General features: G+C 72.1%; 56 protein-coding genes, 1 pseudogene and 1 riboswitch (1 of these 58 running past the window's edge). Of the genes and pseudogenes, 28 read left to right on the top strand and 29 right to left on the bottom strand.

Annotated features, from left to right (window positions below):
* Window positions 1–359 carry the 3' portion of a bifunctional 3-(3-hydroxy-phenyl)propionate/3-hydroxycinnamic acid hydroxylase gene (locus ADK67_RS11330; protein WP_053716361.1) on the top strand. Its footprint begins 1132 nt before the window's first position, so 359 of the gene's 1491 nt are visible here — the last part of the coding sequence; its start codon lies off the left edge, out of view; the stop codon is at window positions 357–359.
* Here the strand turns inward: ADK67_RS11330 and ADK67_RS50695 are convergent.
* Together ADK67_RS50695 and ADK67_RS11325 are read right to left on the bottom strand one after the other, a co-directional pair.
* On the bottom strand, window positions 338–610 hold the full coding sequence (locus tag ADK67_RS50695; RefSeq protein WP_157620133.1) for a hypothetical protein: 273 nt from the start codon (window positions 608–610) through the stop codon (window positions 338–340). The genes ADK67_RS11330 and ADK67_RS50695 overlap by 22 nt on opposite strands.
* Before the next feature lie 107 nt (window positions 611–717).
* A complete protein-coding gene (locus tag ADK67_RS11325) occupies window positions 718–1149 on the bottom strand; it encodes a hypothetical protein (protein ID WP_053716360.1) in 432 nt (143 codons plus the stop codon).
* Window positions 1150–1339: 190 nt separating this feature from the next.
* Between ADK67_RS11325 and ADK67_RS11320 the strand changes: the two genes are divergently transcribed.
* Window positions 1340–4405, top strand: coding sequence for a discoidin domain-containing protein (locus ADK67_RS11320; protein WP_053716359.1), 3066 nt, complete (start codon window positions 1340–1342; stop codon window positions 4403–4405).
* A gap of 226 nt (window positions 4406–4631) precedes the next feature.
* Here the strand turns inward: ADK67_RS11320 and ADK67_RS11315 are convergent, their stop codons facing one another.
* The 4 genes from ADK67_RS11315 to ADK67_RS11300 are packed head-to-tail and all read right to left on the bottom strand — an operon-like array spanning window position 4632 to window position 7619.
* Window positions 4632–5105 (bottom strand): hypothetical protein, encoded by a 474-nt coding sequence (locus tag ADK67_RS11315; RefSeq protein WP_053716358.1) that lies wholly within the window; start codon window positions 5103–5105, stop codon window positions 4632–4634.
* A gap of 56 nt (window positions 5106–5161) precedes the next feature.
* Window positions 5162–5863, bottom strand: coding sequence for a response regulator (locus ADK67_RS11310; protein ID WP_231648126.1), 702 nt, complete (start codon window positions 5861–5863; stop codon window positions 5162–5164).
* Window positions 5860–7080 carry a sensor histidine kinase gene (locus ADK67_RS11305; RefSeq protein ID WP_053716357.1) on the bottom strand — a complete coding sequence of 407 codons (1221 nt, stop codon included), beginning with the start codon at window positions 7078–7080 and terminating at the stop codon, window positions 5860–5862. Before ADK67_RS11305 ends, ADK67_RS11310 begins: the two co-directional genes overlap by 4 nt.
* A complete protein-coding gene (locus ADK67_RS11300; protein WP_157620131.1) occupies window positions 7080–7619 on the bottom strand; it encodes a hypothetical protein in 540 nt (179 codons plus the stop codon). The genes ADK67_RS11305 and ADK67_RS11300 overlap by 1 nt, the downstream gene beginning before the upstream one ends.
* Window positions 7620–7897: 278 nt before the next feature.
* Between ADK67_RS11300 and ADK67_RS11295 the strand changes: the two genes are divergently transcribed.
* The 4 genes from ADK67_RS11295 to ADK67_RS11280 are packed head-to-tail and all read left to right on the top strand — an operon-like array spanning window position 7898 to window position 12245.
* Window positions 7898–9079, top strand: coding sequence for a 3-deoxy-7-phosphoheptulonate synthase (locus ADK67_RS11295; protein WP_082403382.1), 1182 nt, complete (start codon window positions 7898–7900; stop codon window positions 9077–9079).
* A 14-nt stretch (window positions 9080–9093) separates the two neighbouring features.
* A complete protein-coding gene (locus ADK67_RS11290) occupies window positions 9094–10092 on the top strand; it encodes an FkbO/Hyg5 family chorismatase (protein WP_197289394.1) in 999 nt (332 codons plus the stop codon).
* A 17-nt stretch (window positions 10093–10109) separates the two neighbouring features.
* Window positions 10110–11726 (top strand): hypothetical protein, encoded by a 1617-nt coding sequence (locus tag ADK67_RS11285; protein ID WP_053716355.1) that lies wholly within the window; start codon window positions 10110–10112, stop codon window positions 11724–11726.
* A gap of 27 nt (window positions 11727–11753) precedes the next feature.
* Window positions 11754–12245 (top strand): DoxX family membrane protein, encoded by a 492-nt coding sequence (locus ADK67_RS11280; protein ID WP_082403380.1) that lies wholly within the window; start codon window positions 11754–11756, stop codon window positions 12243–12245.
* A gap of 71 nt (window positions 12246–12316) precedes the next feature.
* Here the strand turns inward: ADK67_RS11280 and ADK67_RS11275 are convergent, their stop codons facing one another.
* Together ADK67_RS11275 and ADK67_RS11270 are read right to left on the bottom strand one after the other, a co-directional pair.
* On the bottom strand, window positions 12317–12643 hold the full coding sequence (locus tag ADK67_RS11275; protein ID WP_053716354.1) for a DUF1540 domain-containing protein: 327 nt from the start codon (window positions 12641–12643) through the stop codon (window positions 12317–12319).
* Window positions 12644–12800: 157 nt separating this feature from the next.
* On the bottom strand, window positions 12801–13274 hold the full coding sequence (locus tag ADK67_RS11270; RefSeq protein ID WP_053716353.1) for an SRPBCC family protein: 474 nt from the start codon (window positions 13272–13274) through the stop codon (window positions 12801–12803).
* A 126-nt stretch (window positions 13275–13400) separates the two neighbouring features.
* On the opposite strand from ADK67_RS11270, the gene ADK67_RS11265 reads away from it, so the two are divergent.
* From ADK67_RS11265 to ADK67_RS11250, 4 genes are all read left to right on the top strand, one after another.
* Window positions 13401–14291, top strand: a complete 891-nt coding sequence (locus ADK67_RS11265) for a sigma-70 family RNA polymerase sigma factor (protein WP_053716352.1) — start codon at window positions 13401–13403, stop codon at window positions 14289–14291.
* A 105-nt stretch (window positions 14292–14396) separates the two neighbouring features.
* A complete protein-coding gene (locus tag ADK67_RS53510; RefSeq protein ID WP_053716351.1) occupies window positions 14397–15785 on the top strand; it encodes a glycosyl hydrolase family 18 protein in 1389 nt (462 codons plus the stop codon).
* An 84-nt stretch (window positions 15786–15869) separates the two neighbouring features.
* Window positions 15870–16814, top strand: coding sequence for a DNA polymerase domain-containing protein (locus ADK67_RS11255; protein WP_053716350.1), 945 nt, complete (start codon window positions 15870–15872; stop codon window positions 16812–16814).
* Window positions 16815–16990: 176 nt separating this feature from the next.
* Entirely contained in the window at window positions 16991–18289 is a 1299-nt protein-coding gene (locus ADK67_RS11250) for a M28 family metallopeptidase (protein ID WP_053716349.1), read from the top strand.
* Window positions 18290–18368: 79 nt separating this feature from the next.
* Here the strand turns inward: ADK67_RS11250 and ADK67_RS11245 are convergent, their stop codons facing one another.
* Window positions 18369–19403 (bottom strand): helix-turn-helix transcriptional regulator, encoded by a 1035-nt coding sequence (locus ADK67_RS11245; RefSeq protein ID WP_053716348.1) that lies wholly within the window; start codon window positions 19401–19403, stop codon window positions 18369–18371.
* Between the two features lie 161 nt (window positions 19404–19564).
* Between ADK67_RS11245 and ADK67_RS11240 the strand changes: the two genes are divergently transcribed.
* Complete coding sequence (locus ADK67_RS11240; RefSeq protein WP_053716347.1) at window positions 19565–20062, top strand: RICIN domain-containing protein; 498 nt, start codon at window positions 19565–19567, stop codon at window positions 20060–20062.
* A gap of 156 nt (window positions 20063–20218) precedes the next feature.
* Here the strand turns inward: ADK67_RS11240 and ADK67_RS11235 are convergent, their stop codons facing one another.
* Entirely contained in the window at window positions 20219–20617 is a 399-nt protein-coding gene (locus ADK67_RS11235) for a VOC family protein (RefSeq protein ID WP_053716346.1), read from the bottom strand.
* Between the two features lie 135 nt (window positions 20618–20752).
* On the opposite strand from ADK67_RS11235, the gene ADK67_RS11230 reads away from it, so the two are divergent.
* The 5 genes from ADK67_RS11230 (at window position 20753) to ADK67_RS11210 (ending at window position 25240) form a co-directional block, all read left to right on the top strand.
* Window positions 20753–21463, top strand: coding sequence for a TetR/AcrR family transcriptional regulator (locus ADK67_RS11230; RefSeq protein WP_053716345.1), 711 nt, complete (start codon window positions 20753–20755; stop codon window positions 21461–21463).
* Between the two features lie 144 nt (window positions 21464–21607).
* Complete coding sequence (locus ADK67_RS11225) at window positions 21608–22153, top strand: PadR family transcriptional regulator (RefSeq protein ID WP_053716344.1); 546 nt, start codon at window positions 21608–21610, stop codon at window positions 22151–22153.
* The gene (locus tag ADK67_RS11220) at window positions 22150–24165 is read left to right on the top strand and encodes an NADPH-dependent 2,4-dienoyl-CoA reductase (RefSeq protein ID WP_053716343.1); all 2016 of its coding nucleotides are present in this window, start codon (window positions 22150–22152) and stop codon (window positions 24163–24165) included. The genes ADK67_RS11225 and ADK67_RS11220 overlap by 4 nt, the downstream gene beginning before the upstream one ends.
* A 13-nt stretch (window positions 24166–24178) precedes the next feature.
* Window positions 24179–24565: a nuclear transport factor 2 family protein gene (locus tag ADK67_RS11215; RefSeq protein WP_053716342.1), complete on the top strand. Its 387-nt coding sequence runs from the start codon at window positions 24179–24181 to the stop codon at window positions 24563–24565.
* 72 nt (window positions 24566–24637) lie between these two features.
* The gene (locus tag ADK67_RS11210) at window positions 24638–25240 is read left to right on the top strand and encodes an HD domain-containing protein (RefSeq protein WP_053716341.1); all 603 of its coding nucleotides are present in this window, start codon (window positions 24638–24640) and stop codon (window positions 25238–25240) included.
* Between the two features lie 21 nt (window positions 25241–25261).
* Here ADK67_RS11210 and ADK67_RS11205 read toward each other — a convergent pair whose 3' ends face one another.
* From ADK67_RS11205 to ADK67_RS11195, 3 genes are all read right to left on the bottom strand, one after another.
* A complete protein-coding gene (locus ADK67_RS11205; protein WP_053716340.1) occupies window positions 25262–28465 on the bottom strand; it encodes a S8 family serine peptidase in 3204 nt (1067 codons plus the stop codon).
* Window positions 28466–28562: 97 nt separating this feature from the next.
* The gene (locus tag ADK67_RS11200) at window positions 28563–29942 is read right to left on the bottom strand and encodes a hypothetical protein (protein WP_197289393.1); all 1380 of its coding nucleotides are present in this window, start codon (window positions 29940–29942) and stop codon (window positions 28563–28565) included.
* Window positions 29943–30082: 140 nt separating this feature from the next.
* Entirely contained in the window at window positions 30083–30949 is an 867-nt protein-coding gene (locus tag ADK67_RS11195; RefSeq protein ID WP_197289392.1) for a fructosamine kinase family protein, read from the bottom strand.
* Between the two features lie 97 nt (window positions 30950–31046).
* On the opposite strand from ADK67_RS11195, the gene ADK67_RS11190 reads away from it, so the two are divergent.
* Window positions 31047–32180, top strand: a complete 1134-nt coding sequence (locus ADK67_RS11190; protein ID WP_053716338.1) for a hypothetical protein — start codon at window positions 31047–31049, stop codon at window positions 32178–32180.
* On the opposite strand, the gene ADK67_RS11185 is transcribed toward ADK67_RS11190, so the two are convergent.
* Window positions 32181–32861, bottom strand: a complete 681-nt coding sequence (locus tag ADK67_RS11185; protein WP_053716337.1) for a response regulator — start codon at window positions 32859–32861, stop codon at window positions 32181–32183.
* Window positions 32862–33103: 242 nt separating this feature from the next.
* Between ADK67_RS11185 and ADK67_RS11180 the strand changes: the two genes are divergently transcribed.
* Together ADK67_RS11180 and ADK67_RS11175 are read left to right on the top strand one after the other, a co-directional pair.
* Window positions 33104–34798 (top strand): PHP domain-containing protein, encoded by a 1695-nt coding sequence (locus tag ADK67_RS11180; RefSeq protein ID WP_053716336.1) that lies wholly within the window; start codon window positions 33104–33106, stop codon window positions 34796–34798.
* Complete coding sequence (locus ADK67_RS11175; protein WP_053716335.1) at window positions 34798–35334, top strand: hypothetical protein; 537 nt, start codon at window positions 34798–34800, stop codon at window positions 35332–35334. The genes ADK67_RS11180 and ADK67_RS11175 overlap by 1 nt, the downstream gene beginning before the upstream one ends.
* Here ADK67_RS11175 and ADK67_RS11170 read toward each other — a convergent pair.
* The 3 genes from ADK67_RS11170 to ADK67_RS11160 form a co-directional block, all read right to left on the bottom strand.
* Window positions 35254–35700 carry a DUF6010 family protein gene (locus ADK67_RS11170; RefSeq protein ID WP_053716334.1) on the bottom strand — a complete coding sequence of 149 codons (447 nt, stop codon included), beginning with the start codon at window positions 35698–35700 and terminating at the stop codon, window positions 35254–35256. The genes ADK67_RS11175 and ADK67_RS11170 overlap by 81 nt on opposite strands.
* 118 nt (window positions 35701–35818) lie before the next feature.
* The gene (locus tag ADK67_RS11165) at window positions 35819–37369 is read right to left on the bottom strand and encodes an MDR family MFS transporter (protein ID WP_053716333.1); all 1551 of its coding nucleotides are present in this window, start codon (window positions 37367–37369) and stop codon (window positions 35819–35821) included.
* Window positions 37366–37833 (bottom strand): MarR family winged helix-turn-helix transcriptional regulator, encoded by a 468-nt coding sequence (locus ADK67_RS11160; RefSeq protein WP_053716332.1) that lies wholly within the window; start codon window positions 37831–37833, stop codon window positions 37366–37368. Before ADK67_RS11160 ends, ADK67_RS11165 begins: the two co-directional genes overlap by 4 nt.
* A gap of 188 nt (window positions 37834–38021) precedes the next feature.
* Between ADK67_RS11160 and ADK67_RS11155 the strand changes: the two genes are divergently transcribed.
* Window positions 38022–39278, top strand: coding sequence for a cytochrome P450 (locus ADK67_RS11155; protein ID WP_053716331.1), 1257 nt, complete (start codon window positions 38022–38024; stop codon window positions 39276–39278).
* Here ADK67_RS11155 and ADK67_RS11150 read toward each other — a convergent pair.
* The 4 genes from ADK67_RS11150 to ADK67_RS11135 all read right to left on the bottom strand — a co-directional run bounded on the left by ADK67_RS11150 (window position 39275) and on the right by ADK67_RS11135 (window position 43016).
* Window positions 39275–39868 carry a TetR/AcrR family transcriptional regulator gene (locus tag ADK67_RS11150; RefSeq protein WP_053716330.1) on the bottom strand — a complete coding sequence of 198 codons (594 nt, stop codon included), beginning with the start codon at window positions 39866–39868 and terminating at the stop codon, window positions 39275–39277. The genes ADK67_RS11155 and ADK67_RS11150 overlap by 4 nt on opposite strands.
* A 79-nt stretch (window positions 39869–39947) precedes the next feature.
* Window positions 39948–41483, bottom strand: coding sequence for an MDR family MFS transporter (locus tag ADK67_RS11145; RefSeq protein WP_053716329.1), 1536 nt, complete (start codon window positions 41481–41483; stop codon window positions 39948–39950).
* An 86-nt stretch (window positions 41484–41569) separates the two neighbouring features.
* On the bottom strand, window positions 41570–42181 hold the full coding sequence (locus ADK67_RS11140; RefSeq protein ID WP_053716328.1) for a TetR/AcrR family transcriptional regulator: 612 nt from the start codon (window positions 42179–42181) through the stop codon (window positions 41570–41572).
* Between the two features lie 472 nt (window positions 42182–42653).
* On the bottom strand, window positions 42654–43016 hold the full coding sequence (locus ADK67_RS11135; RefSeq protein WP_231648125.1) for a DUF2695 domain-containing protein: 363 nt from the start codon (window positions 43014–43016) through the stop codon (window positions 42654–42656).
* Window positions 43017–43605: 589 nt separating this feature from the next.
* Here ADK67_RS11135 and ADK67_RS11130 point away from each other — a divergent pair.
* Entirely contained in the window at window positions 43606–43890 is a 285-nt protein-coding gene (locus ADK67_RS11130; protein WP_053716327.1) for an isoamylase early set domain-containing protein, read from the top strand.
* Between the two features lie 83 nt (window positions 43891–43973).
* Here ADK67_RS11130 and ADK67_RS11125 read toward each other — a convergent pair whose 3' ends face one another.
* Together ADK67_RS11125 and ADK67_RS11120 are read right to left on the bottom strand one after the other, a co-directional pair.
* Window positions 43974–45368, bottom strand: a complete 1395-nt coding sequence (locus ADK67_RS11125) for a carotenoid oxygenase family protein (RefSeq protein WP_053716326.1) — start codon at window positions 45366–45368, stop codon at window positions 43974–43976.
* A gap of 59 nt (window positions 45369–45427) precedes the next feature.
* Window positions 45428–45772 carry a winged helix-turn-helix transcriptional regulator gene (locus tag ADK67_RS11120; protein ID WP_053716325.1) on the bottom strand — a complete coding sequence of 115 codons (345 nt, stop codon included), beginning with the start codon at window positions 45770–45772 and terminating at the stop codon, window positions 45428–45430.
* A 90-nt stretch (window positions 45773–45862) separates the two neighbouring features.
* Between ADK67_RS11120 and ADK67_RS11115 the strand changes: the two genes are divergently transcribed.
* The 3 genes from ADK67_RS11115 to ADK67_RS11105 all read left to right on the top strand — a co-directional run bounded on the left by ADK67_RS11115 (window position 45863) and on the right by ADK67_RS11105 (window position 48316).
* The gene (locus ADK67_RS11115; RefSeq protein WP_053716324.1) at window positions 45863–46462 is read left to right on the top strand and encodes an NADPH-dependent F420 reductase; all 600 of its coding nucleotides are present in this window, start codon (window positions 45863–45865) and stop codon (window positions 46460–46462) included.
* 42 nt (window positions 46463–46504) lie between these two features.
* Window positions 46505–47428 carry a prolyl aminopeptidase gene (gene pip / locus ADK67_RS11110; protein WP_053716323.1) on the top strand — a complete coding sequence of 308 codons (924 nt, stop codon included), beginning with the start codon at window positions 46505–46507 and terminating at the stop codon, window positions 47426–47428.
* Between the two features lie 75 nt (window positions 47429–47503).
* On the top strand, window positions 47504–48316 hold the full coding sequence (locus ADK67_RS11105) for a Clp protease N-terminal domain-containing protein (RefSeq protein WP_157620127.1): 813 nt from the start codon (window positions 47504–47506) through the stop codon (window positions 48314–48316).
* Here ADK67_RS11105 and glyA read toward each other — a convergent pair.
* Window positions 48292–49548, bottom strand: a complete 1257-nt coding sequence (gene glyA, locus ADK67_RS11100; protein WP_053716321.1) for a serine hydroxymethyltransferase — start codon at window positions 49546–49548, stop codon at window positions 48292–48294. The two genes, ADK67_RS11105 and glyA, sit on opposite strands and share 25 nt — an antisense overlap.
* Before the next feature lie 28 nt (window positions 49549–49576).
* A riboswitch (ZMP/ZTP riboswitch) is annotated at window positions 49577–49663 on the bottom strand.
* A gap of 194 nt (window positions 49664–49857) precedes the next feature.
* On the opposite strand from glyA, the gene ADK67_RS11095 reads away from it, so the two are divergent.
* Together ADK67_RS11095 and ADK67_RS11090 are read left to right on the top strand one after the other, a co-directional pair.
* Complete coding sequence (locus ADK67_RS11095) at window positions 49858–50709, top strand: hypothetical protein (RefSeq protein WP_053716320.1); 852 nt, start codon at window positions 49858–49860, stop codon at window positions 50707–50709.
* Window positions 50706–51365 carry an extensin family protein gene (locus ADK67_RS11090; protein ID WP_053716319.1) on the top strand — a complete coding sequence of 220 codons (660 nt, stop codon included), beginning with the start codon at window positions 50706–50708 and terminating at the stop codon, window positions 51363–51365. Before ADK67_RS11095 ends, ADK67_RS11090 begins: the two co-directional genes overlap by 4 nt.
* Before the next feature lie 36 nt (window positions 51366–51401).
* Here ADK67_RS11090 and ADK67_RS11085 read toward each other — a convergent pair whose 3' ends face one another.
* On the bottom strand, window positions 51402–52430 hold the full coding sequence (locus tag ADK67_RS11085; RefSeq protein ID WP_053716318.1) for a helix-turn-helix transcriptional regulator: 1029 nt from the start codon (window positions 52428–52430) through the stop codon (window positions 51402–51404).
* Window positions 52431–52569: 139 nt separating this feature from the next.
* Between ADK67_RS11085 and ADK67_RS11080 the strand changes: the two genes are divergently transcribed.
* Complete coding sequence (locus ADK67_RS11080) at window positions 52570–52965, top strand: RidA family protein (RefSeq protein WP_197289403.1); 396 nt, start codon at window positions 52570–52572, stop codon at window positions 52963–52965.
* 52 nt (window positions 52966–53017) lie between these two features.
* Here ADK67_RS11080 and ADK67_RS11075 read toward each other — a convergent pair whose 3' ends face one another.
* Window positions 53018–54154, bottom strand: coding sequence for a VanZ family protein (locus ADK67_RS11075; RefSeq protein WP_197289391.1), 1137 nt, complete (start codon window positions 54152–54154; stop codon window positions 53018–53020).
* A gap of 110 nt (window positions 54155–54264) precedes the next feature.
* Here ADK67_RS11075 and ADK67_RS50690 point away from each other — a divergent pair, with 110 nt between their 5' ends.
* Entirely contained in the window at window positions 54265–54483 is a 219-nt protein-coding gene (locus tag ADK67_RS50690; protein WP_157620125.1) for a hypothetical protein, read from the top strand.
* 183 nt (window positions 54484–54666) lie between these two features.
* On the opposite strand, the gene ADK67_RS11070 is transcribed toward ADK67_RS50690, so the two are convergent.
* The 3 genes and pseudogenes from ADK67_RS11070 to ADK67_RS52415 all read right to left on the bottom strand — a co-directional run.
* On the bottom strand, window positions 54667–55149 hold the full coding sequence (locus ADK67_RS11070; RefSeq protein ID WP_053716315.1) for a DinB family protein: 483 nt from the start codon (window positions 55147–55149) through the stop codon (window positions 54667–54669).
* A gap of 57 nt (window positions 55150–55206) precedes the next feature.
* Window positions 55207–56184 carry a non-homologous end-joining DNA ligase gene (ligD, locus tag ADK67_RS11065; protein ID WP_231648124.1) on the bottom strand — a complete coding sequence of 326 codons (978 nt, stop codon included), beginning with the start codon at window positions 56182–56184 and terminating at the stop codon, window positions 55207–55209.
* 164 nt (window positions 56185–56348) lie between these two features.
* Window positions 56349–56468 (bottom strand): annotated as a pseudogene (locus tag ADK67_RS52415) (ArsR family transcriptional regulator); the annotation flags it as partial.

The following is a 56468-nucleotide window of genomic DNA, read 5'->3' as shown; positions in this document are numbered from 1 at the left end:
TGGTGCGCCACTTCGAGTTCAAGCCGCGGCCCGCGCTGCCGGACGGTCGGGTCATGTTCCCGCAGCCCGAGGTGGTCGTCGGCGGCACGAGACGGTTGCTCGACGACGTGCTCGGACCCGACTTCGCGGTCGTCGGACCGGGCGTGGACGCGCGCACGGCACGGGACTGGTCGGGGCCGCGCGCAAGGTTCCTGCGGGTGGTGGCCGACGGCGAACCCCACACCGAGGACGACCTGGTGGACGTCACCGGCGCGCTCACCGCCTGGTTCGCCCGCCACCGCGCCGACGTCGTCGTGCTGCGCCCGGACCGGTTCGTGCACGCCGACCGATCACGAGGTCAGGTCAGGAAGACCCAGTAGAAGTCCCAGGCGCCGCTGTACGGCCGGCAGACGTAGTAGTCGACGCCCTCCGGGATCTTCGCGCCCTCCGCTTCGCACTCCTCCTCGGTCGCGAAGGTGGCCATGTACTGCCAGTAGTCCATCGCCGCGACGGGTGCGGCTTGCGCTGAAACAGCGTCAGCGGGTGCGGTTCGGGCGGAAGCGGCTTGGGCTGTTGCTTGGGTGGACGCGGCGGCCAGGAGCAGCAGGGTCGTCAGGAGCAGTGCGCGCATCGGGGTTCTCCCTTTCGCGGAAAACGCTTTCCACACGGCGGCGCCACCGATCACAGCACAGCCGCGGGCCGCCTGGCAACGCGGCGCCCGTACCCGAGGGCCGGCGGTCAGCGGTTCGTCTCGCCCGTCTCGTCCGCGAGGTCGACGTCGGCGAGGTCGTCCACCCCGACCACGTCGGCGCCGTTGAACACCACGACCAGACCCAACTCGGTGAAGCCGGGCACGCGGCACTCGGCGAACCGGACCAGCCAGTCCCGGCCGGGGTGGAAGGTGAACTCCGGGTCGGCCACGGCGTCCGGCGCGTAGCCCGGGTGGTCGCGCAGGTGGTCGGCCACGGCCTCGTGCGCGGCGGCGAGCAGCCGTTCGCGGTCCCGCAGCACGGAGCCGATGAACGGCAGGTCGAGGTCGGCGGTGGTGGCCGGTTCCTCCACCAGCACGCTCACCGACGTCCCGGCGGCGGACGTGTTCCAGCACGCCACACCTTCAGGGGTGTGGTCCACCTGGGTCAGTTCACCGAAGCCGGGGATCGCGATCGTCACCGGGCGATCCTATGCGTCGCTCCCGGACCCGACCGGAACCGGGCCGCCGGGTGCGCGAGAACCGGTCTCCCACTCCCTTGACGGCGGCACGGCGGGTGAAGTTCGCTGTGGGAGAGCGCTCTCCCAGAGTTTGTCGACGATCCGCGGCCGGCGGCACACCGGCCGCGGGTCACCCCTGCCTGGAGTCGCCATGCCCGAAGCGCCCACCCGGCACCGCCGCCGGGTCCTGCCCCTGCTCGCCGTCCTCGCCGCCCTGATCGCCGGGCAGCTCACCGCCTCACGGGAGGCGAGCGCCGCCGGAGTCCTGCTCTCCCAAGGCAAACCGACCACGGCCTCGTCCACCGAGAACGCGGGCACCGCCGCGTCCGCCGCCACCGACGGCAACGCGGGCACCCGCTGGTCGAGCGCGTTCGCCGACCCGCAGTGGTTGAGCGTCGACCTGGGCGCCACGGCCACGCTGGACCGCGTGGTGCTGACGTGGGAGGCAGCCTACGCGACCGCGTTCCAGCTCCAGACCTCCGCGGACGGCGTCACGTGGACCACGATCCACACCACCGCCACCGGCGCGGGCGGCACGCAGAGCATCCCGGTCACCGGCGTCGGTCGGCACGTGCGGCTGTTCGGCACGGCCCGCGCCACCGGCTACGGCTACTCGCTGTGGGAGTTCCAGGTCTACGGCACGACCGGCGGTTCCTCCTCCGGCACGCCGATCTCCGAGTACAAGCAGGTCGCGGCCTCGACGTGGGAGGGCGGCAACGCACCCGCCGCGGCGCTGGACGGGCGCGCGAACACCCGCTGGTCCAGCCAGTTCGCCGACAACCAGTGGCTGCGGGTCGACTTCGGCGGCGTCGCCGCGGTCAACCAGGTCGTGCTGAACTGGGAGGGCGCGTACGCGCGCGGCTACCGGCTCGAGACGTCGAACGACGCGGTGAACTGGACGTCGATCTACTCGACCACCACCGGCGCGGGCGGCACGGAACGGCTCACCGTCAGCGGCACGGGTCGTTACCTGCGGTTGTTCGCCACGGCGCGCGCCACCGGCTACGGGGTGTCGTTGTGGGAGTTCCAGGTCTTCGGGACCGTCGACACGTCCGCGGCCACCCCGCCGTTGCTGTCGCCGCCGACCAAGGCGCCCGCGGTGACGGGCCGGTTCGCGCTGTCCGCGCCCGCCGACCAGGCGATGATCACGTCGACCCGGCGTCCGGCGTTCTCGTGGGCGGCCGTGCCGGGCGCGGTGCGCTACCAGGTCTGGCTCAACGTCAGCCGCACGGACTACGACTTCACCGCGTCGGGCAACCTGATCGACCTCTACACCAAGGTCGCCGAGCCCACTGGCACCGGTTACACACCTTCGTGGGACATCGCCGACCGGTGGACGTACCGGTGGTTCGTGGTGGCGGTGGACGGCTCGGGCGCCACCAGCGCGTCGAACATCCGCACGTTCAGCGTCTACCTGCCGACGTTGACCTCGGTGGACGACGGCGTGCGGGTGGTGAACGGCAGCCGTGACCTGAACAAGAACGGCGCGATCGAGCCGTACGAGGACTGGCGGCAGCCCGTGGAGGCGCGGGTGAACGACCTGCTCGGTCGGATGACGATCGAGGAGAAGGCGTACCAGCTGTTCTACAACGCCCAGGTGTTCCCGCGTTCGGGGTGGCACTTCGGGCCGGCGGAGGCGCAGGACCTGCACACCGCGCTGCTCGGGTCGAGCGGCACGCGCCTCGGCATCCCGTTCGTGTCGGCGGGCGACACCATCGCCGGGTACAAGACGACGTACCCGTTGCAGAGCGCGTTGGCGGCGGCGCGGAACTACCCGTTGCAGTACAAGCTCGGCGACATGCAGCGGCGCGAGCAGCTGGAGGTCGGCACGCGCGGTGTGCTGGGGCCGTTGGCCGAGGTGGGCACGAAGGTGCTGTACCCGCGCATCCAGGAGGGCAACGGCGAGAGTTCCGAGGTGGCGGCGGCGCAGGTGCGGGCGCTGGTGGCCGGGTTGCAGGGCGGGCCGGAGCTGAACCCGGCGTCCGTGCTGGCGACCGTGAAGCACTGGCCGGGCGAGGGCGCGGGCGGTGAGGCGTTGATCGTGTACGACAACGTGACGATCAAGTACCACGTGGCGCCGTTCCGGGCCGCGATGGAGGCGGGCGCGGTCAACATCATGCCGGGGTACGCGGGCAGTTCGCTGCTCGATCCCGGTGGGCCGGGCGCGGGCGACAGCGCGAAGATCCTCGCGTACCTGCGGCAGAACCTCGGGTACACCGGGCTGATCACGACCGACTGGTTGCCGTCGGGGTCGTGGGTCGGCGCGGCGAACGCCGGTTCCGACGTGATGGGTGGCGCGGACCCGGGCGCGGCCGGGTTCAGCATCGGCGGGTTCACGTCGGCGGTGCCGTCGGCGCGGATCGACGACGCGGTGCGGCGGGTGCTGCGGCTGAAGTTCAAGCTCGGCGTCTTCGAGAACCCGTACGGCGACCCGGTGAACGGGCCGTACCGGTTCCACAAGCCGGAGTACGCGGCGCTGGCGAACCAGGCGTCGCGTGAGGCGATGACGTTGTTGAAGAACACGGGTGGCGTGCTGCCGGTGCGGCTGAACCGCGGTGACAACATCGTGGTGGCCGGTCCGCGTGCCGACGACACGGCCGCGTGCTGCATCTGGACCAGCTACTTCCACCAGGAGTACGGCTCGCAGACCATGCTGGAGGCGATCCGCGCGCGTGCCGCCCAGGCCGGGGTGAACGTGCACGAGGACACCGGGCCGTCACCGAAGCTGGCGATCGTCGCGGTGGGCGAGACCTCGTACACCCACGCGACCAGTTGGCCGAAGGAGCAGCCGTACCTGCCGCCGGACCAGCTGGCGCTGATCCAGGACTTCCACCGCCAGGGCATTCCCGTCGTGGTGGCGCTGGTCCTCCCCCGCCCCTACGTGATCACGGAGTGGCACGACCTGGCGAGCGCGATCGTCGTGACGTACCGGGGCGGCGAGGAGATGGGTCCGGCCCTCGCGTCCCTCCTGTTCGGCGACTACACCCCGACGGGCAAGCTCCCGTGGCAACTGCCCCGTGCGCTGACCGACGTTCTCCGTCCCGGCGGCACCGACACCCCGGCCGACGCCACCGAGCACTGGGACCTCCCGTACGACCTGGGCGCCACCGCCGCCGAACGCGCCGACATCCGCGCCAAGATCGACTCGGGCTCCCCCGTCCCTCCCACCTACGGCAACCCCCTCTACCCCTTCGCCGCCGGCCGAACCACCTGGTAACCGCGAGAGTCGTACCCCCACCCCGCGCGTGTCCTACGTTCGCGTCACGCGTGTCCTACGTTCGGAACACGTGAGTTCAACGCTCAGAACAAGATCCACTGTCCTGAGCGTTGAACTCGGGGTACCTGAACGTAGGACACGCGCGTTCTGAACGTAGGACACGCGCGTTCTGGACGTAGGACACGCGCGGGCTGAGGGTAGGACTCTCGAGGGGTGGAGGTAGGACTCACGGGGAGAGGGTGGTGATGCGGGTGCGGAGGGCCGCTTCCAGGTCGCGCAGTTCGCGGGCCGGGGCGCCCAGGCCCGTCATGGACAGGCGGCGGGATTCGAGGCGGTCGCTGCGGTAGCGGGGGAACGCCAGTTTCAGCGCGCAGTCCAGCACGCCCAAGTGGTAGCGGAGGAGTTCGACGATCCGCTGCGGCGGCGGGGGACGGTCGGTCTGCCACACGAGGTCCGCCGCCCAGCCGGACAGCCTGCCGTACTGGGCCGCCACCGCACGGCCGCTGCGCGCGACCTCCCACGACGTCTCACCGGGTTGCGCGCAGTCGGCGATCACGGCCTCCGCCCGCTCCTGCAGCGCCACGGCCTGGACGACGACCTCCAGCAACGCCCCCAGCCGCACGAGTTCCGCCGTGGCCGGGTCGAGCAGGACGCTCGGCGGTTCGGCACGGCGAGGTGCCCGGCGCGGGAGGATGCGCACACCTCACGGTACCGCGCACACCGCCCGCCCCGCCCCCGTCCGACCGACCTGAACGATCAAGACGGCCGTCCGGCGGGCGGCGGCGGACTGCTGCCCGGCACGACCAAGCCGCTCTGGTACGCCGCCGCGATGGCCTGCGCGCGGTCACGCAGCCCGAGCTTCATCAGGATCCGGCCCAGGTGCGTCTTCACCGTCGCCTCACCGACCACGAGGTGCGCGGCGATCTCCGGGTTCGACAACCCGTGCGCCACGAGCACCAGCACCTCCCGCTCCCGCACCGTCAGCTCGCCCATCTCCGCCGACGTCGGCATGTGGTGGCGCGGCCGGGCGGCGAACTCGCGGATCAGTCCTTTCGCGACAGTCGGGTCCAGCCACGCCTCACCGGACGCGACCGTGCGCACCGCGTCGACCAGCTCGCGCGGCACCGCGTCCTTGAGCAGGAACCCGGTCGCACCGGCCCGCAACGCCGCGTACACCGCCTCGTCCACGTGGTACGTCGTCAAGATGATGATCTTGGTGGCGTGGTCCTCGCCCGCCGGGTCCGCGTCGATGATCCGCCGCGTCGCCTCCACCCCGTCGACGCCGGGCATCCGCACGTCCATCAGCACCACGTCCGGGTGCAGTTCCTCGGCCCGCGCCACCGCGCCCGCGCCCTCGTCCGCCTCGGCGACCACCTCGATGTCCGGTTCGGCGTCGAGCAGCATCGCCAGCCCGGCCCGCACCAACGGCTGGTCGTCCACCAGCATCACGCGGATCACCGCGGTTCCCGCACGGGCTCGCTCGCCACCGGCCCGGCGACCGGCAGCACGGCCGTCACCCGGAACCCGCCCCCAGGCACCGGCTCGGTCTCCAGCCGCCCGCCCACGATCGCCAGCCGCTCCACCAGCCCGGTCAGGCCGTGGTTCGTGGACAGCGTGCGCTCCGGCCGCCGCCCCCGACCGTCGTCGGTGACCTCGACGGTCAGCTCGTCGACTTCCCACCGCAGCCGCACGTCCACCTGCGCGCCGGGTCCGACGTGCTTGGTCACGTTGGTCAACGCCTCCTGCACGACCCGGTACGCGGCGAGGTCCACGCTGGCCGCCAGCCGGCCCGGCTCGCCCTCCACCCTCGTGTGCACCCGGACCCCGGCCGCCGCGATGGTGCCGACCAGGTGCTCGACGTCGGCCAGGCCGGGCTGCGGCCGACCGGTCACGGTGTCGCACGACCCCTCGTCGTCGTAGCTCAGCCGCAACGCGGTCAGCATCCGCCGCAACTCGCCCATCGCCTGCTCGCCCGCCTCCTCGATGTGGCCGAGTGCGTGCCCGACCCGCACCGGGTCGTTGTCGAGTACCCGCCGCGCGCCCGCCGCCTGCAGCACCATCACGGTGACCGAGTGCGCCACGATGTCGTGCAGTTCGCGCGCGATGCGGGTGCGCTCGCCGATGACCGCCTCGTGCGCCTCCACGCGGCGGCGGAACTCGAGGTCCTCGGCGTGCTGGCGGCTCAGCCGAGCCCACCGCCCGCCGGCCCACACGCAGCCGTACACGAGCAGGTAGAACACCAGCGTGGCGTAGGTGGCGACCAACCGCGCCTCGGGCGGCCGGGACGCGGCCTCCCGCAGCCCGGCCAGCACGGCGAGCACCGCGCACGCGAGCAGCGCGCCCGCCGACACCCTGAGCTGCCCGCGCAGCGCGACGGTGAACAGCGCGACGCACGGGATGGCGGTCGGCTCGAAGTCCAGCTCGCTCGTCGGCGTGACGAGCACCGCCCACACCCAGACGACCCCGAACACCAGCACCGGGTGCCTGCGCCGCACCAGCAGCGCCGCGAAGCCGACCGCGACCAGGGCGGTGAACAACCACAGGCCCGCGCCCTCCGGTGTGCGGCTGCTGACGGCCGAGAACAGGAAGACGTCCACGACGGCGGCCGAGGCCGCCAGGGCGACGTCGACCGCCGTGGCGCGGGACAACCACGATGGCCGCCCCTCCCCGTCCATCAGGCGGGCTCCTTCCGGCACGTCGGCAGGAGGTCGCACCGGTCGCCCGGCACGAGGCCGTCGTCGGGCTCCTCGAACTCCGGCTTCCGCTGCTCGGCCACGACTTCGGGCACCCGCCGCAGCAGTTCGGGCGTGACCGCGTCACGCGAGCCGGGCGCGATGACGCCCAGGTGCTCCAGCGCCGCCCACAGGTCGCCCTCGTGGCGGTCGAGCGCCTCGTCCAACCGGGAACCGGTGAACTCGCCGACGTTCGGCTCGTGCCGCGAGTCGTCGTTCGCCATCCGGATCACCGCGAACCGACGGCCCTTCCCGCCCGGCAGCGGGCTGAACGTCACCCGCTCCGCGACGAGCCGCTCGACCCGGCCCGCCTCGCCCAGCGGCAGCACCAGGAGGTCGATGCCGGCGGTCGCCTCGGCGATCCCCTCGGTCGCGGCGGGCACGAGCACCGCGCCCGGTTCGACGAGCAGCCCGGTGGCCAGGTGGCCCTCCGCCGGTTTCTCCTCGAAACCGGCCGCCTGCACCGACACCACAAGACGCACGTGGGAACTGGACACTATTCCTCCCCTTGTCACGCGATCCGGCGTTCAGCACGCGCCCATTTCGCACGCACCGCGAACAATGGGATCACCCCCTCCCCGAACTATCGTCCACCCTGCGTGGGAGCTTGACGATCCCCCTCACGGTTTACCTCGATCGGGCGACGCAGCACGGGAAAGAGGACCCGGTGAATCCACCCGGGGACCGACGAAAGGCAACCCGCGTTTCCGCATGATTGCCGTTGAAACCAAGAGCTGGAACCGGATCAACGGAGGCGCGAGTGTCCACGGAGCCCGTTCCGCGCAGCCACGCCAGGGTGTTGTCCGAATGGGAGACGGCGCACTGGAAATCGCTGCCCGCGGCACAGCAGCCGTCGTGGCCCGACCGCCGCGCGCGGTCGTTCCGGGCCAGGTTGGCACGACTGGACGGCCTGGTGACGCCGGCCGAGGTGGCGGCGCTGCGGTCCGAGCTGGCCGAGGTCGCGGCCGGTCGGCGGCTCGTCGTGCAGGCCGGTGACTGCGCCGAGCCGTTCGGCGAGTGCGGACCGCGGCACGTGACGCCCAAGGCGGCGCTGGTCGACCGGCTGGCCTCGGCCCTGGGCCACGACGACCGGCCCGTGGTGCGGGTCGGCCGGATGGCCGGGCAGTTCGCCAAGCCGCGCTCGCGGCCGACCGAGGTCGTCGACGGGGTGGAGCTGCCGGTGTACCGGGGCGACCTGGTCAACGCGCCGCAGGCGGACGCGTGGGCCCGGCGGGCGGACCCGACGAGGCTCATCGCCGGCTACCACGCGGCGCGGTCGGCGACGGAGCTGCTCCGCCACCACCACCCGTCGCTGTGGACCAGCCACGAGGCGCTGGTGCTGGACTACGAGCTGCCGCTGGTGCGCCGGGACGACCGGGGCGTCCCGCTGCTCACCTCGACGCACTGGCCGTGGATCGGCGACCGGACCCGTGCCGTCGACGGCGCGCACGTGCGGCTGCTGGCGTCGGTGGCGAACCCGGTGGCCTGCAAGGTGGGCCCGGGGATGCGGCCGGACGAGCTGCGGGCGCTGTGCGCGCGGCTCGACCCGGAGCGGGAGCCCGGTCGGCTGACGCTGATCGCCCGCCTCGGCGCGGACCGGGTGGCCGAGCTGCTGCCGCCGCTGGTGGAGGCGGTCCGCGCGGCAGGCCACCCGGTGGTCTGGCTGTGCGACCCGATGCACGGCAACACGGTCACCGACGACCGCGGCCGCAAGACACGGCTGGTCGACGCGGTCGTCCGCGAGGTCGCGGCCTTCCGGGCGATCGTGCCCGCCGCCGGTGGGGTGGCCGGCGGCCTGCACCTGGAGACCACGCCGGACGAGGTCGAGGAATGCGGTTGGGACGACTTCCCGACCGGCACGTACACGAGCCTCTGCGATCCGAGGCTCAATCCCGGACAGGCGCTCGCCGTGATCGCGGCGTGGCGTTCCGTCCGACTCTGAGGGGGGAGAAACCATTGCGTGGCAACGTCATCGTGACACCGCCGTGCACGTTCCGGACGGCGGAGGACTTCGCCGTCCTGGCCGGCGACACCGTGCTGGGCGCCGTCCGCCACTCGACCGCGGGTGGCCGGCCGCGGTGGGAGCACGGCCTGCCGGTCCTCCCGCTGCACATGGTGCGGCCGGGTGAGCCCGAGGTGGTGGAGGTCTGGCACACGGAGGGGAGCGTGGTCCGGACCGGCGAGCACAAGGGGCTGCTCTACGCGCACGACGGCGAACTGCTGTTCTGCGCCGGGTGGATCGGGCCGTCGGAGGACTGCGGCGAGGCGACGCGCCAGGCGTACCTGGCGGCGTTCGAGCTGGTCGAGGACCTGGGCTACCGGAACGTGTTCCGCATGTGGAACATGCTCGACGGCATCACCGAGCGCAGCGCGCACGGCACCGAGGTGTACCGGGACTTCTGCGTCGGCCGGGGCAAGGCGTTCGACGAGCGCGGGCACGCCATGCCGGCGTCGACCGGCATCGGCTCGCTGGGCGACGGCGTCGCGTTCTACTTCCTGGCGCACCGGTCGCACACCGCGGTGCACCTGGAGAACCCGTTGCAGGTGCCCGCGCACGAGTACCCCGAGCAGTACGGGCCGAGGCCGCCGAGCTTCGCGCGGGCGACGTACCTGAAGCCGGAGCAGGGCCGGGGCTCGCTGTACGTGTCGGGCACCGCGAGCATCCTCGACCACGCCACCGTGGCGCCCGGCGACGTGGCGCGCCAGGTCCAGGTGACGCTGGCCAACATCGCCGCGCTCATCGGCGCGGACAACCTGACCGGGCACGGCATCGACGGCGGCTACCGCCTCGAAGACCTGCGCGCGATCAAGGTCTACGTCAAGCGACCCGAGGACGTGCCGGTCGTGACGCGGCTGTGCCGCGACGAATTCTCCCGGCGCGCGGACATCGCGGTGTTCACCGTCGACGTCTGCCGCCCGGACCTGCTGGTCGAGATCGAAGGGATGACACCGTGAACCGAGGGGGAACACCCATGCCGAGCACATCGGTCCTGGCCGAGCCGGACGCCGTCCGGATCCTGATGGTGACCGACGGGACGGCGAGCTTCGACCGGGCCGACTTCGGCCTGGCCACGCTCGTGGACGTGCTGTCCACGCCGCCCGGGCCGTGGGTCCGGTTCGAGGTGACGAGGGCGCACCGCGAGGAGAACCTGCCCGCGCTGTCCGCCGACCTCCCGGGTTTCCGGTTCGACGGGCACGACCTGGGCCAGTACAACCAGATCTGGCTCTTCGGCGTGGCCCGCGCGGACCGCGCGCCGCTGGACGAGACCGAGTTGCGGGCGTTGGCGGAGTTCATGGACGCCGGCGGCGGCGTGTTCGCCACCGGCGACCACGAGGACCTGGGCGTGTCCCTGTGCGGCGACCTGCCGCGGGTCCGGAGCATGCGCAAGTGGCACTGGCCGGACCCCGGCCCGAACGGCGAGCCGGTCGCGCCGTCGATCGACGGGCCCGACCGCAACGACACGCTGTCCGAGGGCCACGACCCGCTGTTCCAGCTCAACGACCAGTCCGACGACATCCCGCAGGTCATCACGCCGCGGATGTACGCGACGTCGGACTCGCCGAAGTGGGCGCACCAGGGTTACCCGCACCCGCTGCTGTCGGGGCCGCGCGGCACGATCCGCGTGCTGCCGGACCACCCGCACGAGGGCGAGTGCTACGTGCCGGACGACCTGACCAGGTCGTTCGCCTTCGACGGGTACGAGATCACCGAGTACCCGGCGGGCCTCGCGCCGGAGGTCGTGGCGTGGTCGACGCTCAACGCCCGGGCCGCGGACCGCGACCCGCGCAAGGGGCGGCTGGACGCGAGCACGTTCGGCGCGATCGGCGCGTACGACGGGCACCAGGTCGGCGTGGGCCGGGTGGCGGTGGACGCCACGTGGCACCACTTCTTCAACGTCAACCTGGTGGGCGACCCGACCGTGCCGGAGGACCCGATCAAGAGCGTCGGGTTCGCCGCGTCGGAGTCGGGGCGGGCCGCGTACGAGGAGATCAAGGCCTACTTCCGCAACATCGCGGTGTGGTTGTCCCGACCGGCCACCCAGGAGGCGATGTGGTGGCGCGCGGTGTGGGCGACGCGCTGGCACCACCAGGTGGCGATGGACCTGCGGCCGTCCCTGATGGGCGCGCCGGAGAACCTGGACCTGGCGGAGCTGCTGCGGATCGGCGTGGACGCCCGCCAGGTGCTCGCCGCCACCGTCACCAGGGCGGACGCGTTGCAGTGGGCCGGTCGGCACGGCGTCGGCGCGGTCGACGCGGGCCTGTGGGAGACGGTCCGGCAGCACCTGGACCCGTGGCAGCCGCGGTCGGGCGACGAGGAGGCGGGCCACCTGCCGAACCTGGTGATGTCGCTGCTGCCGGAACTCGTGCTGGACGCGGTGCTCGGCGCGGTCGTGTACGCGGTGGCCGCGGCGTTCCCGGAGCCGACCGCGGAGGCCCGTGACCGGGCCGCGGGCGTCGAGTGGCCGGGGATGGTGCGCCCGCACCTGAACCGGGCGCTGGAGGTCGTCGCCGAGCAGGTCCAGCGGACGGACACGCGGTTGCGGTCGCTGGGCGACACGCTCACGGCCGCACGCCGGTCCGGCGCCTGACCCGGACCACGACGAGGGGGATGACGGATGACCAGGGAGCTGACCGACGTGCCGGAGACCGACCACGCGCCGTCCGCCGGGTCGTCGCGCACGGCGTTGCTCGACGGGGCGTCGCGCGCGGTGGACGGCGTGCTGGACCGGAGCGTCCCGCTGCTGAGGATCGCCTTGGGCGTGGTGTTCCTGTGGTTCGGGGTGCTGAAGGTCGCGGGCACGTCGCCGGTGCGCGACCTGGTCGCCGCCACGGTGCCGTTCCTGCCGGCGTCCTGGTTCGTGCCGACGATCGGCGTGTTCGAGGTGCTGGTGGGGATGGCGCTGATCGTGGCGGTCCAGGTGCGGCTGGTCGCGGCCTTGGCGGCGCTGCACCTGCTCGGCACGTTCCTCGTGCTGGTGGTGCAGCCGGCGATGGCGTTCCGCCACGGCAACCCGTTGCTGCTCAGCGTCACCGGTGAGTTCGTGCTGAAGAACCTGGTGCTGCTGGCCGCCACGCTCGCGGTCGCGCGGCACCACCGACGGCGCTGAGACGCCGTCCCGCCCGCCGGTCGGTCAGCTCTGAGGGGTGCTGACCGGCCGGCGGCGGTCGGGTGGGGCCCTCAGGACGTCGTCGGGCTCGCCGCGCCCGACGCCCTGGTGTAGGTGAGGCAGTTGGCGGCGTGGTCACCCTGGCCGGGCCCGACGCGCACGCCGGAGGCGGTGCACTCCAGATCGGCGTTGTGGATGCAGTCGGTGCGCGAGCACGCGCCGACTTGCGCGACGACCTTCGGCAGACCGCCCTTGCGGGCCAGGGGGATGAACGTTCCGCAGTCGGCGGCGCCGTTCGCACCGCTCACGGTGATCGCGAAAGCGTGACAACCGTCGTGGTTGTACGAACAACCCGTGACCGTGCACGAGCTGACTGCCGGCATTTCCGTGGTGGTCATGACCGCTCCTCTGGGCAGCAGTTTCCTCACCTGGACGTTGCCACCGACCACCGGACGCCGCAACACGAAATCATTAAGGGGAGGCTAACCTAAAAGCCCCGAGAACGATTCGCACGCCGTCCGGAAATGCGATTTCCGAACGTGCGAGCGAAAGGGATCACTCCACCCGACGCGCACCCTCGGCCACCGCCTTCAACCGGTCGAGGGTGCGCTCGATGTTGCGCTGGTTCTGCGTGTCCCGGTCGCGCACGCCCGTCGCCAGCACGGTCAGCGGCCGGTACCACGCCGGGCGGCGGTCCCAGGTGCTCTCCGTGACGCGGCAGCCGGTGGCGGTCGGCTCCAGGTCGTACTGCCAGCGCGACACCGGCACCCCGAGGGACCGCACCTCGAACGCGAACCGGGTCGGCCCCGCGTCGGTCACCGTCGAGACCGTGCGCCAGACCCGGAAGCCGCGCCGGTTCGACCCGACGAAGCGGGCGCCCACCGCGGGACCCGTCGCCGGGGCGAGCCACCGCCCACCGGAGTACTCCTCGGCCACGCCCGCCAGGCCGCGCAGATCGCTCACCAGGGCGTACACCTCGTCGACCGGGACCTCGACGTCGACGTGCGCCCGTGCGTTCGGTTCGGTCACGCCCGGAACCTAGCCGATCGACCTACCCGCCGGTAGCCCGCGTCACGGCTGCCACGTCGGCCGCGCGAGCCCGTCACCTTTCGCCGCGCCGGCTCGTCCACCCGGTAGACGACCGGGAGGGCACCGATGCGCGACGAGCTGGCGGACCGATTCGAGGCGCACCGCGGGCACCTGCGCGCGGTCGCCCACCGGATGCTCGGCTCCCTGCCCGAAGCCGAGGACGCCGTGCAGGAGACCTGGTTGCGGCTGGGCCGGGTCGACGCCGACGGGATCGACAACCTCGCCGCCTGGCTGCGCACCGTCGTCTCCCGCGTGTGCCTGGACGTGCTCCGCCACCGCCGGGCCCGCCGAGAGGACACCGTCGACCAGGTGCCCGACCTGCCCGCCGACGACGACCCGGAGACCGAGGCGGTGCTGGCCGAGTCGGTCGGGCGGGCGCTGCTCGTCGTCCTCGACGCCCTCGGGCCCGCCGAACGCGTCGCGTTCGTCCTGCACGACACGTTCGCCGTGCCGTTCGAGCGGATCGCGCCGATCGTCGGCCGCAGCACGGCCACCACCAAGAAGCTCGCCAGCCGCGCCCGGCACAAGGTCCGCGGCGCCACCACGCTCCCCGACGCCGAGCTCACCCGCCACCGGCACGTCGTGGACGCCTTCCTCGCCGCCGCACGCGCGGGCGACTTCGACGCGCTGCTCGCCGTGCTCGACCCCGACGTCGTCCGCCGCGCCGACCCCGCCGTCCTGCCACCCGGCACGGCGACCGAGGTCCGCGGCGCGCACGCCGTCGCCGCCGAGACCGTCGTCCTCGCCGCGAACGCGCGCCACGCCGAACCGGCCCTCGTGGACGGTCGCGTCGGCATCGTCGTCGCACCGCGCGGACGGCTCCGGCTCGCCCTCACCGTCACGGTCCGGGACGACCGGATCGCCGCCTACGACGTCATCGCCGACCCCTCCCGCCTGCGACAACTCGTCATCGCGGCGCCCGTCGACTTTTATCGTGACTTGAATCAAGTGCGCTAGTAAGGTCGGCCGCGGCTGCCGAGTCCCCTGCCGGCGACCACGCGGATCCGCCGCCATCCGCGCGAACGACGGCCATGGTCATCCCTGTGAAAGGACCACGTCCCCATGCAGTCCCCCGCACCATCACGGCGCGCGTCAACCCGGTGGGGCGCCGCGGGCCTCGCCCTCGCCACCGCGGCGGCCGGCCTCGCGGTGGCCGTCGCCACCGCACCGGCGGCACAGGCCACCGTCCTGCCCAACGGCTTCAAGAGCGTCGGCTACCTGCCGTCGTGGGCGGGCAGCGTCAACGCCGTCCAGTACACCAAGCTCACCCACATCAACTACGCGTTCGCCCTGCCCAACGCCAACGGCACGCTCCAGGCCATCCCCGACCCGGGCAAGCTCTCGTCCCTGGTCATCCTCGCGCACGACAACGGCGTGCGCGTCTCGCTCGCCATCGGCGGCTGGAACGACGGCAACGACTCCGCGTTCGAGGCCCTGGCCGCCAACGCGACCAGCCGCACCACGTTCGTCAACGCCGTCGTCGGCGCGGTGAACCAGTACAACCTCGACGGCGTCGACATCGACTGGGAGTACCCGGATCCCGGCACGTCGGCGACCAACTTCACCGCGCTCATGGGACAGCTCAGCACCGCCATGCACAGCCGCGGCAAGCTCCTCACCGCCGCGGTCGTGTCCGGCGGCGGCACCGCGGAAGGCGTTCAGACCGCCGTGTTCGGCCAGGTCGACTGGCTCAACATCATGGCCTACGACGGCGGCAGCCCGCACGCCAACTACGACTGGTCCATCGGCACCGTCAACTACTGGAAGTCACGCGGCCTGCCCTCCGCCAAGGCCGTGCTCGGCGTGCCGTTCTACAGCAGGCCGAACTACTACACCTACGCGCAGCTCGTCGCCATGGACCCGGCCAACGCCAACCGCGACTGCGTCACCGTCAGCGGCGTCCAGCAGTGCTACAACGGCGTGCCCACGATCAAGCGCAAAACCCAGTGGGCCATGGCCAACGCGGGCGGCGTGATGAACTGGGAGCTGTCGCAGGACACCACCGGCGGCACCTCCCTCCTGAGCGCCATCTACGACACGGTCATGGGCGGCACCACCCCGCCCGGCCGCACCGGTCCCATCACCGGCATCGCGGGCAAGTGCGTCGACGTGGCCGGCGCGTCCTCGGCCAACGGCACCGCGGTCCAGCTGTGGACGTGCAACGGCACCAACGCCCAGAGCTGGACGGTCGCCGGCGACGGCTCGCTGCGCGCCCTCGGCAAGTGCCTGGACGTGGCGAGCGCGGGCACCGCCAACGGCACCGTCGTCCAGCTGTGGGACTGCAACGGCACGGGCGCGCAGAAGTGGCAGGCCGCCTCCGACGGCACGCTGCGCAACCCCGCCTCGGGCCGCTGCCTCGACGCCACCGGACCCAGCTCGGCCGACGGCACCCGGTTGCAGCTCTGGGACTGCTTCGCCTCGTCGAACCAGGTCTGGCGGCTCCCCGCCTGACCGAACGCGGACACGGCCCGTTCCCCTCGCGGAGCGGGCCGTGTCCCGCTTGCCTGCGGCACGGTCAACCGCAAGGGTGGTGCGATGGGTGAAGAGCGGGACGGCGTGGCGCTGACGAACCTCGACCAGCCGTTGTTCGACGGCGCCGAGGCGACCAAGGGCGACCTCGTCGACTACCTCGACGCGGTGCGCGACCGGATCATCCCGGCGTTGGCCGGGCGACCGCTTTCGGTGGTGCGGGTGCGGCCCGGCCAGGAGCCGTTCACGCAGAAGAACCTGCCGAAGTACACGCCGCCGTGGGTGCGGACCGTGCCCCTGTGGGCGGAGACGTCCAAGCGGGAGATCCGGTACGCGCTGTGCGAGGACCGGCGCACGCTGCTGTGGTTCGCCAACCAGCGCGCGGTCGAGTACCACGTCACGCTGGCGCCCGCCGGCGCGTTCGACCGGCCCGACTACCTCGTGCTCGACCTCGACCCGCCGGAGGGCTCGGGCTTCGACGTGGTCGTGGCGGCGGCGAAGCTCGTGCGGCGGGCGTTGGCCGACGACGGGCTGTCCGGCGTGGTGAAGACCAGCGGCTCCAAGGGCGTGCACGTGTTCGTGCCCGTGGAGGGCGTCGACCACGACGTGGCCGCCGCGACCCGGGCGCTGGCGGCACGGGCCGAGCGGCTGGACCCCGACCTGGCGACCACGGCGTTCATCAAGGACGACCGGGGCGGGCGGGTGTTCCTCGACTCCACGCGGGCCTACGGCTCGACGGTGGCCGCCGCGTACAGCCCCCGGATCCGGCCGGGCGCCACGGTGTCGTTCCCGGTGGACTGGGACGACCTCGACGCCGTGAAGCCCGCCGACTTCACGGTCAAGACCGCCCCGGCGCTGCTCGGCGACGGCGACCCGTGGCACTCGCGGATGCCCGCGCCGCAACGGCTGCCGGACGACCTGGTCGCCGAGGGGCACACCATCCCGGTCGCCCGCGTGCAGGCGATGCACGAGGGCAAGCGGCGGGCTCGTGCTCAACGCGCCCAGCAGTAGATCCCTTGCGTGCCGCGCGTTCGGACGCGAAGTCGGTTTCTGTCTGCACTGAAGTTATCGAGTGTGCAGAAATTACCCGGCTTGCGTCCGAACGTGCCACGACGAAAGTCGCTACCGCGGGGATGGCGCAGCCCGCACGCTCGTGCGTGGCTATCCCAAACCCTGCGGAGGCAGCCATGTCCCTGAGAAGGACGATCCCCGCGGCGAGCGCGTTGGTGCTCGCCGCGGCCCTGTTGAGCCCACCGGTCGTGACCGCGGCCCCGGTGACCGCGCCGGCCGTGCCGGACATCCCGGTGGCCAACGTCCAGGCGCACCTGAACGACCTGCAGACGATCGCCACCAACAACGGCGGCAACCGGGCGCACGGCAGGCCCGGCTACCTGGCGTCGGTCAACCACGTCAAGGCGAAGCTCGACGCGGCCGGGTACCAGACGTCCGTGCAGCAGTTCACCAGCAACGGCGCGACCGGGTACAACCTGATCGCGGACTGGCCGGGCGGCGACCCGAACGACGTGCTGATGCTCGGCGGCCACCTCGACAGCGTGAGCGCGGGCCCCGGCATCAACGACAACGGCACCGGCTCGGCGGGACTGCTGGAGGTCGCGCTGACCGTGGCGCGCCAGAGCCTCGTGCCGACCAAGCACATCCGGTTCGGCTGGTGGGGCGCGGAGGAGCTGGGCCTGATCGGCTCCACCTACTACGTGAACAACCTGCCGACGACCGAGCGGTCGAGGATCAAGGCGTACCTGAACTTCGACATGATCGGCTCGCCGAACCCGGGCTACTTCGTCTACAGCGCTTCCGGTCAGCCGTCCGGGTCGCTGCTGCTGCAGCAGACTCTTCAGGCGGCGTTCAGCGTGCCGACCGAGTTGACGTCGGTCGGCGGGCGGTCCGACCACGCGGCGTTCGCCAGGGCGGGCATCCCGGTCGGCGGCACGTTCACCGGCGCCGAGGTCACCAAGACGTCCGCGCAGGCGCAGAAGTGGGGCGGCACGGCGGGCGTCGCCTTCGACCGCTGCTACCACCGCTCGTGCGACACGATCAGCAACGTCGACGTGACCGCGTTGGACCGCAACAGCGACGCCATCGCCTACGCCCTGTGGACGCTGGCCGGCTCCGGCGGCACCCCGCCCGGGCCGCGGTTCGAGAACCCGGCGGACGTGACGATCCCCGACCTGACCACGGTCGAGAGCCCGATCACCGTGTCCGGGGTCGCGGGCAACGCGCCGTCGGCGCTCGCGGTGGGCGTGGACATCACCCACACCTACCGGGGCGACCTGGTGATCGACCTGGTCGCGCCGGACGGCTCGGCGTACCGGGTGAAGACGTCCAGCAACGACAGCGCGAACGACATCGTGACGACCTACACGGTGAACGCGTCCTCGGAACCGGCCAACGGCACGTGGAAGCTGCGCGTGCAGGACGTCGCGTCCGCGGACACCGGCCGGATCAACGGCTGGTCCTTGCAGTTCTGACCCGCGTCGGGCGGCGGCGCGGGTTCCTGCGCCCGCGCCGCCGCATCCGGCCACCCCCGGCGAGCCGCCTCCGGCACGGTCAGTTGATCGCGGCGATGAGCTCGTCACGGCCTTGGGCGCCGGTCTTGCGGAAGACCGCCTTCAGGTGGTCGTTGACCGTGTGCACCGACAGGTCGAGCCTGCGGGCGATGTGCTTGGGCGCCGCACCCGCGTGCAACTGCTCGACGACCTGGCGTTCGCGGGCCGTGATGCCGTACCAGGAGCAGAAGGACGGGAGCAGTTGCGCGGCCGTGGCCGCCTGGATGACGACCGCCACGTCGCCCGCGCCATCGGCGTCCAGCCGCTCCGCCTGGCACGCGATCCACCGCCCGTAGCTCGCCGCCGGGCCCAGCACCAGCGGCGCGCCCGCCGGGGTGCGGGCCAGGGCGGACATCCCGGCGAAGAAGGACCTGCCGGTCCACTCCGGAGCGCGCAGGCGGCTCTCCAGCCGCTCCCGCCAGGCGAGCGCCGCCGGAGTGGCCGCTCTGATCTCGTGGTCCGGGCCGAGGACGATCACGCCCGGCGGCGGGCTCTCCGTGTCGGGCACCAGCGGGCCCGCGGTCACGTACCGGCGGAGGAACGCCGCCAAGGTCGGTCCGAGCCGCGCCGCGTTGCCGAGGTCCTCGTCGCTGAACGGTCGGGCGTCGCGCGCCCTGATCAGGCCGAGTGTCCCCCACACGCCGCGGACGTCCCGCAGCAGCAGCCGCAGCTCGCTGTGGACGCCGTGATCGGCGAACAGCCGCCGCACCGCGCGGTGCCGCGGGCCGTCGCCCGCGCCCGCCACTACGTCGACCGGGACCGGTCGGCGCGCGAGATCCTCGCGCAGGCACGGGTCCTGGCCCGTGTGGCAACCGTGCAGCAACCCCTGGCCGAAGTCCGCTTCGTAACCGTGCCAGAAGCTGAACGAAGCCGGTCCGAACCCGGTCGCCGGATTCAGACCCGTCAAGCGCGCCCCGTCGTGCGGCACCACGGACGCGAGGGCCCGTGAGAGTTCCGCGCCGGACTCGCCCCAGCTCGCACCCTGTCCGGTCGCCGCGGTCAACTCGCGCAGCAACCGCTCCCCCGAACGGTCCACACCGCGCAGTGTGAGCCGTTCGCGTCCGCGCCGCAACGCCGCGGACGCCCGCCCGGCATCCCCAAGTTTCGGGATACCCGCCGAGCCGCCACCCGGCGGAGGGTTCAGTGCAGGTCGCGTGGCAGCGCGGACCTGCACCAGAGGTTCAAGGGGAGGACACCATGATCCGGTCCGGTTCGAAAGGGCTTCTCACGGGCGTGGCCGCCGCGGCGCTGGCAGTCGGCGGTCTCGTCAGCGCCTCGGCCTCGGCGGGCACCGCGCCGCAGCCGCGGTCCGAGCAGGCGGAGGCCGGCGTCCAGATCGTGTCGAGGCTGAGCGGGTTGTGCCTCGAAGTGCGGGGTGGCAACACGGCCAACGGCGGCGCCGTGGCCATGTGGACTTGCACCGGTGGCGACACCCAGAAGTGGGAGAGCAACGGCAGCGAGTACCGCAACGTGTTCAGCGGCAGGTGCCTCGACGTCAACGACAGCAACGGCGCCAACGGAGCGGGCCTCAACCAGTGGGACTGTCAGGGGCAGCAGTGGCGGTTCAACGGCAGCGAGCTGCGGAACTCGAACAACAAGTGCCTGACGATCCCCGCCGCCAACCGGGGCAACGGCGCGGCGGTCGTGATGTGGGACTGCGTCGGCGCGGCCGACCAGCAGTGGCAAATCGGCTGACGCCCGCCGGTCACCGGCTGATCACCCGGCCCGGTCCTCGGGCTCGGGTGATCAGCCGGGCGGCGGCGGGAGAACCCTGCGCTCCCCCGCCGCCCGGCAGGTCCGGAGGGCCGGCGTGCGACCGGCCCTCCGCGCGTCCCTTGGAGCGACTGACCGCTAGACGGCGGACTCGTCCATCCAGAACACGTTCCACACGTGGCCGTCGAGGTCCTCGAAGCTGCGGCCGTACATGAAGCCGTGGTCCTCCGCGTCCTTGACGAACCCGCCGCCCGAGGCCAGCGCCTTGTCCGCCAGCTCGTCGACCTGCTCGCGGCTGTCCAGCGACAGCGCGATGATCGCCTCCGTGGTGGTGGCGGCGTCGGCGATCTCCTTGGTGGTGAACGTCTTGAAGAACGGCTTGGTCACCAGCATCGCGTAGACGGAGTCGCTGAACACGACGCAGGACGCGTTCTCGTCGGTGAACTGCGGGTTGTGCGCGAAGCCGAGCGCGGCGAAGAACTCGATCGACTTGGTCAGGTCGGTCACCGGCAGGTTCACGAAGATCTTCACGGACATGGTTCTGACGCCCCCATCGGCACAGTCGGACACCGGTGTGTCCTGCGGATACTTGTGTGTCCGTCGGACACTGGGTGTACGATAGACACAGATCGACAACGTGAGCAACCCCCGATTTCGGAAGCCGGTGAGCGGATGGCGAGCGACGACCAGGGCGTGGACTTGCTGTGGGGTGCGCGGGACAAGCCCGCACGGCCGCCGAGGCTCGCGCTCACCGTCGACCGCATCGCCGCCGCGGCGATCGAGGTCGCCGACGCGGAAGGCATGGCGTCGGTGTCGATGCAGCAGGTCGCGGCACGGTTGGACGTCACGAAGATGGCGCTGTACCGGCACGTGGCGAGCAAGGCCGAGCTGGTCGCGGTGATGATCGAGTCGGCCGTCGGCGAGCCGCCGGACCTGGGCGCGGTGCCGGGCGGGTGGCGGCCGAGGCTCGTCGCCTGGTCCGACCTGATGCGCGAGGCGTGGCGCCGCCACCCCTGGCTGCCCGCCGCGACGACCGGCGAGCGCATGACCGGTCCGCGCGAGGTGGGCTGGACGGAGTCCGCGGTGGCCGCGCTCGACGGCACCGGGCTCGACGGCGGTGAGCGGATGGACGCGGTGTTCCTGCTCAGCGGGCACATCCGCAACACCCAGTCCGGCGCGACGGCGGGCACGCAGCCGTGGACGGCGGAGAAGCAGTTGCGGACGATCCTGCACGAGCACCAGGACCGCTTCCCGGCGTTGCACGAGGCGGCGCGGTCGACCAACGGCGCGCCCCGGGACAACGGCTGGACGTTCGGCCTGGACCGGATCCTGGACGGCATCGAAGTCCTGATCGAACGCCGCCGCGCCGGCACGACGGGCTGATCGGCGTCACGCGCGCCACCGGCACCCGGGCTACCGGATGTGTCAGCTCGGGTTTCCGCCGTGTCCATGCACGTGCCGATCTCCTGACCGTAGGGCTATGCAACTAGTTGCACTGCACCCCGTTGCACAGCTACGGTCACCGCCATGGCGTTGGAGCACGCGATCCTCGTGTCGCTGGACGAGCGCTCGGGCTCGGGCTACGAGTTGGCCCAGCGGTTCGAGAAGTCCATCGGCTTCTTCTGGGCCGCCACCCACCAGCAGATCTACCGGACGCTCAAGCGCATGGTGGGGCTGGGCTGGGTGTCGTGCCACGAGGTCGCGCAGGACGGCCGCCCGGACAAGAAGGTGTACGAGGTCGCCGAAGCCGGCCGCGAGGAGCTCGCCCGCTGGCTGGCCGCGCCCGGCGAGCCGGAGACGATCCGGCACGACCTGTCGGTCAAGGTCCGCGGCGCGTCGTCGGGGGACGCGAAGGCGTTGATCGGCGAGGTCGCCCGGCACCGCGACCTGCACGCCGAGCGCCTCGACGTCTACCTCGCCATCGAGAAGAAGGACTTCCCGGACCCGTCGGCCCTGTCCGGTCGGCCGCTGCACCAGTACCTGGTCCTGCGCGGCGGCATCCGGGCCGAGCGGGCGCTGGTCGAGTGGTGCGACGAGGTGCTGGCCGCGATGCGAGAGGACGACCGGCGATGACCGCCTACCCCACCCTGCTCAAGCCCCTGGACCTGGGTTTCACGACCCTGCGCAACCGGGTGCTGATGGGCTCGATGCACACCGGCAACGAGGACCGCGCCAAGGACTTCGACGCGCTGGCCGCCTACTTCGCCGAACGGGCGCGCGGCGGCGTCGGCCTCATGGTCACCGGCGGCTTCTCCCCCAACCGGGCCGGCTCGCTCTACCCGTTCGCCTCCAAGCTCACCACGCACCGCGAAGCGCGCAACCACCGCGTGATCACGGAGGCCGTGCACGAGCACGACGGCAAGATCGCCCTCCAGTTGCTGCACGCCGGCCGGTACGCCTACCACCCGTTGAGCGTGTCGGCGTCCGCGCTCAAGGCCCCGATCAGCAAGTTCCGGCCACGCGCGCTGTCCGACCGCGGCGTGCGCGCGCAGATCGACGCGTTCGCCCGCGCCACGGCGCTGGCCCGCGAGGCCGGTTACGACGGCATCGAGATCATGGGCTCCGAGGGCTACTTCATCAACCAGTTCCTCGCGCCGCGCACGAACAAGCGCACCGACCGCTGGGGCGGCAGCGCGGAGAACCGGCGGCGCGTGGCGGTCGAGATCGTGCGCCGCTGCCGTGCCGCCGCCGGGCCGGACTTCGTCATCATCTACCGGCTGTCGATGATCGACCTGGTCGAGGACGGCCAGACGTGGGACGAGGTGGTCGCGCTCGGCCAGGAGGTCGAGGCGGCCGGCGCGACGATCATCAACACCGGCATCGGCTGGCACGAGGCACGGGTGCCGACGATCGTCACGTCCGTGCCGCGCGCCGCGTTCACGAACGTCACCGCCAAGCTGCGCCCGCACGTCGGCATCCCGGTGATCACGTCGAACCGGATCAACATGCCCGAGATCGCCGAGGAGGTGCTGGCGCGCGGTGACGCGGACATGGTGTCGATGGCGCGCCCGTTCCTGGCCGACCCGGACTGGGTGCGCAAGGCGGAGACCGGCCGCGCCGACGAGATCAACACGTGCGTCGCGTGCAACCAGGCGTGCCTGGACCACACGTTCTCGATGAAGAAGGCGTCCTGCATGGTCAACCCGCGTGCGGGCAACGAGACCACGCTGCGCCTGCTGCCGACCCGGCGGGTGAAGCGGGTCGCCGTGGTCGGCGCGGGTCCGGCGGGGCTGGCGGCGGCGACCGCGCTGGCCGAACGCGGGCACGAGGTGGAGCTGTTCGAGGCCGACGACGACATCGGCGGCCAGTTCGCCATCGCCCGCCGCATCCCGGGCAAGGAGGAGTTCACCGAGACGATCCGCTACTACCGGCGGCGGATCGAGCTGACCGGCGTCAAGCTGCACCTCGGCGCCAAGGTCACCGCCGACGACGTGGCCGGCTTCGACGAGGTCGTGATCGCCACCGGCGTCACGCCGCGCGTGCCCGCCATCCCGGGCGTCGAGCGCGCACTGTCCTACGTGGACGTCGTCCGGCACGGCGCGCCGGTCGGCGACCGGGTCGCGGTGATCGGCGCGGGCGGGATCGGCGTGGACGTGACCGAGTTCCTGACCCACGCCTCCTCCCCCGCGCTCGACGTGGACGAGTGGCGTGCCGAGTGGGGCGTCACCGACCCCGAGCTGGTGCGCGGCGGCGTCACCGCGCCGAAGCCCGCCGAGCCCGCCCGCCAGGTGTACCTGTTGCAGCGCAAGACGTCCCGGATCGGCAAGGGCCTCGGCAAGACCACGGGGTGGGTGCACCGGGCGGCGCTGGCGGCCAAGGGCGTCGAGCAGCTGACCGGCGTGAACTACGAGCGGATCGACGACGACGGCCTGCACATCACGTTCGGGCCCCGGCGCGAACGGCCCCGGGTGCTGGACGTCGACACGATCGTGGTGTGCGCGGGCCAGGACTCCGTGCGCGACCTCGTGGACGCGCTCACCGGACGCGGCGTCGTCACGCACGTCATCGGCGGCGCGGACGTCGCCGCGGAACTCGACGCCAAACGCGCCATCGACCAGGGCACGCGGCTCGCGGCCACGATCTGACCAGGAGGCACGGATGAACGCGGCACTGCGGTTCAAGGCGGCCGTCGAGGCGGGCGACATCGTCGGCGCGACGGAGTTCTTCAGCGACGGCATCACGTTCCACAGCCCGGTGAAGTTTCAGCCGTTCGAGGGAATCGACACCGTGCGGGCCCTGTTCCGCGTGCTCCAGCGGACGTTCGAGGACTTCCGGTACGTCGGCCAGTACGACGGGCCGGGCGGCCACGTCCTGCACTTCCGCACCGCGGTGGGCGGCAGGCAGGTCGAGGGCATCGACCTGATCGAGCTGGACGCGGACGGCCGGATCGGCGCGTTCACCGTGATGATCCGGCCCCAGTCGGCGCTGACCGCGGTCGGCGAGGCGATCTGGGCGGGCCTGGTCGCCGACGGCGTGGTGTCGTAGCGATCCGGCCGGGCGCCACACGCCCGCTCCGGATTCCCCACCCGCGGTTCCCACCCACCTACGCTGCACGACGTGGACTTCATCTTCGCCCGGCCCGACTCGAAGGCCGCCGCCGCCGCGCTCGAGGTATGCCACGAGTACGCCGAGCCCTGGCTGCTGAACCACTCGTTGCGCGCCTACTCGCTGGCCGTCGCGTACGCGGCCGACGTGGACATCGCCCACGACCGCGAGCTGCTGTACGTCGCCGCCCTCCTGCACGACCTCGCGCTCACACCGCCGTTCGACAGCCACACGCTGCCGTACGAGGAGGCGAGCGGGCACGTGGCGTGGGTGTTCGCGGCCGGCGCCGGGTGGGGCCGGGTGCGACGGGACCGGCTGGCGGAGGTCATCGTGCGGCACCTGCGCGACGAGGTGCCCGCCGAGGTGGACCCGGAGAGCCACCTGTTGCAGGTCGCGGTGGCCGCCGACGTGTCGGGGCGCGGGCTGGGCCGGTTCGCCCAGCAGGTCAAGGACGACGTCGTGACCCGCTACCCGCGGCTCGGGTTCGTCGACGCCTTCCTGGCCCGGGCCCGGGACCAGGCCGAGCGCAAACCGCACTGCGCCGCCGCCGGGCTGGTGCGCGACGGCTGGGCGCGGCAGGTGACGGGCAACCCGCTGGACGCGCCCGGCCGGTGACCGGGCGCGTCCGGCGGTCGATCACCGCAGCCCGTAGGCCCGGATGATCGTCTGGTCGACCGCGTTGCCCGCGGCGTCGCGCGCCTGCGCCTTGAGCGAGACGAACTTCGCGCCGGCCGGGTGGACGACGGCCGCGAGCCAGCGCCCGCCGACCTTGACCAGCGGCGCCGGCCGCCACGTCGTGCCGTCGTCGAACGACACCTGCACGGCGGGCTTCGCCACACCCTCGGCGCCGGTCACCCCGTTGCGCTGCACGTACACCGGGATCGCGAACGGCCGCCCGGCCGCCGCCCGGTTCTGCGCGTCCAACGACGGCGCGAACCGCACCACGAGCAGCGGCAACCCCGCCGGGTCCGAGCCGGCCACGTGCTCCGAGGTGAACGACCAGTCCGCCACCACGCGCGTGGACAGCTCGGCCACACCGGACCGCTCGGCCTCGGCGTGCACCTGGTAGGTGCCCTTGCCCGCCGGCACCACGCCCGACACGTACCCGTCGTAAGGCGACTCGGCGAGCAGCACGCCGTCGCGGTGCAGCGTCGTCTTCGCCGCCGTGACGTCCGAGTACCCGTAGTGGTTCGGGTCCTGGTCGGAGAACATCGGCGCCGACACCACGAGTTCGTCGCCGAGCCGCCCCGCCCACTCGTAGTCGCGGTTCGAGGCCGGGAACGCCGGCCCGAACACGGCGGCGTTCCACTTCTCGTCGACCGTGCGACCCGCGGCGAACCGACGGGGCAGCGAGGTCGACTGGAAGCTCTGCGGCGGGAACGCCTGCGGTTCCGGCATCTGCACGAAGTCGCTGTACCAGTCGACGCCCGGCGAGTAGTACTCGGTGATCTCCAACGGCAGCGGTCCGCCCGCCATCTGGTCGCGGAACCCGGTCGTGCCGGGTGCGGACGAGGCGATCCGCGACTTGACCTTCGCCAGGTCACGGCGCTGGAACGCCCGGTCGAGCCGTTCGGGCACCGCGCCGTCGTGCCGCCACGACACCGAGTACTGGTACGGGCTGCCGACGAACGTCCCGTCGCCGTCCGGCTTGGCGAGTCGCCCGGCCACCGTGAAGCTCGCCGCGCCGGGCGCGGAGGTCTTCGACGGCGCGAACAGCACTGCGCCCGGCGGGAACCCGATGAAGCCGGTGCCCGTGTCGCCCCACGCCATCGTCCGCCTGAAGATCACCTCCGTGAAGCCGACCTCCGCGTCCTGCTCGTCCACCGACAGCGCGATCGGCTTGCCCGCGCGGGCGTCGAACACGAACTCGGTGGGTCCGGTGACGGTGGCGCTGGGCTCCATCACCTGGGTGAGCTGCCCGGTCGCCCTGGTCTGGATGAACGCGTCGCCGTAGAAGGTGCCCTTGGGCAGGCGGACGACGACGGTGCCGGAGGGGTCGTGGCCCAGGTACGCCTTGCGGTGGTTCACGTCGACGAACCGGAAGAAGTACTCCGGCGTCGGCGCGCCGGTGTGGTCGAGGAACGTCATCTTCACGTCGTAGCTCTCGACCTCCTTGGTCACGCCGATCGGCGTGCGCAGCGGCGTCGAGCCGCCGGTGGCCACCACGACGCCGCCGTACCGGCCGTCCGGCGCGTCCAGCGAGGTGTCGACCGTGACGACGACGGCGGCCTCACCGCCCGCCGGGACGGTGAGCGTCGACGGCGAGAACGTGACCATGCCGGCGGGCGCGGGGTTGCCCGCCGGGTCGCGCAGGTCGGCGGTCGGCGTCAGCGTCACCGGCGTCGTGCCCGCGTTGCGGTAGGCGATCTTCCGCTCGATCGGCTGGTCGTCGGCGTGCGGCCACTGGGCCACGCCCAGGCTCAGCGACGCGGGCTCGGCCGCCAGCGTCTGCGTGACGGCCGCGGCCACGTCGACCCGGCCCGCGCCCTGCTCGTGCACGGTCAGGTCGGCGTTGGGCTTCGCGCTCGCCATGAGCGCGCCCTTGATCTGCGCGGCCGTCCAGTCCGGGTGCTGCGCGGCGACGATCGCCGCCGCGCCCGCCACGTGCGGCGAGCTCATCGACGTGCCGGACAGGGCGACGTGCGCGTCGCCGACCGGCGTGCCGACGCTGCCCTCCTTCGCCCTGGCCGCGACGATGTCCACGCCCGGCGCGGTGATGTCCGGCTTGATCGCGTCGTCGCCCCAGCGCGGTCCGCGCGAGGAGAACTCCGCGAGCTGGTCGGACCGGTCCACCGCGCCGACGGTGAGCGCCAGCTCGGCCGCGGCCGGGCTGCCGATCGTCTGGTCGGACGGACCGCTGTTGCCCGCCGAGACGACGAACAACGCGCCGCTGGAGCTGGTCAGCTGGTTCACGGCCAGCGACATCGGGTCCGTGCCGTCGGTGCGCATCGAGCTGCCCAGGCTCATGTTGACCACGTCGGCGCCCGCCGCCACGGCCCACTCCATGCCCGCGATGATGTCCGACTCGTAGCCGCCGCCCTGGTCGCCGAGCACCTTGCCGTTGAGCACCGCGCTGTCCGGCGCCACGCCCTGGTAGCGGCCGGAGCCGGTGATGGTGGCGGCGACGTGCGTGCCGTGGCCGACGCGGTCGTCGGTGTCGGGGCTGTCGGTGAAGTTGCGCGACTCCACGACGGCGCCCGCGAGGTCCGGGTGCGTCGAGTCGACCCCGGTGTCCAGCACCGCGACCTTCGCGCCGGCGCCGGTGAGCCCCGCCTCCCACGCCGTCGGCGCGCCGATCTGCGGGACGCTGCGGTCGAGCGTGGCCCGGACCGGGCCGTCCAGCCAGACCTTCGCCACGCCGGCGGCACGCGCGCCCGCCCAGAACGCGGTGTCCTTCGGCGCCTTGACCGCGTACCCGCCGATGCTGGTCAGCGGCTCACCGGCCACGGCCGGGCCGGTCGACGTCACGATCAGCGGCGTGACACGGGTCGACCGGTCGTCGTAGCCGGCCCGGATCAGTCCGGTGACGTCGAACAGCCGCTCGTCCAGCGAGCCGGACCGCACGTCGCCCAGCACGTCGGTCGGCAGCACGTGCAGGTCGCCGTGCTCGTCCAACCGCTGCACGAACCGCACGTGGGCGCGTCCGTGACCGGGGCGCACCTGAGCGCGGTCGCCCCTGACGGTGACGACGTCGCCGGTCACCAGCGTGACCGTGCCGTCCACTTGCGCGCCGACCGGCTGCGCCTGCGCCCGTTCCGGTGGCTCGGCGGTGGCCGGGACGGTCGCGGCGACCATCACCACCACCGCGACCAGCACCGATGCCTTGGTTCTGCGGGACATGCGGACTCCCCTCACCGTGGCGGTGCTCGGTGACCGCCACTCCCCTCAGTGAGTAGGACACCTCGGAGAGCCACCGCGTTGCTTCGGGAAGGCGCAGTCAGTGCGCGATACCCACTCGGCCCAGCCGTTCCCACAGCCGTTCCTGCTGTGCCGTCATCGCGGGCCAGCGGGTGCCGCCGGGACGCGGGTACACGTGCGCCGAGTAGGGCGCGGGCTGGTAGGCGGGGTCGAAGAAGCAGCCCGTGCCGTACTTCGCGTCCGCGGCCGGGCAGTCGGCGGCGATCGAGGCGGGCGTGGGTTTGCGGCCGGTGCTCTCCCAGGTCACGAGCGCCCGCAGCGCGGCGGCGTACTCGGCGTCGCTGAGCGCGCTGTGCTCGGTTTCCGTGGTGAACGCCTGCACGAGGTGCTCCGCCGTCCCCGCGCCGACCCGGCTCGCCCGGTACGCCGACTCGTGCTCCACGAACGCCGTGGGGTCGCCGATCGCGTGCACGGTGACGACCGGGATCGACACCGCGCCGGTCGGATCGCTGTCGTAGGACAGGTCGCGCGCGGCCGACGGCGTGGGGCTGAACCGCTCGACGCCCGCGTTCAACGCCGCGTCGTCGTGCGACCCCGTGTACCGCACTCCCCTGTTGCCGAACGGGTTCCGCCCGCCGAGCCGGTGGTGCACGATGTCGCGGAACGTGAACGTGGCGAAGGTGAGGTGCGACGCGAGCGTGCTCTCCGGGATCCTGGTGACGGCGAGGATGTCGTCCAGGTTGCGCTGTTGCGGCGCGCTGCGTTCGGCGGGCGGCGACTGGTAGCCCGTGCACTCCTGGAGCCGGGCGCGCAGACCGGCGCCGGTCAGGGTCGAGTCGGCGCGCAACCCCATCCACAGCGGGTATTGCGGCTCGTCCGGCCGCGGGTGGTTGCGGCAGTAGTACTGGTAGACCACGCGCAGGTCGACGCGGTAGTCGTAGCCGCGGGACCCGCCCGCGAGCACGCCGTTGGTGAGCAGGGCGGCGTCGAACGAGTCGTAGGCCTCGATGGTCTTCGCGGCCACGTTCCCGCCCCACGACTGGCCGTGCAGGAACGTCTTGCGCGGCTCGCCGAACCGCCGCGCGAACAGCTCCCGCGCGTGCTCCGTGTCCGCCGCGCCCATCCGGGTGCCGTAGCCGCCGCGCCGGTACGACGAGCCCGCCAGCGCGTAGCCCTCGTGCACCGCCACCGCCCAGCGGTCCAGGTCCTCGGCCGGGCGGTCCGCGGTCGGCGCGGCCAGGTCGGGGCCGCCGTGGGCGTGCACGACCAGCGAGCCGTTCCAGTCCGCCGGGATCGCGAACGCGTAGAACGCGCCGTTGGCATCCTGCCCGCCGTAGCAGGTCGCGCCCGCCGGGAGCCGGGCCGGACACGGGACCTGCCCGGTGTCGGCGGTCGCGGGTGCGGCGAGCACCGCGGTCAGCGTCACGGCGAGCAACGCGCTCAAGCCGAAGCGGTTCACGGACGACCTCCTCCGAGGAGCGGTGGCGCCTCGTCGCGCCACGGCGCACATCGTGTGCGCGTCCTCGGGGGTGTGCCACGCGAGGTGGGGAAACTTGGGGCTGCCCTGACACTGGGCTGCCCCACGCCGGGCTCTGGCGGTCAGTCCGAGCCGGGGCCGGCGGGCACGTGGCGGAACGGGCGCAGCACGTCGCGGAGGTAGTCGAGCGCGCCCCAGTCGTCGACGTCGTGCGCCAACGTGCTGAGGATCTCCCGCAGGAACAGCACGGGCATCCGGTCGCGCCAGTCCGAGTCCGTCGGCCGGACCTCGTGGTAGGCGGCGAAGAACCGGGCGGGCGGGTCGGTGCCGCAGAACATCGCGCTCAGGTCCAGCTCCGGCCACATCCACGACACCGCCGGGTCGATGAACGCGGGCTCGCCGGACGCGGTGGCGACCACGTTGTTGCGCCACAGGTCGCCGTGGGTCAGCGAGGGCGGCGCGGCGGGCACGATCTCCGGCAGCCGCTCGCACAGCCGTTCCAGGGCGGCACGGTCCGCCGCGGTCAGCACGGCCTCGACCGCCGGCTCGCCCAGGTAGCGCAGGAGCCGCTGCTCGGCGAAGAACGCGTGCCCGTCGTCGTGCCAGGCGTTGTGCTGCGGCAACGCGCCCAACCACCCGTCGTGCTCCCAGCCGAACCGCGGGCCGCGCACGTCGTGCAGCGCGGCGATCGCCCGCCCGGCGCTCTCCCAGAACGCGTCGGTCTCCGGCGGCTGCGGCGCCAGCGCCTCCAGCGTCAGCCAGTCGTCACCGACGTCGAGCACCCGTGGGGTGCCGAGGCCGTGCGCCCGCAGCACCTCCAAGCCCGCCGCCTCGATCGCGAACAAGGACCGCGGCGGGTTGTCGGTCGTCTTGAGCACGACGTGGCGATCGGGACCGCGGACGAGCCACACCGTGTTGACCACGCCCCCGGTCAGCCTGCTGACCTCGGCATCGGCGCTCAGCCTGGTCAGGACGTCGTGTGCAGCCAACGGTTCCCCCTTGATTCCGCTGTCCGGCCGACGCCGGGTCGCCCGCCCGAGACTACCGTTCGAATCGATTCAGCGGACATCTCGCAATGGAGCGACCATGCCCAAGCTACGCACGCCCGCGGCCGTCCTCGCGTTGGCCGTTGCCCTGCCGCTGGTGACCGCGCCCGGCGCGCAGGCGAGCGCACTCATCACCGAACTGCCCGGCTTGCCGGGCTACCCCACCCACCGGACCGTCGCGGTCAACGACCTCGGCCAGGTCATCGGCTTCACCAGCGGGAACGGCGCGCCGCACACGGTGCACTGGTCACCCGGCGGCGCGCACACCGACCTCGGCCTCGGCATCCCGTCCGGGCTCAACCAGGCCGGCCAGGTGCTGATCCAGGAGGCCGTCAACGGTGCGGGCCCCTACGTCCAACGGCCGCGGATCTGGCACGGCGGCAAGGTCACCGACATCTCGCCGGGCGGTGGCTGGGTCATCGCGTCGGCGATCAACGCCAAGGGCTCGGTGCCGATGACGTACTCCACGTCGTCGTCGGGCTACCACCAGGAGCGGGCCGTCGTGTGGCAGGACGGCAAGCACACGTCGTTGCCGTTGACGGGGCCCCACCTGTGGCTGAGCGCGATCAACGACGCCGGTGTGGTCGCGGGCAACAAGCTGCCCATGTTCAGCGGCACGGCGTACGCGTTCCGCTGCGTGGACACCACGAGGTGCGAGCCGCTGGCCACCGTGCCCGGCTCCGGCATGTACTCCGTCGAGGCGATCAACGAGGCCGGGGTGATCGTCGGCAACGAGGGCACGCAGGCGTTGCGCTGGGAGGGGTCGGCGGTGACGGTGCTGAGCAAGTCCGGCGGCGTGGCGAACGGCCCGCAGGCGATCAACGAGCGCGGCGACGTCGTCGGCTGGACCACGGAGTTCAACGACGACCGCAAGGCCGTGCTCTGGCCCGGCGGCGGCAAGCCGCTGGACCTGGGCGTGCCCAGCCCGTCCGAGGCGGTCGCGGTCAACGAGCGCGGTGACGTGATCGGCTGGAGCTCGGCGGACAACCCCGACGCGCCCCGCGCGTTCCTGTGGCGCAACGGGAGGGTGACCTACCTCGGCTCGCTCGGCGGCGCGCACAGCCTGCCGACCGCGTTGAACGACCGGGGCACGATCGTCGGCGAGAGCACCACCGCCGACGGCACGCTCAAGGCCGTGAAGTGGAACCTGCTCACCACCACGCCCCGGCGCTGATCACGGCCGGAAGCGGTAGCCCCGCCCCGGTTCGGTGACCAGGTGCCGCGGGTGGGCGGGGTCCGGTTCGAGCTTGCGGCGCAGCTGGACCAGGTAGACGCGCAGGTAGTGGGTGGCCGACGTGTAGGTCGGCCCCCACACCTCCGTGAGCAGCCGTTGCGGGCTGAGCACCTCGCCGCCCGCCCGCACCAGCGCCTCCAGCAGGCCCCACTCGGTCGGCGTCAGGTGCACCTCGGACCCGTCCCGGTGGATCTTCTTCGCGGCCAGGTCGACGGTGAACGACGCGGCGCGCACCGGTGGCTCGTCGGCCCTGGCCGAACGCCTGGTCGACCGCCGCACGGCCGCGCGCAGCCGGGCCAGGAACTCGTCCATCCCGAACGGCTTGGTCACGTAGTCGTCGGCGCCCGCGTCCAGCGCGCGGACCTTGTCCGCCGAGTCGAGCCGGCCGGACAGCACGACGATCGGCGCGGTCGTGGCCCGGCGCAGGCCGGTGATCACGTCGAGGCCGTCCAGGTCGGGCAGGCCGAGGTCCAGCACGACCACGTCGGGGCCGTCCTCGGCCGCGCGCAACGCCGACGCGCCGTCCGACGCGGTGAGCACCCGGTAGCCGTGGCCGTCCAGGCTGATCCGCAGCGCGCGCACGAGCCCCGGGTCGTCGTCCACCACCAGGACCGTGGTCACGCCGCCGTCACCGCGGCGATCGTCCGTCCGCCGCCGAGGTGGGTCCCCAGCTCACCTGCCACGGCACCCAGTGTGCTCCCACCCGCCGCGCCGCGTGGCCGTTCCCCGGACCTTGACGCGGTCTTGACGGGGTGACCCGCGCCGAAGTGTTCACCGGGAGTTCGACTCCGCGCACCACCCGACGCATTGCCGCATCACGATACTTCGGCCTGCCGCCGTTCGGGTCATGATCGGAGTACCGCATGTCGCACGACCACCACCACGACCACACCCACGAGCACCACCACGAGGAAGTGGAGGGCAGCTGGCGCGACGCGCAGGACGACCGGCCGCTCTCGGTGGCGCGACGCCGGTTCCTGGCCGGTCTGGGCGCGGCCGGCGTGGCGACCACCCTGGGCGCGGCGCCCGCGCACGCGCACGACGACCGGCCGGCCACGCCGGTGAACCCGTGGGGCGGGCGCGGGTGCTGGTTCGCGGGCGACCACCACATCCACACCAAGTACTCCAACGACGCTCAGTACGAGGTGACCCAGCAGGTCGCCAAGGCCCGCGAGCACGGGCTCGACTGGGTCGTCATCACCGACCACGGCGGCGTCGCGCACCAGAAGTTCTCCATCGACCAGGTCGCGCCGGACATCGAGCGGGCCCGCAAGTCGCACCGGGACGTGCTGGTCTACCAGGGCCTGGAGTGGAACATCCCGGGTGCCGAGCACGCCACCGTGTTCCTGCCGCCGGGCCGGTCCACCGTGGACATCCTGCGGGCGTTCGAGGCGGCCTACGACGGCGGCGTGCTGTCGACGCCGGTCGCGAACGGCGGCAAGGGCCTGATCACCCGCTCCACGTCGGCCGACGGCGAGCCGTACGCGTTGGCGGCCCTGCGCTACCTGGAGTCGCAGGTGCTCGCCGGGCGCACGGAGATCGCGCTGATGTTCGCCAACCACCCGGCCCGGCGCGGCGTGGACAGCCCGCACGAGTTCCGCGGCTGGCGTGACGCGGCGCCCGGCGTGGCGGTGGGTATGGAGGGCGCGCCCGGCCACCAGGCAGGCGGCATCCCGGCCGCGAACGGTGGCCGCGGCGCCGCGCGCGGGCTCTACGACGCCTCGCCCAACCAGGACAGCTTCCCCGGCTACGCGCCGACCGCGACGGAGAACCCCTACCGCACCTACGGCGGGTTCGACTGGATGACCGCCAAGGTCGGCGGCCTGTGGGACTCGCTGCTCGCCGAGGGCAGGCCGTGGTGGGTCACCGCCACGTCCGACTCGCACCGGGTGCACTTGGACACGCACAAGCAGGGCACCGGCGACCACAACACGACCGGCAGCCGCGGCGCGCCCATCGACACCGGCGTGCCGCAGGTCGAAAGCGACTACTGGCCCGGTTTCTACAGCTCGACGCTGGTCGGCGCGGACTCCAAGTCCTACGTGGACGTGATGCGCGGCATGCAGGGCGGCAAGGTCGTCGCCGTGCACGGGCGGATCATCGACGGGCTGAACCTGCGGGTCCGGTCGCTCGGCGAGGGCGACAACCGGGGCGTCACGATCGGCGGCCGCACGTTCGTCCGGCGCGGGCACGACGTCGAAGTGGTGATCGAGGTCGACCTGGCGCGTGGCGCGAACTTCGCGGGCGTCGTGCCGAGGCTGGCGAAGGTCGACCTGGTCGCCGGCCCGATCACCGGCCCGGCGACGGACCGCGACGCGCTCTCCGCGCCCGGCACGACGGTGGTGAAGTCGTTCGAGGTCGCCCGCACCGCGCGCGGCACGGTGAGGTTCACGCACACGTTCCGCCGCGTGGAAGGCGCGTTCTACCTGCGGCTGCGTGGTTCCGACGGCAACCGGCTGACGTCGGACGGCCACCCGGTGATGGACGTGATCGGTGACGCCGACCCGTGGGCGGACCTGTGGTTCTACGCGAACCCGGTGTTCGTGGACGTCATCTGATGACCTGGCTCGGCGCCGTGCCCGCCCTGGCCGGCGAGCACGGCGCGGCGCACGTGGACGCGCTGCTGCTGGCGGCGTTCGACGGCGTGCCGGCGGACTTCGTGTGCACGCACGTCGACCGGTCCGGGCCGGTCGCCGTCACCACGCTGTCCGCGCACGTGCCCGGCGAGGTGGACGTGGACCGGCTGGCGGAGGCGTTGGGCGGACCCGTGGTCGTGCTCGACGACTCCGGCACTCCGGCCGCACGCGCCGCCCGGGCGGGCCGCGACCGCGCCGACGGCCGGTGCGTCCGGTTCCCCGGCCAGTCGGCGCTCACCGGCACGCACCCCGCGGCCGAGGTGGTGGCGGTGTCGGCGATCGACCGGGTGGTCGGCATCGGCGTCGAGGTCGCGCCGACCGACCCGGTGCGGACGCTGGGCTTCCTGCGCCCGGTGTGCCGTGACGGCGAACTGCTGCTACTGGTGGAGCCCGCCGTCGGCGGCGTGCTGCGCCCGGCGGAGGCGGAAAGTCCGCACGAGTGCTGCGGGGGTCATTGACCGGAAGCCCGGACCGCCCGCGAAGGCCCACAGGGCGATCACCGGGTCGCAGATCGCGCAGCCCAGCGACGAGTGCTCGGCGAACGGCACGATCGGGTTGCCGTGGACGTGGTGCGCCACGTCCGCGGCCGTGTGCACGAGCCACCCGATGCCGATGAACGTCCACGACTTCAGGCCGCGGTAGGCGCAGAACGTGATGACGGCGGTGATGCCGAACTCCCACGCGCCGAGCCCGCCGCCGCTGAGGTACGCCGCGCCGGCGCCGCCGACCATGATCGCGTTGAACGGTCGGCGGTGCCGGTCGGGGATGAAGGAGTTCAGGAGCACGTACAGCACGCCGATGAGCAGTGCCGAGACCACGACCATGGTTGGCGGTCCTTGTCGTCGCAGGTGATCGTTGCGCCCTGGACGTTAGGAGCACCTCGGCCGGCGCGGCAGTGGCCGGAGTGCCACACCTCGACGGGTTCTCGCCAACTCCCGCCCGTCAGGCGTCGACTTTGGGCTTCTCCTCGGCCAGGTCGAGGCTGGTGCGCAACGTGATCGGCTTGAGCAGCAGGGCCGCGACCACGCCGATCACCGCGATGGCCGACGAGATCAGGAAGATGTGGCCGGTGGCGTCGCCGTACGCGTTGCGGACGATGTGCTGCACCGCGTCCGGCAGCACGTTCAGGTTGAGGTTGCCGCCGCCCGCGCCGCCCGCGGGGATGCCCGCCGCGGTCAGGTCGCGGGTGATGTGCTCCTCCACCCGGCGCGCCAGCACCGCGCCGAGCACCGACACGCCGATCGTGCCGCCGAGCGACCGGAAGAACGCGATGGTGGAGCTGGCCGAGCCGATGTCCTTCAACGGCACCGTGTTCTGCACCGCGAGCACCAGGTTCTGCATGCTCAGGCCGACACCGACGCCCACGAGCAGCATCGCGCCGCCGACCAGCACCAGCGACGTGTCGTGGTCGATCTGGCCCAGCGCCAGGAACCCGAGCACCAGCGTGGCCGCGCCCGCCACGATGTACGGCTTGATCCGGCCGGTCTTGGTGATCAGCCGCCCGGACACGATGGACGCGCCCAGCACGCCCACCATCATCGGGATGGTCAGCAGGCCGGCCTCGGTCGGGCTGTAGCCGCGGCCGATCTGGAAGTACTGGCCGAGGAACACCGCGCCGCCGAACATCGCCATGCCCACCGCCACGCTCGCGAGGATGGCCAACGCCGTCGTGCGCTGCTTGACGATCCCCAGCGGCACCACCGGTTCCGCGGCACGGGCCTCCACCGCGATGGCCGCGCCGAGCAGCGCCACCGACGCGCCGACCATCGTGAAGCTCTGCCACGACAGCCATCCGAACGAGCCGTCCACGAACGAGATCCACACCAGCAGCACGCTCACGCCGAGCGCGATCAGGCTCGCGCCCCAGTAGTCGATGCGCACGTCGTCCCGCCGGACCGTCTTCACCTTCAACGTGGCCTGGAGCACGAACAACGCGATCACCGCGACCGGCACGCCGATGAAGAAGCACCAGCGCCAGCCCAGCCACGGGGTGTCCACGATGAGGCCGCCGAGCAGCGGTCCGCCGACCGTGGCCAGCGCCATCACGCCGCCGAGGTAGCCGTTGTACCGGCCGCGTTCGCGTGGCGGGATCATCGCCGCGATCACCACCTGCACCAACGCCTGCAGACCGCCGACGCCGATGCCCTGGAACGCGCGTGCCGCGATGAGCTGGCCCGCGCTCTGCGCGAAGCCGCTGACCACCGAGCCGACCACGAAGATCACGATCGCGACCTGGACCAGGGTCTTCTTGTCGAACAGGTCCGCGAGCTTGCCCCAGACGGGCGTGGTGGCGGTCGCGGTCAGCAGGGTCGCGGTGACCACCCAGGTGTACTGGGTCTGCGAGCCGTTGAGCGCGCCGATGATCTGCGGCAACGCTGTCGAGACCACGGTGCCGCTGAGCATCGCGACGAACAGCACCAGCAGCAGTCCGCTCAGGGCCTCCAGCACTTGCCGGTGGCTCATCGTGCCGGTGGTGGTGGCGGGTGCGCTCATCGCGCGGCCTCCAAGGTGGAGCCGAGGGCTCCTTCGACGTCGGTGGTCAGGCGCCCCAGGGCTCGGGTCAGCGCCTCGACCTCTTCAGGGCTCCAGTCGGCGAGCGCGCGGCCCAGCAGCCGGTCGTACCAGTCGCGGGCGTCGGCCAGTTCGGCGTGGCCGCGTTCGGTCACCACGAGGATGCTGGCGCGGCCGTCGGCGGGATCGGCGCGTCGTTCGACCAGGCCGTTGGCGACCAGCGCGGCCACCGCCCGGCTCACCGTGGACGGGTCGAGCCCGGCGCTGGTGGCCAACTCCTTGGCGTGGCACCCGCTCGTGCCCGCGGGGTTCGCGGCGGCGCGGTCGATCAGGCCGAGCGTGCCGATCAGACCGGGAGGCAGCGCGTGGTGTCGCTGCCTGACCATCCGCACGACCCTCAGCAGGTCACGCACCCGGTCTTCCAGCTGCCGCGCGACGGCGTCCATGCCGCCCCCCTGTCTCCTCGCATTGCTTGCCGCATACAACTATCACTCAATCTTGCACGTCGTGCAAGTTTTCTCGTTGTGCAGTGAGTTACAGCGAAAAAGCTGCACACAGTGCACGTTTTGGTACCGTGAGTCACCCACTACACCGAGCAGCGGCCCGGTCACGCCGGGTCGGGAACGGACCGTCGATGACCACCGCTTCCCAGGAGAAACGCCCCTCCACCGGCCGGCCGACCGTGCCCCTGCCGCCCGAGTTCACCCGGCGCGACGCCGGCCCGTTCGACCCGCCGAGCGCCCTGACCCGCCTCGGCGAGCAGGGGCCGGTGCACCGGATGACCATGCTCGACGGCGATCCGGTGTGGATCGTCACCAGCCACGAACTGGCCCGGACCCTGCTCGGCGACCCGCGGCTGAGCTCGGACCGGTTCCGCAGCCGCCGCGTGCTGGAGAAGCTGCCCCAGCCGATCCGCGCCCGGCTGACCGACGAACGGGCGAGGGCCGGCAGCTTCATCACCATGGACCCGCCCGAGCACACCCGGTACCGCAAGCTCCTCACCGGCCAGTTCACCGTGCGCCGGATGCGTCAGCTCGAACCGCGCATCCAGCGGATCGTCAGCGACCACCTCGACGCGATGATCGCCGCCGGACCGGGCGCGGACCTCGTGCGGGCTTTCGCGCTGCCGGTGCCGTCACTGGTGATCTGCGAGCTGCTCGGCGTCGAGTACGCCGACCGCGGCGAGTTCCAGGAGCGCACCGGGCAGCTGCTGCGCCTGGACGTGCCCGTGGCCGAGATGATGCGCCTCGCCGACGAGCTGCGTGCCTTCATGCACGGCCTCGTGCGGAGCAAGCGCGCCAAGCCGACCGACGACATGCTGTCCGGCCTGATCGAGGCCGACCCGACGCTCACCGACGACGAGCTGATCGGCATGGCGAACCTGCTGCTGGTCGCGGGCCACGAGACGACCGCCAACATGCTGGCGCTGGGCACGTTCGCGCTGCTGGAGCACCCCGAGCAGCTCGCCGCCCTGCACGACGACCCGTCGTTGATCGGCGGCGCGGTCGAGGAGCTGCTGCGCTACCTGTCGATCGTCCACCTCGGAGTCGTCCGCACCACGCTGGCGGAGGTGGAGATCGCGGGCGAGGTCGTCCCGGCCGACTCGACGGTGCTGGTCTCCGTGCCCGCGGGCAACCGCGACCCGTACCAGTACCCGCGGCCGGACGTGCTGGACGTGACCCGCCCGCGCGGACCGCACCTCGCGTTCGGGCACGGCGTGCACCAGTGCCTCGGCCAGCAGCTGGCACGGGTGGAGATGACCGCCGGGTTCACCGGGCTGCTGAGCAGGCTGCCCGGACTGCGCCTGGCCGTGCCCGCGGCGGAGGTGCCGATGCGCGACGACATGCTCGTCTACGGCGTGCACGCGCTCCCCGTCACCTGGGACGCCTAGTCCGGGCGCACGGCGGAGAAACCCACGTCCAGCCGGTCGATCATCACGCCGATCAGGTCGGACAGCTCGGGTCGTTCGGCGGCGTCCAGCCACCAGCCGACGACCACCCGCAGGGTCGCCATCACGGTGGCCGCGAACATCGCCGGGTAGAGGTCGGTGGCCGGGTCGACGCCCACCCGTGCGGCGACGGCGGCGGCGAGTTCCCGTTCCTGCACGGCGAACGCGGCGATCTGGTGCGGCAGCAGGGCGGGGGTGCGGCGCAACGCGCGCAGCTGCGCCACCCGTTCCGGGTCGATCCGGTCGGGCACGACGTCGACCAGGGCCGCCCGCAACGCGCGCAGCACCGGCTCGTCCTCGGGCCGGGCCGCGAAGGCGTGGACGAACGCGGCGGCCGTGGCGACGTCACCCGCGACCACGGCCTCCTCCTTGGAGGAGAAGTAGTTGAAGAACGTGCGCAGCGAGACGCCCGCCTCGTTGGCCACCTGTTCGACGGTCACCCCGTCGAGGCCGTGCTCCACGCACAGCCGCAGGGCGGCGTCGGCCAGCGCCGTCCGGGTGGCGAGCTTCTTGCGTTCGCGCAGTCCTGACACGCGCGAAAGTGTCGCACTTGTCCGACCGCGAGCCGGACAAGTGCGACACCGTGTCTTTCAGCGCTGTGCTTTCCCGGTGTCAGTGACCCGAGGCCATCTCCGCCGCCAGCCGCTCGTCACCGCTGAGCGTCTTGAGCGGCTTCTCCTTGATGAACAGCACCGCCACCAGCGCCAACACCGCGATCGGCGCGCCGATCAGGAACAGCTCCGCGGTGGCCGTGGCGTAGATCTCGCGCACGATCACCCGCACCGGCTCGGGCAGCAGCGACAGGTCGGGCACCGTGGCCTCGCCGCCGGCGGGCGCCGGGCCGAACTTCTCCTCGCTCAACGCGGTCACCCGGTTCGCCAGCACCGCGCCCAACGCGCTCACGCCGATCGCGCCGCCGAGGCTGCGGAAGAACGTGAGGGTCGAGGTGGTGGCGCCGAGGTCGCGCGCGGGCACGTCGTTCTGCGCGGCCAGCACCAGGTTCTGCATGAGCATGCCGACGCCGATGCCCAGCACGGCCATGTGCACGCTGACCACGAACACGCTGGTGTTCGCGTCGATCGTGGCCAGCAGCAGCATCCCGCCGACCATGATCACGCCACCGGCGACCAGGAACGCCTTCCACTTGCCCCACTTGGTGATCAGCTGACCGGCGACGGTCGACGACACCAGCAGGCCGAAGATCATCGGCAGGCTCATCAGGCCGGCTTGCGTCGGCGACTTGCCCATGCCGATCTGGAAGTACTGCGACAGGAACACCGTGCCGCCGAACATCGCCACGCCGACCAGCGCGCTGGCCAGCGTCGTCAGCGCCACCGTGCGGTTGGAGAAGATCGTCAGCGGCACGATCGGGTCGACCGCCCGCGACTCCACCCACACGGCCAGCCCGAGCAGCACCACGCCGACCGTGACGAGCAGCGCGGTCCACGCCGAGGCCCACTCGAACTGGTGGCCCGCCAGCGTCGACCACACCAGCAGCGTCGAGACACCGCCGACGATCAGCACCGCGCCCAGGTAGTCGATCTTGACTTCCTTGCGCACGATCGGCAGGTGCAGCGTGCGCTGGAGCAGGAAGATCGAGGCGAGGGTGAACGGGACGCCGATGAAGAAGCACCAGCGCCAACCCAGCCACGAGGTGTCGACCATGACACCGCCGATGAGCGGGCCGGCGACCGTGCCGACGCCGAACACCGCGCCGAAGATGCCCGCGTAGCGACCCATCTCCCGCGGCGGGATCATCGCCGCCATCACGATCGTGGCCAACGCCGTCATGCCGCCCGCGCCGAGGCCCTGCACGATGCGGCTCGCGATGAGCACCTCGACGTTCGGGGAGAAGCCCGCGATGAGCGAGCCCACCACGAACAGGCCGAGCGAGAGCTGGATCAGCAGCTTGCGGCTGTAGAGGTCGGCGAGCTTGCCCCACAGCGGCACGGTCGCCGTCATGGCCAGCAGTTCGGTCGTGACGACCCAGGTGTAGACGGACTGCGAACCGTGCAGGTCCGCGATGATGCGCGGCAGCGCGTTCGACACGATGGTCGAGGCCAGGATGGCCATGAACATGCCCAGCATCAGGCCGGACATCGCTTGCATGACGTCCCGGCGCGAAGTCGTGCCGGTTTCGGTGGACATCGGATCCCCCAGTTTGGTGTCTTTGACTGTGACGCGGTGGTGCGTGGTTCTGGCTGCCTTGGCTGTTTGGCCGCCTTGGCTGCCGTTCAGCTGCGCCGGGGCGGGTCGGCGAGCCCCGCGGCGATCAGGTCGAGCGTCTCGGCGAGCAGTTCGTGCAGCGGCGCCGCGGTGCTCGCCCAGCGGGCCACCGCCACCCGGAACGCCGCACCCGTCGCCGCGCCGAGCAGCAGCGGGTAGGTGTCGTCGGCGGGCAGGCCGACCCGTTCGGCGATGCCGGCGACCAGTTCGCGTTCCAGGGCTTCCCCACCGGAGAACAACCTGGCCAACAGCACGGGGTGCTGCTGGACCACGCGCATCCGCTGCGACCAGAGTTCGCGGTCGTCCGCCAACTCCGCCGCGACCTCCGCCGACAACGCCTCCCGCACCGCCGCGGCCGCGGACAGGTTCGGTGGTTGGGCGAGCACACGGGCGCGGATGCGGGGGCCGGCGTCCGGGTCGGGACCGAGGACGGCGTCTTCCTTGCTGCCGAAGTAGTTGAAGAACGTGCGAGGTGAGACGTCGGCGGCGGCACTGATGTCCTCGACGGTCACGTGGTCGAGCCCGTGCTCCGCGACCAGTCGAACGGCCGCCCGCCCCAGCGCCGCGCGAGTCTGCCGCTTCTTGCGGTCACGAAGCCCCTCGGCCGCCTGCGTGGTCACTTGATCAGGGTAAGTAAAAACCTGCACTAACTGCAACTTTGCAGACCGTGCACCATTTGTGATCCCGCTCTCCCCACCACCCCGCTCCCGTCCCCGACCCCACTCCCCGCACCCACCACACCGCACCCCAACCGACACCTCGACCCCACGGCCCCATTTCACACCCCCCCATTTCCGCAGCTTGTCGCTACGGCGTGCGATTCTGCGGCAACCCCGGGGTCTTGCCGCAAGCCCCCCTGTGCGCTATAAATTGAAAGTGGAAAGGAGTGAACACTCCCCTTTCCTCTCACACTTCGCACATCACACGGACACTGCGCACCCACGGCACCGTCCGCATCTCCAGATCCGCGAATCCCCGGCCCAAGGCCGGGTCCAGGCCTGGGGTTCCGCCGACCACAAGTCCGCCAACGCAGAGCGGGCCAGACGCACGTTCGGCGCCTCGCTCGGCACCCGCGGCGCGAGGTCGATCGATCTACCCGAACACATCCACCGGGTCGCAGTTCATGACCACTTCGCAATCGCAGTAGCCACCGAACTCAGCCAACCCACCGGCGACCGCACCCCATTCGAGACCTCCCTGCCCATCCACCCACGACCGGGTGTGACGGAGGGTGTGGTCGCAGCCGTCCGAGATCACGAGCGCGTCCACGAACTCGACGAGCGCCTCGAGTTGCTCCCGGCTCATCGGCAGCGACGCCGCTCGAGCCTCGCGCTCGGCACGCTTGTACTCGTCGCGCAGCTGTCGGCGGCGGGCCCGGTCAGGCGCGGATGGGTGCGCCTGACCCCCGTTCGCCCGCCGAGCCACCTCGCCCATCCCCTCGCGCTCGCCAGCCACGTCGCCCCACCTCTCGCGCTGGCGAGCCACGCCGTCCGCCCGCTCGTTCGGCCGCCAACCCGCCTCGCAGGCCCGCGGGCCGATTCGCCGCCGACTCGGCTCGCCGCGCCGCCTCGCCAGCTCACCGACTGAACCGCCACCGACTCACCTCACCCGCTCGCCCCGCCGTGCACACTGGTCCGCCGCGCCGTGCCGCCTCCTTCTTTCCCGGCAACGCGGCTCCGGCTCGAAAAGTTGCCCATTGACACTTCATTCGCCCGTTAGCGTGATCTTCGAGGTTGGTACGGCGTCTGCGGTGGTGTGGTGAGTTGGTCCATTGTGCCTGGTCGGAGTGGTGGCCGCCACTGGAGCAGGGTGGATTGGGGATTGGTGGCGTTGGCGGCGCGGGCGGTCCGCAGGGCGCACAATGCCAAGCTCCCCAACGGTCAAGCCTCGCCATGCGGCGGAGCGGTGTGTCCGCCGTCGGGTTGACGTCACACCGATGGGTGACCGTCCACTTCGAACAGGCGCGCCGGCTTGAAACGGGACCACCGCACCGCGACGCTGAGGTCCCCGAAGGCATGGCAAGATCGACTCGCGAGGGAGAACGATGCTCCGCAGCACTCGCCTGTTCGGCCCGAAGCGCCGCGTGACCTTCTCACTGCCCCTCGACCAGCCGCGCGGGCCGGTGAGCGTGGTCGGCACGTTCAACGACTGGACCCCCGGCGTGCACGAGCTGGTGCCCCGCCGCGACGGCACGCGCACGGTGACCGTGATCCTCTCCCCCGGCACGCACCGGTTCCGCTACCTCGGCGACGGCGGCCACTGGTTCGACGAGCCGGACGTGCCCACCGTCGACCCCGACGGGTGCGTGCTCACGATCGACGCGACCTGATCACGGCGACCCCATCACGGCGACCTGATCACGGCGACCTGATCACGGCGACCTGATCATGACGGCGTGAGCCGCGACCGGAATCAGCGTGACGTGAACTGGCCGTGGAAGCCGAACGGGATGGCGTGCGGCACGTCGGCCCGCGCGATCTCCGTGAACGTGGCCGCGTCGAGCACCAGCAAGCCGGACCGCCCGGCCCCGGCGTCGAGCACCACGGACAGCAGCACGCCGTCGTCCTCCGACCGGGCCCCTGGCGCGGGCACGAACACCGGTTCCCCCGGGTAGCGGCCGGGCTCGTGCCACAGCTTGACCTGTCCACTGTGGACGTCCACCTTGACCAGCTGGTTGAGGAAGTCGCGCGTGCCGTTGTCGCGCGCGCCGACCCCGTAGGCGTACCGGTAATCACGGCCGTTGTGCGATCCGTAGGCGATTCGCGGCAGCTCCAACGTGTCCGACGCGAGCCGCCGCGACCGGATGCCGCCACCTGAGAGGTCGACCTCGTACCGCGTCGGGAACGACAGCGGCAACTCCGCGTCACCGCGCACCCTGTCGAGGTACAGCGCGTCGACCACGGTCGAGTCCGGGTACGCGGCGATGTCGACGACGACGCGCCCGTCCTCGTCGTAAGCGTTGATGTGGTGGAACGCGAAGAACGCGTCGGTGCGCTCGTCGGCGACCACCGAGCCGTCCCGCTGGTCGAACACCACGAACCGGGTCCCGAGTTCCGGCCGCCACCGGTAGTTCTCGATGAACGGCTTGGCGCGCAGCAGCAACGACAACGGGTTCACCACGAGCGGGAACACGGCCAGGACCACGTGCCGTTCGGTGACGGCGAAGCTGTGCATGTAGCCGGGTCGGTCGGTGGGCATGCTCGCGAGCAGTTCCTTGACCTGGCCGCGTTGCCGGTAGATCCGGTAGACGCTGCGCCTGCCGAACTTCAGCGCGTAGTTGACCAGGTCGCCGGTGAGCGGCGCGCGGTGCGGGTGCGCGGTGGTGACGTGGCCGTCGATCCCGTCGTGGTGGTCGGTGAGGCCGACGGTGGCCAGCGTCTCGCGGTCGAACTCCACCGCGATGGGCGTCTCGGTGAGCGCGAAGTCGCGGTCGCCGTCGGACACCACGTTCACGTTGGCGTTCGACGTGTTGCGCAGCCTCGGGTGGGTGAAGAAGCGGCTGAAGATCGTGCGGCACGGGTCCGTCGCGAACTCGCCGAACGCGATGTGGCCGTCGTCGCGCGCCGCGCGGAAGCTGGGCGTCTCCAGGTACTTGTTGCGGTAGGTGACGGCGCCGTCGGCGAAGCCGAAGCGGTGCAGCATCGCCAGACCGTCGAACCAGTGGCGGAACGACCCCTTGTCCGTCTCGAACCTGGCGGGGCCGTTGCGCACCAACGTGCCCGCCAGCCAGTGCGGCAGTTCGCCGCGCACCTCCAAGTCGACGACGACTTCCCGGTCGAGGGTCTCGAACCCGGCCTGCACGCCCATCACGACCCACCTCCACCAAAACAGTGTTACACAACAACGTTATAAAACACCGTTTTGCTTCAGCCGTCAAGCCCCTCACGTCCCTCACGCCCGTCGACCCTGACCTCGTCACCCCACTCGTCCACCCACCGGCCCAACGCCTCGAGCGGCACGAGCAGGCTGCGCCCGACCTCGGTGAGCCCGTACTCGACACGGTCCCGCGACGCGGTGCGGACCACCAGCCCGGCGCCCTCCAACCGGCGCACGGTCTCGGTGAGCACCTTCGGCCGGATGCCGCCGATCACGCGCCGCAGCTCGACGGGCCGGCGCGGACCGTCCCGCAGCGCGAGCAGCACCACCGGGTTCCAGGTGTTGCCCAGCAGGTCGAACGCCTGCCTGGCGCGGCAGTCGGCGAGGAAGTTCACGGGCGACCCCCTGTGTCGTGGACACCATTTGGTGTCCATCGCGCTCTCTAACGTCGGTGCCAGCCAATCACTTCGAGTGAAGGAGAGAACGTGCGGATCGGTGTGCTGGGGTCGGGCGGGATGGCCGAGTCGCTGGGTGGCCGGTGGGTCGAGGCGGGGCACGAGGTGGTGATCGGCGGGCGTTCGCCGGAGCGTTCGAAGGAGTTGGCGGCGAGGATCGGGGCCGTCGCCGGGTCGCCCGCGGACGCGGTGGCGTTCGGGGACGCGGTGCTGCTCGCGGTGCCGGCGGCGGTGGCGGCGGAGGTGCTCGGGCACGCGCCGGGGCGGGTGGTGGTCGACTGCACCAACTCCGTGGTGCCCGGCCGGTACGTGCTGGACGAGCCGCGTGCCGCCGCACGGCTCGCGTCCGCCTCGAAGGCGCACGTGGTGAAGGCGTTCAACCTGTGCCACGTGGACGTGTGGCGGCGTCCGTCGTTGACGTTCGAGGGAAAGCCGCTCGGGGTGCCGCTGTGCGGTGACTCGGCCGAGGCGCTGGACGTCGTGCGCGAACTGGTGCGGTCGATCGGGTGCGTGCCAGTGGACGGCGGGCCGCTGGAGCGGGCCGAGTTGCTGGAGGCGATGACGGCGTTCGCCATCGGGCTCTGGGTCGGCGGCGCGGACGTGCGGTCGATGTTCCAGACCGTTCCGTAAGCACTAATATAACAGCACTGTTGTATTCCTGAGGGAGGACCTGTGCTGTACCCGGAGATCGAGCCGTACGACCACGGCATGCTCGACGTCGGCGACGGGCACCACGTGTACTGGGAGGTGTGCGGCAACCCGGACGGGAAACCGGCCGTGGTGCTGCACGGCGGGCCGGGCTCGGGCTGCACGACCCACGCCCGCCGGTACTTCGACCCGGAGGCGTACCGGGTGGTGCTGTTCGACCAGCGCGGGTGCGGCCGGAGCACGCCGCACGCCGGCCGGCCGGTCGTGGACCTGTCCACCAACACCACCGATCACCTGATCGGCGACATGGAACAGCTGCGCGAGCACCTGGGCGTCGACCGGTGGCTGGTGTTCGCCGCGTCGTGGGGCTCGGTGCTCGGCCTCGTGTACGCGGAACGGTTCCCGCACCGGGTGTCGGAGATGGTGCACGCGGGCGTGGCGACCGGCCGCCGGGCGGAGACGGACCTGTTGACGACGGGGTTGGCGCCCATGTTCCCGGAGGCGCACGCCCGGTTCCGGGAGCTGGTGCCCGCCGGGGATCCGGCCGCCGGGTACCTGGAACTGCTCCTCTCCCCCGACCCGGCCGTGCACCACCGGGCGGCTCAGGAGTGGTGCACGTGGGAGGACGCGTTGCAGCCGTTGGCGTCCGGCGGGTTGCGCTTCGACCCTCCGGAGCGGGGGCTGGCGTTCGCCCGGCTCGTCACGCACTACTGGGCGCACGGGTCGTGGTTGCCCGAAGGGATCGTGCTGGAGGAGGCGTGGAAGCTCGCGGGTATTCCTGGCGTGATCGTTCAAGGGGTGCTCGACCTGGGAAATCTGATCGGCACGCCGTTCGACCTCGCGCACGCGTGGCCGGACGCGGAGCTGGTCATGTTCCCCCAGACCGCCCACGGCGGGAGCGATGCGATGACCGAAGCGAGGCGCGCGGCTACTGACAAATTCCGGTAACACCCGGAAACTCGGTGCGATGCACTGATTACAGCTCGATGTCGGGGCTGGTCGACGGTGGCGAAGGAATGGGTGTTGGAACGGTTCACCGAGAGCGCGCGCCGGGTTTCCGTGGTGGCCCTCCATGAGGCACGGGGGTTCGCCCACACCGCCATCGGCACGGAGCACCTGTTACTCGGGCTGATCGGCGAGGGCGGCGCCGCGGCGTCGGTGCTGGCGTCGGTCGGGGTGTCGCTGGCCGGGTGTCGGGCGCGTGTGCTGGAGGTGTCCGGGCGGGGTGGCGCGCCCGTGTCCGGTTACCTGCCGTTCACGCCCGGCGCGAAGCGGGCGTTGGCGTCGTCCGTGCGGGAGTCGCTGGCGTTGGGGCACCGGCACGTCGGCACCGAGCACGTGCTGCTGGGCGTGCTCGGGGAGGACGAGGGCGTGGCGCTCGACGTGCTGGCCCGGTGCGGCGTCGACCCGGCCGAGGTGCGTGACCGGGCGTTCGCCGCGTTGGCCGGGATCGACCTGTCCCCCGGGCGGCGGGCGGCGCGGCTGTTCCTGAGCTACCGGCGTCCGCACGACGTGCACCTCGCCGGGCGCATCGCGGACCGGCTGGACGACTTCGGCCGGTCGGTGGTGGGCGACGTCGGCGAGTGCGACGTGCTGCTCGCCGTGGTCGGGCCGGGCTGGACGCCGACCGACCTGATGCGCGCCGAGGTGCGACGGGCGGCGGAACGGTCGGTGCCGGTGATCCCGGTGCTGGTCGACGGGGCGGTGCTGCCCGTCGACCAGCTGCCGGTGACCGGTCACGTCGCCGACCACGTCACCGTCCGCCACGAGACGTTCCGGGCGGACGTGGCGCGGTTGGCCGACGTGGTCCGCTACGCCCAGCCGGGCATCGGGTAGCCCGCCATCAGCTCGGCGACCTCGGCGGCGATGCGGTCGAGCGCCTGCTCGTCGTCCGCCGCCCGGACGGCCTGGTCGATCCACTCCGCGATGCGGGGCATGTGGTCCTCGGTGAGGCCGCGGGTGGTGATGGCGGCCGTGCCGAGGCGGACGCCGGACGGGTCGAACGGCTTGCGCGGGTCGAACGGGACGGTGTTGTAGTTGGCCTCGACGCCCGCCCGGTCCAGTGCCTTGGCGGCGGGCTTGCCGCCGATGCCCTTGCTGGTCAGGTCGACCAGGATCAGGTGGTTGTCGGTGCCGCCGGAGACCAGGTCGAAGCCCCGGTCGAGCAGGGCGGCGGCCAGCGCGCGGGCGTTCTGCACGACGGCGTGCGCGTAGAGGCCGAACGACGGCTCCGACGCCTCGCCGAGCGCCACCGCGATGGCGGCGGTGGTGTGGTTGTGCGGGCCGCCCTGCAGGCCCGGGAACACCGCCTTGTCGATCGGCTTCGCGTGCTCGGCGTCGGTGAGGATCATCGCGCCGCGGGGGCCGCGCAGCGTCTTGTGGGTGGTCGTGGTGATCACCTGGGCGTGCCCGACCGGTGACGGGTGGGCGCCTCCCGCGACCAGGCCCGCGATGTGCGCGATGTCGGCCGCGAGGACCGCGCCGACCTCGTTCGCGATCTCGGCGAACGCGGGGAAGTCGATGGTGCGCGGGATGGCCGTGCCGCCGCAGAAGATCACCTTGGGGCGTTCGGCGCGGGCCAGGTCGCGGACCTGGTCCAGGTCGACCACGCCGGTCTCCTTGGTCACGCCGTACTGGACGCTGCGGAACCACTTGCCCGTCGCCGAGACGCCCCAGCCGTGGGTGAGGTGCCCGCCGGCGGGCAGTGCCATGCCCATGACCGTGTCACCGGGTTCGAGGAACGCCATGTACACGGCGAGGTTGGCGGGCGAGCCGGAGTAGGGCTGGACGTTGGCGTGGTCGGCGCCGAACAAAGCCTTGGCCCGGCCGACGGCCAGCTCCTCGACCGGGTCGACGATCTGCTGGCCCTCGTAGTAGCGGCGGCCGGCGTAGCCCTCGGAGTACTTGTTGGTCAGCACGGAGCCGGTGGCTTCGAGGACGGCGGTCGAGACGTAGTTCTCCGAGGCGATCAGGCGGACCTTCTCGAACTGGCGGCGTGCCTCGGCCTGGACCAGGCGGGCGACCTCCGGGTCTGCTCCGGTCAACGACGGGATCGCGGGTTCGTGCATGACGACCTCCACGCGCGCGGGGGCGCTGCCGTAGCACCCAGGCGCGCGGTGCGATTCGGCTCAACGCTCCCCGGTGGTCGTTCCCACCCTCGGCACGCCAGTCGCGAACACCGGGAATCGTACCCCAGCGGCCCTTCCCGGCCGGCCGCGTTTCCGGGTTCGGGCAGCACCGCGTCGTAGTGGTCGTCAACGGTTTGGGCGGAACGGGCCATTGCCGTAACGCCGGGCCACCCATACTTTGTGGGTTGGAAAACTTCCAACCGGCCCTGTGCCACGTCAGCACTTCCCCCTGCCCCCGAAAGGACTGACGTGCTCGATCGGCGAACGTTCGTGCTGGGAGCCGCCGCGACCGCGGCCCTCACCAGCACGCTGACGGCCCACGCGGCTGCTGCGGCACCCGCGTCGAGCGCCGCGGACAATCCCCGCAAAGCCGCGGGCGTGTTCCTCGCGTCCGACGGCACCCCTCTCATGTTGACCGAAGAGAACGGCCAGTGGGTCGTCATCGACGAAGGCGGTTCGGTCCGCATCACCACCGGCCTCGCCGGCGCGGACCTGGTCGACGTCACCCGTGACGGCTCCACCTTCCACGCGGTCGGCGCGCTCAACGGCGACCCGATCGCCACGATCTGGGAATCCACCGACGGCGTCACGTGGCGCGAGGCACGCCGCCTGCACGGCGTGCGCTCGGAGTTCACCGCGGTCGGCGGCGGCCTGGCGTTCGGCTCCGTGCTCAAGCACGAGCGCGCTTCGGTGGTCCGCATCGCCGCCCGCCGCACCGCGTCGGGCTGGAACACCGTGCCCGTGCGGGGACTGGAGTGGACCGACGGCCTGTCGGCCACCGCCGTCACCGCGACGTCGGACGGGTGGGTCGTGGCGGCCGTCGACGTCGCCGGCACCGTCCTGCACACCTCGCGCGACGGCGTCACCTGGGCGACCCGCCCCCGGCTGGACGGTGTCGCGGTGCGCGGCCTGGCCTTCGTGGACGGCCGCGTGCACTGGGTCGGCAACGAGGTGGTCGACGCCACCCCGCTCACCGGCGTGCTCGACGCGGACCGGACCAGTCCGGCCGTGCCGCGGGACGCGAAGGCGCTGGGTGTCGCGGGCACCCGTTCCGGCTGGCTCACCGGCGGCCGGCTGATCACCGCGGAGGCGACCCGATGATCACGTTCAGCCGGATCGACGGCACGCCCGTCTACTACTGGCGGTCCAGCCGCGGCAACACGACGCTGCGCAACTGGCAGGCCACGCAGGCGTTCTACGACTCCCTGGTGCTGTGGATCCGTGACCTGCGGTCGCTGTCGTCGGCGTACGGCAGCATCACGTACCTGGTGTCGGCGGGGTTCTACGTGAACAAGCCCGGCGAGCACGGCTCGGGCACCGCGATGGACCTCGACCACGTCCGGTGGAGCGGCGGGCAGGTGTCGTCGCCGCTGGACCGCGACCACGCGTCCGGCACGCTGGCGACGCGTCGCCGTTACCTGGCGGTGGACGCGGTGTGCCGGCGGCGGTTCCGGTACGCGTTGGACGGTTGGTACAACGCCGCGCACGAAGACCACATCCACTCCGACTTCGGCGGCCTGCCGGTGCGGTGCGTGACGGGGTCGGAGAGCGACACGAAGTTCGTGCAGGCGCTGTGCAACAACTTCATGAGCTCCGGTCTGGTGGTGGACGGCATCTGGGGTCCGAAGACGCAGAGCGCGTTCACCACCGCCAAGTCGCGGCTGGGCACCACCGGTGACCCGCACACCAGCAGCGCGGCGTGGCAGTCGTTCCTGTCGGCGGCGGCGCGGAAGGGCTTCGCGAACCAGGCGTTCTGACACGGCGTCCGACGGGCCCGTGAGTCGATTGCCGGCTCACGGGCCCTGGTCGTTCGCGGAGCCGTTCGCGGAGGCGTCGGCGGGGCCGTACGCGGAGGGCGTTCCGTAGCGGGTGGTGATCGCGGCGGCGCGGTCGTGCAGGGCGGTGCGCAACCACTGGGGCGTCAGGGCTTCCGCGTTCGTGGAGAGCTGCCACAGCGCCCACTCGGCGTGTCGCGGGTCCTGGAAGGTGACCTCCAGCCGCAGCCACCCGTCCGCGTCGACTTCCTCGGCGAGGACGGCCACGGCGGTGCGCACCAGGTCCTCGCGCCGCAGCGGGTTCAGCCTCACCAGCACGGCGACCTGGTCGTCACCGGCCCGGAACCGCGTGCCGCGTTCCTGCCAGGCCCGGTCCAGGTCGACCCGGTCCGGCCGCTGCGCGGGTTCGTCGAGCTCCTCGGCGGCCAGGATCCGGGACAGCCGGTAGGTGCGGTCCGCGCCGGACCTCGTGGCCAGCAGGTAGCCCTGGTCGCGCACGGTGACCAGGCCGATCGGGTCCACCGTGCGCCACTTCGGGGTCTGCCCCACCGCCGCGTAGCGGATGCGCAGCTTGCGCCCGGCGAACACCGCGCGCCGCACCTCGGCCGCGATGGGGTCGGGCACCTCGTCGGCGTCCTGGCGACGTGACAGGAGGTCGGTCTCCGGGTCGATGAGCAGTCGTTCGGCGACACCGGCCGCGGTGTCCCGGTGGCTTTCCGGCAGCGCGTCGACCACCTTGAGCATGGCGGAGGCGAGCGCCGAGCCGAGGCCGAACGCCTGCGCGCCCCGCCGTGACCCGGCGACCAGCAGGGCGAGGGCCTCGTCGTGGTTCAGCCCGGTCAGCTCGGTCCGGAAACCGGGCAGCAACGCGAAGCCGCCGTGCCGTCCGCGTTCGGCGTAGACGGGGACGCCCGCCGCGGACAGCGCCTCGACGTCGCGCAGCACGGTCCGCGTGGACACGTCCAGCTCCCGGGCCAGCGCGGTCGCGGAGAGCCGACCGCGTTGGCGCAGCATGAGGACCAGCGAGACCAACCGGTCGGCGCGCATGCCAAAACTCTAGTGGAATACACGACACAGGATGTCGTGATTCGTTGGAAGGCTGCCACCACGACGTCGACGACCGGCGACTGCCGAGCGCCGATGGACGGACGTGCTGTCGATGAAGACGAATGGAGCAGTTGTGGCTGTGGAGCGTACGACGGTCAACCCGTGGGCGTGGTCGGTGGAGCTGGGGTACAACCAGGGTGAGATCGTCTCCGGGCAGGCCCGGACCCTGTACTGCTCCGGGCAGACGGCGATGAGCGGCGAGGGCAAGCCCGAGCACGCCGGTGACATGGCGGCGCAGTTGGCGTTGAGCCTCGGCAACCTGGAGGCCGTGCTCGGCGAGGCGGGCATGTCGCTCGCCAACCTGGTGCGGCTCAACGTCTACACCACCGACGTCGACCTGCTGTTCCAGCACTACGGCGTGCTGGCGGGGCGGTTGGGTGCGGCCGGGGTGGCGCCGACCACGACGATGCTCGGGGTGACGCGGCTGGCGATCTCCGAGTTGATGGTCGAGCTGGAGGGAACCGCCGTCGCGTGACGCGAGGTCGGTAGGGCTGGCAGGCGGACCGACCGTCCGCCTGCCGCTCGTCTTAGGACTCCGGCTTGTTCCGAGCGTTGAACTCGGGGGTCCTGAACGTAGGACACGCGCGTTCTGAACGTAGGACACGCGCGGTGGTGGTGTCGGTGGTCGAGATCAGGCCCGGCAGGCTGCGGCGGTCGGCGCGTGAGCGGGCCGCCAGGCCGACCACGACGGCGGCGAAGAACACGACGCCGCTGTGCCCGGTCGAGATCAGCAGCAGGACCGGCAGCCACCACACGACGAACCGCAGCACCACCGCCCGTGCCGGCGCCGTGCCGCCCGTGCGCGCGTCCACCAGGGCCAGGGCGAACGCCACCTGCCCCGGCGTGGCCCGGTCGGCGCGCAGCAGCGGCACGACGACCGTGGCGACCACCGGCACCAGCACGCCCAGCGCGGCGCCGAACCAGTCCGACACCGCCACCTCGGTCAACCGGTGCGCCCCGGTGCCCTCGCCCACCAGCACGAGCACCGCCCGGCACGCGAACTGCGCCAGCGACAACGTGAGCAGGTCGCCCGCGAACGCCAACCCCCGCCGCGCCAGACCCGGCGGCCCCGTGTCGGCCACGGGCTCCGGCACGGCCGCGGGCAGCCGCCGACCGACCCACCGCGCGAGCAGCCACCCGACGAGCGCGCCCGCCGTGTTGGTCATCAGGTCGTCCACGTCCGCGATCCGGTACGGGCACGGGTAGAGGCCGAACACCGCCGTGCCCTGCGTCGCCTCCACCGCGAGCGACACCAGCAGCCCCATCGCCGTCGCCGCCACCACACCGCGCCGGAACCGGTAGCGCAGCAGGAAACCCAGCGGCACGAACAGGACCACGTTCAGCGCCACCTGGAGGAACGCCGGGCTCGTCGGCGAGTAGCCGGCGGCGGCGATGTCGTCCAGCGACGCGAACGGCCGGGGCTGCCAGTAGTCACGCGTCGACCGGCTCGCGCAGAACTCCCCCGTCACGTCCGGCAGCGGGAACAGCGTGAACGCCACCAGCGCGCACCCGTACAGCGCGCCGGCCGCCGCCACGACCGCCGACCACCCGCGAAGCCGACCGTGACGCCGGTACTGCCGGTGCACCCACGGCAACACCGCCACCGGCACCAGCAGTGCGAACAGCACCAGCGTGATGATCGACTCGCTCATCCGCACCGACACGGCGGCCACGCTAAGCCGTGCCTTCCCGACCCGCCCGCCGGTCACCTGGACGAGTGGTCGAACCGAATCGGCCTCGCCGCCGAACCTCTGTCGAGGACTGTCACCGAGGGATGGGGGAACCATGGACGACCCAGCGGCGTGCGCCGCCGCACGTGCGACTGGTGAACGGCGGCCGGCACCTGCCACTGCCACTGCCACCCAGCGTGACCGCGGACGGCCCGGTGCGGTGGATCCGCGAACCAGGCGACCACCTCCCCCGTCTGTCCACCGTGCTGCACCTGCCGGGCCCGCTCACGCCGACGGTGACGATCCGACGCGCCGGGCGGTGACGTGCTCGACCCTGTCCCGCCGGCGAGTATTTCCCACGCGGCAACAACTTCCGGTCCGTGAGCAGTTCCCGCTCCGCCCCCGCACGGAGCCGGCGCAGCACGGGCTTGTCCCGTCGTCAGGCAGGTCCCGGCACGGTGGTCGGCGCGGCACTCACTTGTCCCGCGGCGAGCAGTTCCCACGCGTCAGCGCGGCCCCAGGCCCGTCCGGCCGTCGAGCAGTTCGCGCACCACGTCGAGGTGGCCGGCGTGGCGCGCGGTCTCCTCGATCATGTGCAGCACGATCCGGCGCAGGTCGGTCGTCTCGTCGCCGAGCGCGTCGGGGTGCCGTGCCACCGGGCGCGTGTCGAGCGGTGTGGCGGCGAGGATGGCGTTCGACCGCTCGCACTGGTCCCGGTAGAAGGCGAAGACCTCCGCCGGCCCCCGCGGCGTGGTGAACGGCTCGGGGTCCTCCGGCCACGGTAACGGGTCGGCGTGGCCGTGGAGCATCTCCTGGAACCAGTGCCGCTCGGAGTAACCGAGGTGCTCGACCAAGGCGAGCGGCGTCCACCCGGACGGCAGGACCGCCTTCGTCAGCGCCTCCGCGTCGAGGCCGTCGAGGATCGCCAGCACGACCCCGCGCTGCGCGTTCAAGAACGTCGACAGCGCTGCCTTCTCGTCGTCATCCACCCGTCGGCCCCCCTGTAGATCGAATCGGGCCGGACGTTAACAGGGAGCACCGACAATTCACGGCATCCGGACGTCCTCGGGATCCTTGTCCGGCCGCAGCCCGCGCCACGACGAGTGCCGCAGCCGTCCGTCGGTGGTCCAAGTCCGGTACTCGACCTCGCCGACCAGTTCCGGACGCACCCAGTGCGCGCGGCGGGCGTGCTCGGCGGGCACCGCGTCGACGAACGGCGACCCCGCCCGCGCCAACGGTCGCAGCCGTTCTTCGAGGTCGAGCAACGCCGAGTGGGTGAACCCGGTGCCGACCTTGCCCACGTAGCGCAACCCCTCGTCGCACCGCACGCCGAGCAGCAGTGACCCGATCGTGCCCGCACGGCGACCGTCACCCGGCCGCCAACCGCCGATCAGCACCTCCTGCGTGCGCAGCAACGGCACCTTCACCCACGCCGTCGACCGCCGTCCCGGCTCGTAACGCGACGTGACCCGTTTCGCGACCACGCCTTCGAGCCCGTAGTCCTCGGCGACCGCGAGCACGTCCTCGCCGTGCACCTCGGTGAACGACGGCGGCACGCGCACCTCCGCCCGGCCGCCCAGCCCGAGTCCCGCCAGCTCCTGCCGCCGTTCCGCGTACGGGGCCGCGAGCAACGACCGACCGTCCAAGTGCAACAAGTCGAACACGTAGTAGACGACCGGCACGCGGGCCAGCAGGTCGTCACCCGGTCGGGCCACGTGCATCCGGGACTGCAACCGGCCGAAGTCCGGCTGTCTCCGTGCACCCAGAGCGACGATCTCACCGTCCAGCACGGCCTCGTGCTCACCCAGAAGTGAGCACAGCGCGCGCACCTCCGGGTACGTCGCGGACACCTCCAGGTCGTTGCGGGTCATCGCCCGCACCCGCCCGCCGCGCACGTAGGTGACCGCCCGGACACCGTCCCACTTGAACTCGAACGCCCACCCGGCCCCCGGCGGGGGTCGCCCCGACGAAGCCAGCATGGGCCGGATCAGCTCGGGAAACCCCGACTCGGCGCGCAACGGCATGCGACCGTCCCTTGTAGACGGATCACGTCGCGCCCAGTGTCACCCGCCCGGGCCGAAGCCGCACATCGGCGGCCACGATCGTGGCCGCCGAGCTGTTCTGAGCGTTGAATTCACGCGTTCTGAACGTAGGACACGCGCGTTCTGAACGTAGGACTCTCGAGGGGTCAGCAGGCGGGGGTGGTGGGGGCGCGGCGTTCGAGCATGACGGTGTCGCGCCAGGTGCCGTGGTGTTGGGCGATGCGTTCGCGGACGCCGACGGTGCGGTAGCCGGCGGAGTGGTGCAG

This window comes from Saccharothrix sp. NRRL B-16348, assembly GCF_001280085.1.
Taxonomy (GTDB): domain Bacteria; phylum Actinomycetota; class Actinomycetes; order Mycobacteriales; family Pseudonocardiaceae; genus Actinosynnema.
Note: the sequence above shows the minus strand (reverse complement) of the source record. Positions and strands in the feature narration are given on the sequence as shown.

Bases quoted from the DNA above. Each gene is read 5' to 3' on its own strand.
- ADK67_RS50695 (WP_157620133.1), bottom strand. From the start codon at position 610: ATGCGCGCACTGCTCCTGACGACCCTGCTGCTCCTGGCCGCCGCGTCC.
- ADK67_RS11320 (WP_053716359.1), top strand. From the start codon at position 1,340: ATGCCCGAAGCGCCCACCCGGCACCGCCGCCGGGTCCTGCCCCTGCTC.
- ADK67_RS11305 (WP_053716357.1), bottom strand. From the start codon at position 7,080: ATGGACGGGGAGGGGCGGCCATCGTGGTTGTCCCGCGCCACGGCGGTC.
- ADK67_RS11285 (WP_053716355.1), top strand. From the start codon at position 10,110: ATGCCGAGCACATCGGTCCTGGCCGAGCCGGACGCCGTCCGGATCCTG.
- ADK67_RS11280 (WP_082403380.1), top strand. From the start codon at position 11,754: ATGACCAGGGAGCTGACCGACGTGCCGGAGACCGACCACGCGCCGTCC.
- ADK67_RS11275 (WP_053716354.1), bottom strand. From the start codon at position 12,643: ATGACCACCACGGAAATGCCGGCAGTCAGCTCGTGCACGGTCACGGGT.
- ADK67_RS11265 (WP_053716352.1), top strand. From the start codon at position 13,401: ATGCGCGACGAGCTGGCGGACCGATTCGAGGCGCACCGCGGGCACCTG.
- ADK67_RS53510 (WP_053716351.1), top strand. From the start codon at position 14,397: ATGCAGTCCCCCGCACCATCACGGCGCGCGTCAACCCGGTGGGGCGCC.
- ADK67_RS11255 (WP_053716350.1), top strand. From the start codon at position 15,870: ATGGGTGAAGAGCGGGACGGCGTGGCGCTGACGAACCTCGACCAGCCG.
- ADK67_RS11250 (WP_053716349.1), top strand. From the start codon at position 16,991: ATGTCCCTGAGAAGGACGATCCCCGCGGCGAGCGCGTTGGTGCTCGCC.
- ADK67_RS11240 (WP_053716347.1), top strand. From the start codon at position 19,565: ATGATCCGGTCCGGTTCGAAAGGGCTTCTCACGGGCGTGGCCGCCGCG.
- ADK67_RS11235 (WP_053716346.1), bottom strand. From the start codon at position 20,617: ATGTCCGTGAAGATCTTCGTGAACCTGCCGGTGACCGACCTGACCAAG.
- ADK67_RS11230 (WP_053716345.1), top strand. From the start codon at position 20,753: ATGGCGAGCGACGACCAGGGCGTGGACTTGCTGTGGGGTGCGCGGGAC.
- ADK67_RS11225 (WP_053716344.1), top strand. From the start codon at position 21,608: ATGGCGTTGGAGCACGCGATCCTCGTGTCGCTGGACGAGCGCTCGGGC.
- ADK67_RS11220 (WP_053716343.1), top strand. From the start codon at position 22,150: ATGACCGCCTACCCCACCCTGCTCAAGCCCCTGGACCTGGGTTTCACG.
- ADK67_RS11215 (WP_053716342.1), top strand. From the start codon at position 24,179: ATGAACGCGGCACTGCGGTTCAAGGCGGCCGTCGAGGCGGGCGACATC.
- ADK67_RS11205 (WP_053716340.1), bottom strand. From the start codon at position 28,465: ATGTCCCGCAGAACCAAGGCATCGGTGCTGGTCGCGGTGGTGGTGATG.
- ADK67_RS11190 (WP_053716338.1), top strand. From the start codon at position 31,047: ATGCCCAAGCTACGCACGCCCGCGGCCGTCCTCGCGTTGGCCGTTGCC.
- ADK67_RS11180 (WP_053716336.1), top strand. From the start codon at position 33,104: ATGTCGCACGACCACCACCACGACCACACCCACGAGCACCACCACGAG.
- ADK67_RS11175 (WP_053716335.1), top strand. From the start codon at position 34,798: ATGACCTGGCTCGGCGCCGTGCCCGCCCTGGCCGGCGAGCACGGCGCG.
- ADK67_RS11170 (WP_053716334.1), bottom strand. From the start codon at position 35,700: ATGGTCGTGGTCTCGGCACTGCTCATCGGCGTGCTGTACGTGCTCCTG.
- ADK67_RS11165 (WP_053716333.1), bottom strand. From the start codon at position 37,369: ATGAGCGCACCCGCCACCACCACCGGCACGATGAGCCACCGGCAAGTG.
- ADK67_RS11160 (WP_053716332.1), bottom strand. From the start codon at position 37,833: ATGGACGCCGTCGCGCGGCAGCTGGAAGACCGGGTGCGTGACCTGCTG.
- ADK67_RS11155 (WP_053716331.1), top strand. From the start codon at position 38,022: ATGACCACCGCTTCCCAGGAGAAACGCCCCTCCACCGGCCGGCCGACC.
- ADK67_RS11145 (WP_053716329.1), bottom strand. From the start codon at position 41,483: ATGTCCACCGAAACCGGCACGACTTCGCGCCGGGACGTCATGCAAGCG.
- ADK67_RS11130 (WP_053716327.1), top strand. From the start codon at position 43,606: ATGCTCCGCAGCACTCGCCTGTTCGGCCCGAAGCGCCGCGTGACCTTC.
- ADK67_RS11125 (WP_053716326.1), bottom strand. From the start codon at position 45,368: ATGGGCGTGCAGGCCGGGTTCGAGACCCTCGACCGGGAAGTCGTCGTC.
- glyA (WP_053716321.1), bottom strand. From the start codon at position 49,548: ATGCACGAACCCGCGATCCCGTCGTTGACCGGAGCAGACCCGGAGGTC.
- ADK67_RS11090 (WP_053716319.1), top strand. From the start codon at position 50,706: ATGATCACGTTCAGCCGGATCGACGGCACGCCCGTCTACTACTGGCGG.
- ADK67_RS11085 (WP_053716318.1), bottom strand. From the start codon at position 52,430: ATGCGCGCCGACCGGTTGGTCTCGCTGGTCCTCATGCTGCGCCAACGC.
- ADK67_RS50690 (WP_157620125.1), top strand. From the start codon at position 54,265: ATGGGGGAACCATGGACGACCCAGCGGCGTGCGCCGCCGCACGTGCGA.
- ligD (WP_231648124.1), bottom strand. From the start codon at position 56,184: ATGCCGTTGCGCGCCGAGTCGGGGTTTCCCGAGCTGATCCGGCCCATG.